The following is a 57,671-nucleotide window of genomic DNA, read 5'->3' as shown; positions in this document are numbered from 1 at the left end:
TATCGCCGGACTGCAGCGCCCACACGGGCACGGCCTCAAATTCGGGCAGCTCAAGGCGGGCCATGCGCTGGCCGACGGGGAAGGATAGCCCGTAGACCACCTGCCACGGGTAAAAGCGCGTGCCGATGATATTGCGGATCTCTACCCCATCCTCATTGGCCTGCAACCGCGGCCGGTTCAGCGCAATCCAGGACAAGATGGAAATGACTACGCCCACACCGGGGAAAGCGAATTTATCGATGGTGGTCACGTGCGCGCCGGTAAAGGAGATATCGAGCGTGACACCCATGAAAATATGGATGGCCATGACTAGGATGACCCAGCCGATGGCGATCTTGCGCAAGAACGGGGACTTAGCGGTATATTCCCACGGCTTCGACGTGGTCCGTGCGAAGGGATCCGCGCTGGTATAGGCCAATACCTCTGCATCGCTGAGAGAGCGGCGCGGGTGGGATTCATTCGAGGCTGCGGCCTCATTCATGTGCTTTACTCCTCCGGAAGTCCTGCCTGCCTTTAATCTGCGTTTAGTCTACGCAATTGCAGCGCGGTATCTAAAGCCGCAATCATGGATTCTGCGCCCTTGTTTTCCGCCGAGTCAGGAAAACCTGCGCGATCGATGGCCTGCTGCTGGTCATTGACCGTTAATACCCCATTGCCAATCGGCGTCGATTCATCCAAGGAGATGCGCGTTAGGGCTTGGGTGACGGAATCGCAGACGTAATCGAAGTGCGGGGTGCCGCCGCGGATGACGCAGCCCAAGGCAACGACGGCATCGAACTTCCGCGCGGCTGCTTGGACAACCACGCCCAGTTCCAGGGAGCCGACGACGCGGAACTCCGCGACCTCTGCCCCATTAGCACGCGCAGTGTCCACCGCTTGTTGGTGCAACTGATCGCAGACTTCCTCGTTCCACGTCGCGGTCACCACCGCGACGCGGAGGCCGCGCGCATCTACCTGGGCGATAGCCGGTAATCCTTCTTTACTCATTTACCTAATTCTCCTTCGTGCTGCGCGTCCCACTGTGCCACCTGCGGAAGATTGTGGCCCATGCGGTCGCGTTTGGTGCGCAAATACCGAATATTATCGGCATTTGCCGCGATGGTCAGCGGGGTGTACCGGCTGACCTCGATACCAAAGCCGGCAAGGCCTTCGCCCTTGTGTGGGTTATTGGTCAACAGCTGCGCCGATTCCACCCCAAGGTCCTTCAGGATCTGGCCGGCCACGGAATACTCGCGGGCGTCTTCGGGCAGCCCTTGTTCCAGGTTGGCATCGACTGTATCCCAGCCCTCGTCCTGGAGCCGGTACGCCTGCAGCTTGTGCACCAACCCGATCCCGCGGCCCTCGTGGCCGCGCAGGTAAATGACTACCCCGCTGCCGGCTTCCTGCACCTTGCGCAGGGATTCCTGCAATTGGGGGCCGCAATCGCAGCGGCGCGAGCCAAAGACGTCTCCGGTCAGGCACTCGGAATGCACGCGCACCACAACATCGCGGGCTCCACGAAGCTGCGTGGGATCACCGGCGATCAAGGCGATGTGCTCTTGGCCATCGAGGTCATGTCTGTAACCAATCGCGGTGAATTCGCCATACTCGGTGGGCAGGCGGGTTTCCACCGCGCGCTGGGTTTGCACCTCATGGTGGCGGCGCCACTCGATGAGCTGCGCGATAGAAATCAGGGCGAGGCCGTGCTTATCGGCAAAGCGGCGCAGCTCCGGCCCGCGGGCCATATCCGTCGGGTCTTCTTCTGATACGACTTCACACAGCACGCCGGCAGGGCGAAGGCCAGCAAGGCGGGCCAAATCGACGGCGGCTTCCGTGTGCCCATCGCGCTCCAGCACCCCACCGGGCCGCGCGCGCAGGGGAACAACGTGGCCCGGCCGGGTAAAGTCGCTGGACTGGGTCGAAGGATCCGCCAAGCGGCGGATGGTTTCCGCGCGGGAGGCCGCAGAAATTCCGGTAGAGCCCGTTGCCGCATCCACGGTGACCGTATAAGCGGTCTGGCGCACGTCCTGATTCTGCGCCATCATCGGCGGCAAATCGAGCCGCTGGCAATCTTCCGGCAATAGCGAGGCGCACACGTATCCGGAGGAATACCGCACCATAAACGCGACCAGTTCCGGGGTTGCCAGCTCCGCGGCAAAGATCAGATCCCCTTCGTTTTCCCGTTCTTCATCATCCATGACGATGACCGGCTTGCCGGCGGCAATCTCCGCAATGGCGTGATCGATGGCATCAAAATGGATGCTCTCTTCAGTCGCGAACATAACCTAGCAGTCTAGTCCTTTGCTTGAGCACTTCCGGATTCGGGGTGAAGCATCTTTTCCACGTACTTCGCCAGCACATCCACCTCGAGGTTTACGATATCGCCAACCTTGGATTCACCGTGCGTCGTCTCCCGCAAGGTGGTTGGGATGAGGGAGACCTCGAACCAATCTTCGCCTACGGCGCTGACGGTCAAGGACGTGCCGTTGACCGCGATGGAGCCCTTTTCCACGACGTACCGAGCAAGATCGCGGGGCAAGCTAAAGCGCAGCACGTCCCAGTGCTCCGAGTGCTCGCGCGAGACCAAGCGCGCCGTGCCATCGACATGGCCCTGCATCATGTGTCCACCCAGCCGCGTGGTCGGCAGCAATGCCGGCTCAACGTTCACCCGCGCGCCCTCTTTCAGCTGACCGAGTCCCGTCCGGTCCAATGACTCTTGCATCACATCAGCGCAGAAAATATCCCCATCCAATTCCGCGATGGTAAGGCACACGCCATTGATGGCGATGGAATCCCCTAGGCGCGCGTCACTCACCGTCTGCGGCGCGCGAATGCTCAGCCGCAGCGCATCCGCCTGTTGCTCGAGCGCGGCTACCGTGCCGAGTTCTTGTACTAGCCCTGTAAACAATTAATCCCCTTGTGTTTATCTCTTAAGTATCTAATCTCTTAACGCTCATTCCGCGCCTCGTATTCGATGAGGACATCGGGCCCGAGGCTGGTGGTGCGCACGGTGGTAAAATGTGGGGCATCGGCAAGCGTGTGCGCCACCGCATTCGCCAGAACCCCGCGCCCTTGGCCGAGCAGGATGGGGGCAATATACGCCGCCAGCGTATCCACGGCGCCAGCCTCGATAAAGCTCTGGGCCAGGCCAGCCCCTCCTTCCACCAAGACGTCGCGGGCGCCGCTGGCATATAGCTCCTTCAGCGCGCCCTCGATGGTGTCATATTGCTCAAATCCCAGCCGCTGCAGGTGCGAAGCCTTCTCACCCGCGGCTTGGAGATCGCGCTTGCCGATGACCACGCGGCGCGGCTGGTGCTCCCGCAGACTCCCATCGCTAAAGCGCGCGGTAAGCGAGGGGTTATCGGCAAGCGCGGTGCCGGTGCCGATAATGATGGCATCGCGCCGCGCCCTATCGGCGTGGACCCACTCGCGGGCCTTAGGCCCAGTGATCCACTGGCTCGTGCCATCGGCGGCAGCGGTAAACCCATCTAAGGTCTGCGCAAATTTCAGGGTGACGTGCGGGCGCTGCAGCTTTACCGCGCGCAACCAGGCACGCACCGCGTCTTCGACGCCATCCGGTGCGGTGAGCTGGCCCACCTCTACCCCGGCGGCGGCCAGGGCCTGCGCACCCCCGCCCGCTTGGGGCGTGGGATCGGGATGCAGGTAGAACACGCGGGCAATTCCGGCATCGATAAGCGCCGTGGCACAGGGACCAGTCCTGCCCGTATGCGCGCACGGCTCCAGGGTGACGACGGCCGTACCGCCGCGGGCCTTCTCGCCGGCCGCGCGCAGCGCCATGACTTCCGCGTGGGCACCACCTACCGGCTGGGTCGCACCAATGCCCACAACGGCGCCGGTAGCAGACAAAATCACCGCGCCTACCGGTGGATTGGGGCTCGTGGTGCCGCGCACCGCCGCACCGGCCTGCATGGCCTGAAGCAATGCTCCGGGAATATTGGTTTCATCCATCGCGCCGGCCATTATGACCGCGCCGCAAGCGCGCGCAGTTCTTCCACCGCCTGCGCTGGATCGTCGCTTTTGAATACGGCCGATCCCGCCACGAAGGAATCGCACCCGGCCTCCGCGGCCAAGGCAATCGTATCCGGGTCGATGCCGCCATCGATTTCGATGACGGTATCGAGGTTCTGCTGGTCAATGCTTTCGCGCAGGGCGCGGACTTTATCCAGCATGGCGGGCATGAATTTCTGCCCGCCAAAACCCGGTTCTACGGACATGACCAGCACCTCATCAAAATGGTGCAGCTTATCCAGCCACGGCTCAATGGGCGTATCCGGCTTGATGGAAAAGGCGGCACGCGCGCCCAAGTCCCGAATATTTTCTGCCAATTCCACCGCGGCTGCTTCACCCTCAACCGCTTCCACGTGGAAAATGATGGTGGTGGCACCGGCCTTGATATAAGTCTCCACCCATTTCGCCGGCTCCTCAATCATCAGGTGCACGTCAAGCGGCTTATCCGTGGACCTTTTCACCGTGGCCGTAATATCCGGACCGAAGGAAAGGTTGGGGACAAAGTGCCCGTCCATGATGTCTACATGGATCCAATCGGCATTCGAGATGGCCTCTAGTTGTTCACCTAGCCGCGCGAAGTCAGCAGCCAAAATTGACGGAGAAATAAGTGGTGCAGGCATACCTTTAATCCTAGCGCCCTTCCTCATCGCCGCGCCGCAATACCGCCATGAACATGGCATCGGTGCCGTGGCGGTGCGGCCACATTTGGACGGATTTTTCTTTTCCTACATTGCCCATATCCGGGATAAAATCCCGCGCATCCAGCTCCTGCGCGCCCAGCTTTTCTACCGCTTGGTCGACGATGTCACGGGTTTCGCGCAGGTCCGGCGAACAGGTGGAATACACCACGACCCCGCCCGGGCGCACGAGCTTTAAAGCAGAGGACAAGAGCTCGAATTGAAGTGTCGAAAGCTCGGCAATATCGGCCTCAGATTTCCGCCAGCGTGCCTCTGGGCGGCGCCGCAAAGCGCCCAGCCCTGAACACGGCGCGTCCACCAAGATGCGATCGAATCCCGAGCCCACCTGCGGGTTGCGGCCATCGGCCACGTGGACGGTCACCGGCAGCCCTTGCACGGTCTTTTCAATCAGTTTCGCGCGGTGCGGTGATACTTCCACGGCATCGACATGCGCGGACTCGATGCGCGCCAAGGCCCCTATCAGGGCCGCCTTGCCACCCGGGCCCGCGCATAGGTCGAGCCAACGTCCCTGGTCGGTACCGTTGACGGGCACCTCGCACACGGCGCGGGCGATAAGCTGCGAGCCTTCATCCTGCACCGCGGCCATGCCCTGCTGGACCGGTTCCAATTGGCCTGGGTCCCCAGAATCCATATACACCGCGTAGGGCGAGTAGGTACCTTCTTCGTTTCCGGTAATCAGCGCCAGTTCCTCGGCGGAAATTTCGCCCGGCCGCGCCACCAGGTGCACGCTCGGTCGCTCGGAATCCGCCGCTAAGGCAGCCGGCAATTCCTCGGGGTCGACAACGCGGGCAAAAGACTCCGCGATCCACGTTGGGTGCGCATGCCTAAAGGCCAGGCCCGCAACCTCACCTTCTGGGGCAAGGCGCTTGAGCCACTCATTCGGCGGGGTCCGGGTAATGGTGCGCAAGATGCCATTGGCAAACCCTTTGGCTTTTTCTTCCCCGCCCGCCACGACGAGCCGGACGGAGGTATCTACCGCAGCGTGGGGTTCCACGCGCGTATAGAGCACCTGGTAGGTGCCCAGACGCAGGGCATCGATGACCACCGGCGAGATTGCCTCCAACTCGCGCGAGGAGCACTGCGCGATTACCGCATCGAGCACGCCCAAGGTGCGCAGGGTGCCATAGGTAATCTCCGTGGCGAATGCGGCATCGCGGCCAGAAAGTTTCTGCTTGCGCAGCGCCTTGGGCAGGACAAGGTTGGCAAACGCATCCTCTTCGCTTACCCGGCGCACCACATCAAAGGCAATGGCGCGGGCCGGATCCACGCCCTGGTCGATGGCGGCCTGCACAAGTGGCTTCCCCGCGCCTGCATTATTTGCACCCGCATTCCGGCTACCCCGGCCACCCCGGTTGCCCTGGCGTTGCGGACCACGCTTGCCTTGGCCGTCCTGCGCATTGCCGCGCTGGGGCGCGCCGTTCTTGCCGTGTTGTTTAGCCTCCGGCGCCTTGTCGCCGGACTTACTGCGGGAGCGGAATCCACCAGTCACTGGAACCTCACCTCTGCGTTCTTTCCTAATCCACGCGCCCAATCGGCCGCATTCATCATCTTTTTGCCCGGCGGCTGAATCCTATCCAGCTGCACCGGTTGCGTCGCGGTCCCGATGTACACCGCGTCCTTGCTAATCAGCGCCTCGCCCGGATGCAGCTGCTTGCCGATGCCCTCGGTGAGACTCACCGGGCCGAGCTTGAGGCGGGCATCGTCAAGCAGCGTCCACGCGCCCGGGCCTGGGGTGTGGGCGCGGATATGCCGGTCGATGGCGAAGGCAGGCTGCGCCCAGTCAATGCGGGCTGCCGCGGTAGAGATCTTCGGCGCATAGGTGGCTTCGCCGCTTTGGGCCTGCGGCTCCAGCGTGCCGGCCTCCAGCCCATCCATGGTGGCGACCAGGAGATCCGCCCCGGAATACGCCAGCCGTGTGAGCAGATCGTCCGCGGTATCGGTTCCGGTGATGTCTTCTGTAACCGTGCCGAATACCGGGCCCGTATCCAGGCCTTCTTCAATCCGGAAGGTGGACGCACCGGTAATATCATCGCCCGCCGCGATAGCCGCCTGCACCGGCGCCGCGCCGCGCCAGGCGGGAAGAAGGGAAAAGTGCAGGTTGACCCAGCCATGGCGCGCGACATCCAAGAGATCCTTGCTAATGAGATTGCCATAGGCCACCACCGGAATGGCCTCGGGCTGCAGCTCCGCCAGGCGCTCACGCAGGTTATCGCCATCCTCCGTGCCAGGCCGCAGCGTGGTCGGGGTCAACACCTCGATGCCGTGTTCTTGCGCCAGCGCCTTTACCGGGCTCGGGTGAAGGCTGCGGCCCCTGCCCTTCTTCGCATCGGGCCGGGTAATGACCGCTACCACTTCGTGGCTGGAGGCAAGCAATTTCTCCAATGCCACCACCGCCGGCTCTGGGGTGCCGGCAAAAATAATCCGCATACTGGATGAGTCTCCTCGAGGTCTCGGGTGAAAATTCTAGGGTACAACGAGCCTGCCTGCGTTGCCGAAGCTCGCCTACCCCGCGCTATTAAACCAATCGGCTTCGCGGATGGTACGCATGGCGGCCTTGCGGTCGGCATCGCCAAGCCGGCACAGGAATAGCACTCCATCAAGGTGATCGGTTTCATGCTGAATGCACCGAGCCAAAAGCCCCGAGGCGACCATCCCCACCGGCCTGCCTTCTACATCGCGCCCAGAGACAAATACCCGGTTGTGCCGCGGGGTATCGGCGCTAATCCCCGGGATGGATAGGCATCCTTCCGGGCCAACCTGCATGTCTTCTCCCAGCGGCGTCCACACGGGGTTGATGAGAACCCCGCGCAATCCGGCCTGGATAGGCGAACAGTCATAGACAAAGATGCGCTTGAGTATGCCCACCTGATTCGCCGCGAGCCCCACCCCGCCGGCGGCATCCATGGTCTCTAGCATGTTTTGTGCCAGCGTGCGCAGGCCGGTGTCAAAGGTAGTAATCTCTTCTGCCCGCGAGCTTAATACGGGATCCCCGTAGAGCCTGATGTCTAATTCCGCCACTGATTTGTCCCTTTCTCTTGTACTGCCTAATCGGGTAAGTCTATGCGCACTTCTAACCCACGTGAATGGGATCGACCGTGATGCGAAGCGGCAATTCATCTTTTCTTGCGCTGCGCGCCGCATTAGCCTTGCGCAGCGCGCGTCCCAACTGCGATCGCGGCCCCAGCGGGGCGCGCACCACTAGGCGTTGGGGTGGGCCAAAGCGGTCCGCATCGTATTCCCCGGGGAGGCTGTCCCCTGGTGGAAGCGGAACCGGGCCTAAGACCTCGGCGTGCTCTGGCAGATCCACCAACTGCTCGAAGGAATCCAATGCCGCATCCGCCCCATCGATGGCGGCAAAGTGCACGGCCGGCGGAAAGCGCACCTCGCGCCGGGCCCGCAATTCCTCTACCGCGGCCGCGACCATGTCCCAGCTCATGAAGTGGCGCACCACGGGAAGTTCCGGATCCGCGGCGATGATGACGCGCCCGCCCTTAAAATGCGGCCTGACCATGGTGGCCGCCTGCGCCCATTTGGCCAGGCAGTCCTCGGTGGCGCGCAAGTCTTGCCGGTTTAATAAAGTGCCCGCGTCCAATAGCAGCGCCGCGCCATAGGCGCCGCCATTCACCCGCGGCTCGGCGCCAGGGGTAGCAATCACTAATGCCGGGGCATTTTCAATTGAGCCCACAACCTTATTGCCGCCGGAGACCACAACGGATGTATTGGGAAAGGCGCGCCCCAATTCCTCGGCGGTGCGTTCGGAGCCTAAAACGATGGCGCGCAGGCGCGGCGAGCCGCACTCGGTACAGCGGTGGTTGGTGGCAATGCGCCCGCACCAACGGCAGGTAGGCATGACGGCTTCCTCGCTTGAGCGCTCCGAGCTCGGAGGCAACCCCAATGGCCCGTTACAGTGACGGCACCGCGCGGGAGAATGGCACTTTCCGCACGCCAAAATAGGCGCATACCCTTTGCGTGGGACCTGCACTAGCACTGGTTCGCCGCGGTCGAGGGCCTGCTGCGCTGCCTGAAAGGCCGGCGCTTGCACAGAGGTCGTACCGCCCTCCAGGTCCCTAGAAATGGATAGCCCGTAGGCACCAATGGCCAAAATATCGGGCCGGCGCGCCTCTATGGTTGAGGCGCTCGGAATGAGGTCGTGTGCCCACCCAGAGTCGACCAATAACTGGGTTTCTGCCGTGCGCGAGTGGTTCGCCGCAATGAAGCTGCAATTTTCAAAGGCAGAGCGGGTGGTAAGCACCTCCCGGGCGTGGACGTAGGGCTTAATATTATCCACCAAGTTATCGTTACCATCATCAAAAATGACGGCCAGCTGCAGGTTGTCCACGGGGGTAAAAGCCGCCGAGCGCGTACCAATGACGATTCGCGCCTGCCCCACCAAGGCCGAAAGATAGCGGCGATAGCGCGCCTGCGGGCCCATGCTATTGGTCAGCACCGTAATTTGTTTCGGCCCCACAACACCGCGCAGGGCATTTTCAAGGGCGTCCACTACCTTTTGGTCTGGGACCACGATAAGGACGCCTCCCCCACCCAGGGCAACCTTGGCCGCTAAGGCCGCGAGCGCATCTTCCCATTCATCGCCGGGAGCGATTTGCCACGCGGCGCGGGCCAATTTCCCGCCCAAGATGGAATCAACAAAAGTTTCCCCATGTTGATAGGCAGACCACCCGGATAAATCGGGCTCGCTGGCGGCGCCGAGTTCTTCCCACGGCGTATCCAAATCCGCTTCTTCTGCCTTTGCGTGCCGCGGCGGAATGGCGGAGCGAATGATATCGGAGCAAATTCCGCCATAGCGATCCGCAAGGGCTTCTACCAGCCGGGACAGCTGCGGTGGATAGACCTGGAATGAAGAGATGACCCGCTCGATAAAGCGCAGCTGCCCGCCAAAATCGGACTCATGCTTGCGCTCGACGATGATCGCATCCACCAAGCGCCCATTGAACCGAATGCGCACCTTCACCCCAGCTTGGGCGCTATCAGATTCGGCCTCATCTACCAGGTAATCAAAGCCCCGATCGAGGTGGGCAACCCCTAAAAGAGGCAACACCCGCGCGACCGGTTTCCGGGCGGCGGGTGTTTTCTTAGGCATAAGCCCACATTCTACAGACCAGCGGCAGCGCGCAATTCCTCCACTCGGTCCAACTGCTCCCACGGCAGGTCAACGTCGGTACGTCCAAAGTGGCCGTAGGCGGCGGTCTGGGCGTAAATAGGACGCAGCAGATCCAATTCGCGGATAATGGCCGCCGGGCGAAGGTCAAAGACCTTATTGACGGCAGCCTGGATCTGCTCATCGGTCAAGTTCTGCTTCGCGGTTCCGAAGGTCTCGACGTAGAGGCCAACCGGCTTGGCGCGACCGATGGCGTAGGCCACCTGCACCTCTGCGCGATCCGCCAGGCCCGCGGCGACGATATTCTTGGCCACCCAGCGCATGGCGTAGGCCGCAGAGCGGTCCACCTTGCTGGGGTCCTTGCCGGAGAAGGCACCGCCGCCGTGGCGGGCCATGCCACCGTAGGTATCCACGATGATCTTGCGGCCGGTAAGGCCTGCATCGCCCATTGGGCCGCCCAAGATGAAGGAGCCGGAAGGATTGACCAAGAGGTTGGTCTCATCGGTGTAGTACTTATCAAGGCCGGCATCCTTAATGACCCAGTCCAGCACCTCGCTGCGCAGGTGGGTTTCTAGCCACTGGCTATCAACCTCAGGATCGTGCTGGGTAGAAATAACGACCGTATCCAGGTGAGAAGGCTCATTATCGTCGTTATAAGCGAAGGTCACCTGGGTCTTGCCGTCCGGGCGCAGGTGGTCCACGATGCCCTCTTTGCGCACCTGGGTCAGGCGGCGGGACAGACGGTGCGCCAAGGCGATGGGCAACGGCATGTACTCTGCGGTTTCATTCGACGCGTAACCAAACATCAGGCCCTGGTCGCCGGCGCCGGCGGTGTCATTTTCCTCGTCATAATCCGCGCCCTGGTCGCGCGCCTCGGTGGAGGTATCCACGCCAGCACCGATTTCCTGCGACTGCTCGCCGATGGCGATGTTGACGCCACAGGTATTGCCATCAAAGCCCACATCGGAAGAGGTAAAGCCGATGGACTTTAGGGTCTCGCGCACAAGTGCCGGAATTTCCACGTAGGCGTTGGTGCGGACCTCGCCCACGACGTGTACCTGGCCGGTGGTAACCAGCGTTTCCACGGCGACGCGAGACTCCGGATCCTTTTCTAAAAGTGCATCCAAGATGGCATCCGAGATGGCGTCACAGATTTTATCCGGGTGCCCCTCAGTAACGGACTCGCTTGTAAAAAGACGAGCTTCCACTGCAGCGTTATCAGTCACAAAAACTTCCTTTGATTATTACGTATTCGATACCGAGGCATTCTGCCCCAACCCATTACAAGGCAACCCTAGACCAAGCGGTCTATAAACGCAATATTTAATTTCCCGGTTCAATCATTTCATTCACGGCGTCCAGAATCTGCGCCGCGACGACCTGCTTGGATCCATGCTCTACGCGCTGTGGTTCCTCATTCCGCCTCAGGATCCACCCCTCGCTACTTTCCTGGCCAAAGGTCACGCCGCGGCCGACCTCATTAGCCATCAATACATCGCACCCCTTGCGCGCAAACTTTTCTTTCGCGTAATCCAGCGCCGAAGAATCGCCATCCCCCGTCTCGGCCGCGAAACCGACGATGACGCACTTTTGCGGCACCTCGCCCTCCTCGCGCGCTGCCACGAGAGACTTCAAGATATCTGGGTTTTCCACCATCTCTAGCGTCGCGAGCGCATCATCCGCCTTGCCCTTTTTCATTTTGGACTCAGCCACGTTCGCGGGCCGGTAATCCGCGACCGCCGCGGCCATGATGACGATATCGGCATCGCGGGATTCCTCGCGCATCGCGGCCTCCAAGTCTTGGGCGGAAACGATATTCCGGATCGTAGCCCCGCTCGGTACGGGCAGCTCCGCCGTATTGCCTGCCACAACCATGACATCCGCGCCCTTGTGTGCGGCGACCTCAGCCAGCGCAAACCCCTGCCTGCCGGAGGAACGGTTTCCTAAATAGCGAACCGGATCCAATTCCTCTTGAGTGCCACCGGCAGAGATCACGACCTTCAGCCCCGCCCAGCTGTGATCGATATGAAAACCCGCGAGCTCGGTGCGCGCGATGGCCGCAATCTGTTCTGGATCCGGCAGCCTGCCTGCGCCCGTATCCTTACCCGTAAGGCGCCCGTGCGCCGGCTCCATGACGGTAATGCCGCGTCGACGCAGGGTCTGCACATTGTCCTGTGTCGCTGGATTATTCCACATTTCCGTGTGCATGGCGGGCGCCACGATGATGGGACACGTTGCCACCAGCACGGTCGCGGTCAACAAGTCATCGGCGCGTCCCGCAGCCAAGCGCGCAATGAGGTCAGCCGTGGCAGGGGCGATGACCACGGCATCGGCCTCCTGCCCTACCGCTACGTGTTGAACGTCCTCTACGGCCTCAAAAACACTGGTGGAAACGGGATTTCCGGATAATGCCTCAAAAGTGGCGGCACCTACGAAGTTCAATGCGCTTTCTGTAGGAACGACGCGGACATTATCGCCATGTTCTTTGAAATTGCGCACCAAGTGGCAGGCCTTATACGCGGCGATGCCACCGGCAACGCCAAGCACGATATTGCGAGGAGATTTTGAAACAGTCACATCGCACAATCGTACCGTGCAGGCATGACAAGAGCCCCGCCCGGCCACCACGTTAGTTCCACAGAAGTGAAACCAAGTGGGCTTGGCCGGACGGGGCTGAAATGAGGCACAAGGTGCGCACGCGAAAGCGAGCGCTACTTACTTGCCTTCCTCGTGGTCCAACAGACCTGCGTCGATTTCGCGCAGCGCGATGGACAGTGGCTTCTCGCCGGGCTCTGGGTTAACCAGTGGGCCGACGAACTCAAAGACGCCTTCATCTTGCTCTTGGTAGTAGCTATTGATCTGGCGCGCACGCTTGGCAGCGAAAATTACCAAGGCGTACTTGGAAGAAACCTTGTCCAACAGCTCATCGATTGGCGGGTCCGTAATGCCAATCGGGTCATCAAATACCGGTTCCGACTTCGCGGATTCAGTGTTAGAAGGGGTGGTCACGTTAGTCACATGCACCTTTACATTGGTTGAAGATGGTCAAAAGAAGAGTCTATCCACGCAGGATATCACTAATGGCGGCCACTGCCTCATCTAGGTTTTCATTGACCACAACGTGATCAAACTCATCCTGTGCAGCTAGTTCCTCGTACGCAGTGTGCAACCTACGATCAATGACGTCTTGCGGTTCGGTACCGCGACCGGTCAGGCGCTCTACCAACACCTCCCACGAAGGCGGTGCCAAGAAGACCAAATCCGCTTCCGGCAAGGCCTTGCGAACGCTGCGCGCACCGGCCAAATCGACCTCGACGAGAACCGGGCGACCGGCGTCCAAGGCCTCTTCTACGGGCCGGGCGGGTGTTCCGGAACGCTGCAATCCGCCGTGAATATCTGCCCATTCGAGCATCTCACCGGCATCAATGCGTTCCTGAAAGGCCTCAGGGGTGACGAAGAAATAATCCACGCCGTCTTTTTCCCCGGGGCGGGGCTGGCGCGTTGTCATAGACACGCTGAAATACAGCCCCTCGACGTCATGCCGTAGACGCGAGACTACGGTGGATTTCCCCACTGCGGAAGGACCCGCCAACACGACGAGGCGACCGCGAGCAGTTGCGTCAGCCATAGACGTGATTATTCGTCGTCGTAACCGAAGCGCTCAAGCAGAGCACGACGCTGGCGCTCACCCAGACCGCGCAGGCGACGGGTCTGCGCAATCTCCAGATCTTCCATGATTTCCTTGGCCTTGACCTTGCCAACCTTAGGCAGAGCCTCGAGGAGTGCGGAAACCTTGGTCTTGCCGATGATCTCATCGGTCTCAGCCTTTTCCAGCACGTCCTTCAGGTCGGTCTCGCCGCGCTTAAGCGCAGCCTTGAGCTCAGCGCGAGCCTTGCGGGCCTCAGCGGCCTTTGCGAGAGCTTCCTTACGCTGCTCATCAGTCAACTTTGGAAGGGCCACGAGTTTCCTCCGATTCATTAGATTGCTTCTATTACTTCTGATACTTGGTACCAGATTCCGGTTGCCAAACGCGATGGAAATACCGCGGAAAGTTACCCTGAACCTTCGAGCACACCGACTTCTGATTATCCTAGCACCGCTAGTGACACGATGACGATAGGCGACCCAGATGAGCCGCTCGTTTTAGCACGTCAACGCACATGCCTAGACCAAAATACCAGGTAAACGGCGCGGCCGTTAATTGGCCCCGCCGCGTGTTCTAATCCCGGAATTGGTCTGCGGTATCGATCACCGCTTTGCGCAGGTCATCGACCTGGGGGCCGCGTTGCAAGACGGCGCGCGAGACATTGGCGAACCCAAGCTGCGGGCACGCAGACACAATGGAGTGCACCTGCGCGGGACCCGCCCCCTGGGCGCCGACGCCGGGAAGCAGCACCGGGCCATTAAGCGCGTCCAAGCGGGGTGGGTTCTCGACGGTCGCGCCCACCACAACGCCCACGCTTCCAGCCACGCCGGCCTCAAGTGCTGTGGCATTGAAGGTGGCGCACTCGTCCACCACGGCCTGGGCAATCGAGTCCGCCGTGCCCGCAGGAACCGCTTGAATGGCGCGCGCCTCTGGATTAGAGGTGGCCGCCAAGACGAAGACGCCGCGGTTGTTTTCTAGTGCTGTGGCAATGGCCGCGCCCAGCGCCCCTACGCCGAGATACGGCGATAAGGTCACCGAATCAGCGCGCAGCGGCGAGGTCTCCCCTAGCCAGGCATCGCCATAGCCTTCCATGGTGGAGCCGATATCGCCGCGCTTGGCATCTGCTACCGTGAGGCACCCTGCCTCGCGGAGGCCAGCCAGCGTTTCTTCCAAGACCGCAAAGCCAGCGGCGCCGAAGCGCTCGAAGAAGGCCACCTGCGGCTTTACCAACGCAGCGGAATCTGCAAAGGCCTCAACGCAGCGCAGGCTGAAGGTGCGCAGGCCCTCCGCGGTATTATCCAGCCCCCAGTGCTCTAAGAGGTACGGGTGCGGGTCGATGCCTACGCAAAGCCGCCCGCGCTCGCGGCCGGCGTCTACTAGGCGCTGGCCGAAGGATTTAGTTGCGTGGGCCATGCTCAAGCTCCTGAAGTGCGCGGACCTGCAAATCACCCTGGCGCAGCGCCTCGATGCCCTGTACCGCCGCCGTAATGCCCTGGACCACCGTGACGAGTGGTAGGCCCATGTGCACCGCTGCGGCGCGGATATCGTAGCCGTCGTGGCGCGCACCGGCAGAGCCGGCTGGCGTATTGAGGATCCAGTCAATCTCGCCGTTGAAAATCTTGTCCACGATGGACTCTTCGCCTTCCTTGGCCTCAGAGACCTTGACGGCAACCTCGCACTCGATGCCGTTGCGGCGCAGCATCTGCGCGGTACCGGCTGTGGCGACGATGTTGTAGCCCATGCGCGCCAGGCGCTGGATGGGGAAAATCAGGGTGCGCTTATCCCGGTTGGCCACGGAGACGAAGATGGTGCCTTCCGTGGGCGGGACAGCAAAGGCAGCGATTTCGCCCTTGGCGTAGGCTGCACCGAAGTTGGTGGCTAGGCCCATCACCTCACCGGTGGACTTCATCTCCGGCGACAACAGGGTATCCAGCAGGCTACCGTCTGGCCGGCGGAAGCGCTCGAAGGGCAAGACCGCTTCCTTGACCGCAATCGGGTGGTCAAGCGGCAAGGAGCCGCCATCGTAGGCCGATGGGATTAGGCCTTCTTCCCGCAGCTCCGCGATGGTGGATCCCATCATGATGCGGGCGGCAGCCTTAGCCAGCGGCACGCCGGTCGCCTTGGACACGAACGGAACGGTGCGCGAGGCGCGCGGGTTGGCCTCGATGACATAAAGGACATCGTCCTTCAAGGCGAACTGGACGTTCATCAGGCCCTTCACGCCAATGCCCTCGGCCAAGCGGCGCGTGGATTCGCGCACCTTGTCGATGTCCTCTGGCCCCAGCGTCATCGGCGGCAGGGCGCACGAGGAGTCGCCGGAGTGAACGCCGGCTTCCTCGATGTGCTCCATCACGCCGCCCAAGTAGACCTCGTTGCCGTCGCACAGGGCGTCGACATCGATCTCGATGGCCGAGTCCAAGAAGCGGTCCACCAAGACCGGGTGGTCTGGGGAGAGCTCGGTGGCGCGCTCGATATAGTTCTCCAGCGACTGCTCATCGTAGACGATTTCCATGCCGCTGCCGCCCAAGACGTAGGAAGGACGAACCAGAACCGGATAGCCGATGGAGGCTGCGACCTTCCGGGCCTCCTCGAAGGAGGTGGCGGTGCCATACGATGGCGCTGCCAGCTCTGCTTCATCGAGGACCTTGCCGAATTCGCCGCGGTCCTCGGCGGAGTCGATGGCCGCGGGGCTGGTGCCCACCACGGGCACGCCGGCGGCGTCGAGGCGCTCTGCCAGGCCCAGCGGGGTTTGGCCGCCCAGCTGCACCAACACGCCGGCGACCTCGCCGGAGGCTGCCTCTGCGTGGTAGACCTCCATGACGTCTTCGAAGGTCAGCGGCTCGAAGTACAGGCGATCAGCGGTGTCATAGTCGGTCGATACCGTCTCAGGGTTGCAGTTGACCATCACGGTCTCATAGCCCTTGCGGGAAAGCTCAAGGGCGGCGTGCACGCAGGAGTAGTCGAATTCGATGCCCTGGCCAATGCGGTTCGGACCAGAGCCTAAGATGATGACCTTGCCCTTCGAGCCTTCCGGTGCTGGGTGCACCTCGGTTTCGGCATCAGGATCCAGCTCATAAGAGCTGTAGTGGTACGGCGTTTGCGCCTCGAACTCGCCGGCGCACGTATCGACGGTCTTGAAGACGGGCCGAATGCCCATGCGCCAGCGCAGGCTGCGCACGCCGTCTTCGCCGTTGAACTCGGGACGCAGGGCGGCAATTTGGGCATCGGAAAGCCCAAAGACCTTGGCCTCGCGCAGGAGCTGCTCGGTGAGCACGGGGGCATCGACAAGCTCCTGGCGGAATTCCACCAGGCCCTCGAGCTCCGCGATGAACCATGGGTCCACGCCGGAGGCCTCGTGGACCTCGTCGACCGTAGCGCCAAGGCGCAGGGCCAGCTCGATATCGTACATGCGGCCTTCGGTGGGGCGCTCGAGATCCTTGAGCACCGCCTGCACGTCGGCGGCGCGCTCGCCCGCAAAATACTCATCGGGCTTGGTCCAGAACCCGTTGGGCTTGTTTTCCAGCGAGCGCATGACCTTATTCAGGCCGGAGATGTAGTTGCGGCCGATGCCCATGGCCTCGCCCACCGATTTCATCGTGGTGGTCAAGGTGTCATCGGCGCCGGGGAATTTCTCGAAGGCAAAGCGGGGCGCCTTGACAATGACATAGTCCAAGGTCGGCTCGAACGCCGCCTGGGTTTCGCCGGTGATGTCATTTTGCACCTCGTCCAAGGTGTAGCCGATGGCCAATTTCGCGGCCAGCTTGGCAATGGGAAAACCCGTGGCCTTGGATGCCAGCGCCGAGGAGCGGGAGACGCGCGGGTTCATCTCGATGACGATGATGCGGCCATCATCCGGGTTCAAGGCGAACTGGATATTGCAGCCGCCGGTATCAACGCCCACCTCGCGGATGATGTCGATGCCCAGATCGCGCATCTTCTGGAACTCGCGGTCCGTCAGCGTCAGCGCCGGCGCCACGGTCACGGAGTCACCGGTGTGCACGCCCAGGGCATCGACGTTTTCGATGGAGGCGACGACGACCACATTGTCATCACCATCGCGCATGAGCTCGAGCTCGAATTCTTTCCAGCCGAGGATGGATTCCTCGATGAGCACGTTGGCCTCCGGCGAGGCCGCAAGACCGCCGCCGGCGATGCGATCCAGATCCTCGTTATTGAAGGCCAGGCCAGAGCCCAGGCCACCCATGGTAAAGGACGGGCGCACCACGACGGGCAAGCCGAGCTTGTCGACGGTCTCGTGGACCTCATCCATGTTATGGCACACCGCCGAGCGGGCGGATTCCCCGCCTACCGAGGCCACGATATCCTTGAACTTTTGGCGGTCTTCGCCGCGCTCGATGGCATCAATATCGGCGCCGATGAGCTCGATATCGTACTTATCCAATATGCCCTGGCGGTCCAGCTGCACCGCGGCGTTGAGCGCGGTTTGCCCGCCCAAGGTAGCCAGCACGGCGTCGATGGGGTGGCCTTCCTCGGTCTCCTTGACCAGGATCTTTTCGATGTATTCCGGCTCGATGGGCTCGACGTAGGTGTGGTCGGCGAACTCGGGGTCGGTCATGATGGTGGCCGGGTTCGAGTTCACCAGGGTCACGCGCAGGCCTTCGTCCTTGAGGACGCGGCAGGCCTGGGTTCCGGAGTAGTCGAACTCGCAGGCCTGGCCGATGACGATGGGCCCGGAGCCGATGACCAGGACGTGATTAATGTCAGTGCGCTTTGGCATAATATTTCTTCCTTTTCCTGGGTGACTACTTTTTCGGGGTGTGGTTGGCCATGAGCTCTAAGAATTGATCAAAAAGCGGGTTGGCATCGTGCGGGCCGGCAGCGGATTCCGGGTGGTACTGCACCGAAAAAGCCTTGCCATTGCGCAGGGCGACGCCCTCGACCGTGTCATCGTTCAAGCAGATGTGCGTGATGTGGGCCGGGCCGAAGTCCGAAGCGAATTCGGCGTCCTTATCGGCCAGGTCGTAATTATCTGGCGCCTGCAGCGCGAAGCCGTGGTTTTGGGAGGTGATGTCGATCTTGCCAGTCAGCAGGTTGCGTACCGGGACGTTGATGCCGCGGTGTCCGAATTTCATCTTGTAGGTATCTAGGCCCAGCGCGCGCCCGAGCAGCTGGTTGCCAAAGCAGATGCCAAAGAACGGGATGTCCGCCGCGAGCACCTTTTTGATGGTGGCAACGGTGTCATCGGCGGTAGCTGGGTCACCCGGGCCGTTGGAGACAAAGACGCCATCCGGGTTATAGGACTGAACTTCTGCAAAGGTGGTCGTTGACGGCACTACGATGGTCTCGATGCCACGCTGGGAAAGGTAGCGCGGCGTAGCGGATTTCACGCCCATGTCAAAGGCGACGATGGTGTGCTTCTTTTCTCCTTGGGCCTCAACAACATAGGGCTTATCGGTGGATACCTCGGCGGCAAGGTCCGCGCCCTCCATGGAGGACTGGCTCTTTACCTCCTCGAGGAGCTCCTCGACGGGCCGGGTGGCGGCCTCGCCGGAGAAGAGGCCCGCAGAGATGGAACCGTAGTTGCGCAGGTGGCGCACCAGGGTGCGGGTATCGATGCCGCGGATGCCGATGACGCCTTGGGCCTGCATTTCTTCGCTCAAGCTGCGCTCGGCGCGCCAGCTGGATACGCGGCGGGACAGATCGCGGATAACCAGGCCTGCGACCCAAATATTATTGCCGTGGGACTCGTTGTCCTCATCGTTCCAGCCGGTATTGCCAATGTGCGGGGCTGCGGAGACGACGATCTGGCGGTGGTAGGACGGATCCGTCATCGTTTCCTGGTACCCGGTCATCGCGGTGGTAAATACGGCCTCACCGAGGGTGGTGCCGGTAGCGCCGAAGCCGTAGCCACGGAAGGTACGCCCATCCGCAAGGACGAGGATTGCTGGGGTTTTATCAGTCACGTCGTGGCCTTTCTGTGCCTTGATTGGGTGCTGCGTGCAAGGTTAGTCCTGAGTTGCGGCGTTCAGATCGAACGTTACCGAGCCGCGCAAGATGGTGTGGGTAACTCGCGCACCAAATTCCTCGCCCGCGTACGGGTTGTTGTGGGACTTGGATGCAAGCTGCGCGGAATCGGATACCCAGTGGTGTTGTGGGTCAACGATGGTTAAGTTGGCAGGCTCCCCCACTTCCAAGGGGCGACCGTGGCCTGGCAGGCGCGTGATCTCAGCGGGGCGCTCGGACATGACGCGCGCGATAAAGCGCCAGTCCGCCAGGCCGGTTTCCACAAAGAGCTTGGCGATGACCGCCAGCGAGGACTCCAGCCCCAACATGCCGGGGCGCGCATTTTCGAATTCCACGCACTTGTCTTCGGAGCCGTGCGGCGCGTGGTCGGTGGCGACGCAGTCAATGGTGCCATCAAGAAGCGCCTGGCGCAGCGCCTCCGTATCGCGCTGTTCGCGCAGCGGCGGGTTCACGCGGAAGAGGCCGTCATAGGTGCGCAGTTTGTCATCGGTCATCAGCAGGTGGTGCGGGGTGACCTCTGCGGTCAGCGGAATATCGTGTTCCTTCGCCCACTGCAGGAGCTCCACCGTGCCCTGCGTGGAGGCGTGGCAGATGTGAACGCGGTTGCCGTAATCACGGGCTAACAGGGCGTCGCGGGCAACGATGGATTCTTCCGCCACGCGCGGCCAGCCGCGCAGGCCCAACCGCGCGGCGTTTTCGCCCTCGTGGGCAGACGATCCACCGGTCATGCGGTCATCCTCGGCGTGCTGGGCTAATAACACGTCCATGCCCTTGGCGTATTCCAGCGCGCGGCGCATCAGCTGTGGGTTCTGCACGCACTTGCCGTCATCAGAGAACATGCGCACCTTGGCATCGCTGCGCGCCATCATGCCGAACTCCGTTAAGGACTTGCCTTCTAGGCCCTTGGTGATGGAGCCGACCGGGTGGACATCGCAAAGCCCCAGTGCCTGGGACTTTGCCCATACGGATTCGGCGATAATGGGCTGATCCGTGACCGGCGTGGTATTGGCCATGGTAAACACCGCGGTAAACCCGCCCTTGGCCGCGGCCTTGGAACCGGACTCGATGGTCTCGGTATCCTCGCGGCCTGGCTCGCGCAGGTGCACGTGCATGTCAACCAGGCCAGGCAGCAGCACGTTGCCGTCGCCCTCGATGGTCTCGGCACCCTCTGCCTGCACCTCGGGCCCGATGGAGTCAATAACGCCACCGCGGATGAGGACGTTGGTGGGCTCGCCTTCCCCGTAAAGGCGAATATTTTTAATCAGTAGTGGGTTTTCGGCCGGTGCGGACAGCCGGCCGGTAGCTGGGTACGTAGTCATTTTCTCTCCCTTTTACGTGGCTTATGCTCTGCCCGGTTTAAATCCCGGCGTTATCGCCATTGGTCAGCAGCGTAAAAAGCACTGCCATGCGCATGTGGACACCGTTGTTGACCTGCTGCAATACCGTGGTTTTATCCATATCGGCCACGGCGTAGTTGATCTCCATCCCGCGCAGCATGGGACCTGGGTGCATGACGATGGCGTCCTTGTGCAGCGCCGCGGCGCGCTGCTGCGAGAGCCCAAAGAGCTGCGCATACTCGCGGTGGGACGGGAAAAAGCCGCCGTCCATGCGCTCTTGCTGCACGCGCAGCATCATCACGACATCGGCATCTGAAAGCTCTGCATCAAAGTCATAGGACACGCGCACCGGCCACTTGTCCACACCCCACGGCATCAAGGTCGCAGGTCCCACGAGGGTGACCTCCGCGCCCAAGGTGTGCAGGAGATCCACGTTGGAGCGCACGACGCGCGAGTGCAGGCAATCGCCCACAATCTTTACCTTTAGGCCCTCGAAGCCATTATCGCCGCGCAGGCCTAGGCGCTGGCGCATTGTAACGGCATCAAGCAAGGCCTGCGTCGGGTGCTGGTGCGCACCGTCGCCGGCGTTGATCACTGCAGGGCCGTTGCCATCCGAGTCCACCCACTGGGCCAGCTGCTGCGGCGCGCCGGAAGAGGGGTGGCGCATGATGATGGCATCGGCGCCGATAGCCGCCAGCGTCAGGCCCGTATCCTTTAAGGACTCGCCCTTTTTCACGGACGAGGTCGACGCCGAGAGGTTGATAACGTCAGCGGACATCCACTTGCCGGCCGTTTCAAAAGACGAGCGCGTGCGCGTGGAGTTTTCATAAAAGAGCGTATAAATCGTGCGTCCGCGCAGCGTCGGCAGTTTTTTGACCTCGCGGCCATCGAGCGCCTCGCGGAAGCGATCGGCCTCATCCAGCAGGCCGATAATCTCTGCGCGGGATAGTTCCGCGCTATCAATCAGGTGTTTCATGAGTGCGTTCCCCTTATCTGCGCGGCATCGCCCGCGGACGTAGAGCGGGTGAGGACTACGGCATCGCGGCCATCGATGTCTTGGATGTATACGGAGACATCTTCTTCCCGCGCCGTGGGCAGGTTCTTGCCCACATAATCGGCGCGGATGGGGACTTCGCGGTGCCCGCGGTCAACCAATACGGCCAACTGGATAATCGAAGGCCGGCCGACATCGCCCACCGCATCGAGGGCGGCGCGGACGGTGCGGCCGGAATAAAGGACATCATCGACCAAGATGACCGTGGCATTATCAATGCCGCCGTCTGGGATCGAGGTCGGTTGCAAGGCGCGGTGCGGGAAATTGCGCAAATCGTCCCTGTACAACGTGATGTCGAGCGAGCCCCACGGAACGGGAACCCCGGAAAACTCGTGTATTTTCTGCGCGAGGCGCTCCGCTAGGGGTACTCCGCCTGAGGGAATGCCCAACAAAATGACCCGCGGGGCTTCCGCGGAATCGAGCGCCGTCTTTTCAATAATCTGGTGCGCGATGCGTGCAACGGTACGCGAGACATCATCGGCGCTTAAAAGCTCCAACTGATTCGCGTTCACGTCAGTTCCACTCATCGTGACCTCCTTCCCCGCCTCACGGTGCGGTCATTAAAGGATGCCTGTCAATGAACTTGTAGACGTCTATGCTGATAGACACGTATTACTCTAGCACCTTACCCACCCGTGGGTGAGGCTTAGCCGAAAGAGGTGCATCACGCAGTGAGTTTCTCCGCGCAGCACGTAGTCCCAGCCTCCCGCGAACACGTCTGGCAGTGGCATTCCCGGCCAGGGTCGCTCGCACGCCTAAACCCACCTTTCGCATTCATGAAGCCCGTGCAACAGGCCACCGATCTGGGCGATGGCACCTCCCTGCTCGCCCTGCCCGGCGGATTGCAGTGGACGGCCCAGCACGATCTATCGCGCTACCAGGCCGGCTATAGCTTCAGCGATGTCTGCATCAACGCGCCGATCCGCAAATTTGCCAAGTGGCGTCATACGCATCGCTTTGCCGATCACCCAGACGGGACGCTGATTACGGACGAGGTAGATACCCGCATTCCCGCCACCGCCCTCACCTCGCTATTCGCCTACCGGCAGCACCAGCTCATCCAGGATATTGCCTTTGAAAACCGCCTGCGCGAAGCCCAGCTCGGCCACAAGCCGTTGACCATCGCCATCACCGGCTCGCGCGGCAGCGTGGGCAGCGCCCTGACCGCGCAGCTACAGACCCTGGGCCACACCGTGATCCAGCTCGTGCGCGGCACCGCGCAATCCGGCCAGCGCGAGTGGCGCCCGCACCACCCGCGGCCCGATCTCCTCGAGGGCATCGACGTGCTGGTGCACCTAGCCGGCGAACCCATCTTTGGGCGCTTTAATGACAGCCACAAGGCCGATATCCGCGACTCCCGCGTGGGCCCCACCGAAAACCTCGCCCGCCTGGTGGCCGCCACCGATTCCGTACAGGCCATGGTGTGTGCCTCTGCCATCGGCTTCTACGGGTCTGAGCGCGGCGATGAGCTGCTAACCGAGGACGCCGAGCGCGGCGAGGGCTTTCTTGCCGATGTCGTGGCGGACTGGGAGAAGGCCTGCGCGCCCGCCCAAAAGGCCGGAAAACGCGTGGTCAATATCCGCACCGGCATCGTGATGTCCGGGAATTCCGGCCTGCTACCGCTGTTGCGCGCGCTGTTTTCCACAGGGCTTGGCGGCGCCTTTGGTGACGGCAACTTTTGGTACAGCTGGGTCGCCTTAGACGATCTCACCGACTCCTATATACGCGCCATCGTGGATGAGAACCTTAAGGGTCCGGTCAATGGGGTATCACCAAACCCGGTGCTCAATAAGGACTTCGTATCCGCCTTGGGATCCGAATTGCACCGACCCACCATCCTGCCGATCCCCCAATTCGGACCCGCTTTGCTCCTGGGCAAGCAAGGCGCGCAAGAACTCGCCTTGGCCGACCAGCGGGTGAAGCCACAGGTGCTCGAGGACATAAGCCATACCTTCCGCTACCCCACCATCGACGCCGCCTTGGCGCACGAACTCGGCGGCGAAAGCCTGTGGGAGTCGCCGTAGGAGCGCTATGAGTTAGGTAAACTAGGCAGGGTTGACCATTATCCCCGATTAGTACATGGATTGAGACTACTTACGTGTCTGAAGAACCAACCCTGTATCCCGATACGCCCATTGAGGATGTCACCCTAGAGCGCATCGGTGAAATTTTTGACTCCGAAAAGCTCGAGTACCGCGTAGAAGAACAGACCGTCGGCGAAGGCGAGACGGTAAAGATCCTGCGCACCGGCTTTTCCAATATCGCCATTGCCCTGCAAGTGCGTGACGATGTCCTCGTGGCAGACTCCGTCTGGCGCGGCAACGCCCCAGCCTCGGAAGGCCCGCAACTGCTCATGGTCCTCAATAAGTGGAACCAGCAGCACTTCGCGCCCACCCTGCGCTTTTTTGAATCGGCCGAAAATAATCTGGCTGTCTCCGGCGTGCGCGAAATCAACATTTCCCATGGCCTGTCCCGCAACCAGATCGGTGCCTTCGTGATGTCCACCTTGGACTCCATGCTGCAGTCCATGGCTTTTGTTGAAGAGCACTACCCACAGCTTGTCACCTGGGAGGAGCATAACCATGACTAATGCATCCACCGCATCTACCGAAAACAATTTGCCTGAGGTCGATCTAGACCGCGTCGTAGCTGCCATGGGCACCTTCGACATTGAGCTGACCAAGGTGGAAGGCGAAATTGACGCCGCCACCGCCAACCTCAATGGCCTGCCCACCATGTTTGCGGTCCTGGATTCCGTTGTCATCGTGCGCTGCGATGTGCCAACCGATGCCTCGTTCTCCAAGGCCGATGCCGGACTCTTCCTCGCCGCCAACCAGATCAACTCTGTAGCATTCGGCGCGCGAGCAGTTATTTCTGAGCACGACGATATGCTCGTCGTCCGCACCGAGCGCGATATTCCCGCCGCGGCCGGAATGACCGACGAGCAGCTCACCACGGCTTTGAAGAAGGCCGTCGATGCCGTCATCAACGGCCAGGACGCCATGGTTTCTGCCGCCGAGGAAATGGCCAAGCTCGGTTCTGAAACCGCAGCGAAGGCCGGAAACGGCGGCGAGGAAAACTCCACGCCGTCTGACAACGCCTAAGCCGCCTTACCTAAGGCTTCTCCCCCGCACTTGTTTCGCCCCGTCTCCGTGCTATCGCGCACTGCGGCGCGGCGACGATGCGGGGATTTTTAGGTGCCTTACCCTACTTGGGTTCTCAGCGCCGCGGCTAGACGCTAGTCCGCGTCGAGGATGCGCTGCTTTTCTGCCTCCGGATCGAATTCGGGCGCGGGCCACGACAGGTTCAAATGCCGCAGCGCATCGACGATGAGATATTTCAAGGCCATGCGCGCATACTTCTTATTATCCGTGGGGATAACAAACCACGGCGCCCAAAGCTCATCCGTCCGGCGGATGGCATCTTCATAGGCGGCCATGTATTTATCCCAATAGCCGCGCTCTTCAAGATCTGAAGGGTCGTACTTCCAGTACTTATCCTCACGCTCGGTCCGCTCGATGAGGTTGTCCTTTTGAAACTCCGGCGAGATGTGCAAAAAGACCTTGAGGATTTTTACCCGCTTTCCAGCGAGCTCTTGCTCATATTCACGAATCGCCTCGAAGCGGCGGTCGATCTCTTCCTCATCCACCCACTCGTGCACGCGTTGAATCAAGACGTCCTCATAGTGGGAACGGTCAAAGGCCACGACTTGGCCAGGAACCGGATCGTGTTTGCGGATGCGCCACAGGAAATCGTGTTCCATTTCCTCTTCCGTGGGCTTACCAAAACCCACGGTCTTGGTGCCCTGCGGATCAAAGACGGAAAAGACGTGGCGAATCGCCCCGCCCTTGCCGGAGGTATCCATGCCTTGCAGGACCACTAAGAGCGAAGGTGCGTCATCGCTATGCGCCCTGCCATTAGCAAAAAGGCGCTCCTGCAAATCATAGAGCTCATCGTCGTAGCGTTCGAAGCGGTCCGCTAAGTCAGACTTTGAGCCATCGAATCCTGGAGTCGCCGTGGGATCGACATCTGCAAGCCGAAAGGTTTTTCCGGCGCGCAGGTCTAGCGCATCTTTGATCTTAAATTTACCCATGACACACAGTGTACAAACGCCAGGGTGTGGAGCGGGTGGAGCGGGCGAACCGGGGCTGGCTCCCGCGACGCCTCGCTGCAGGAGACATGACCAGTTCCCCAGCTTCATTGCTTCTTAAACTAAGCAAGCCGGGAAACTGAGGAAACTGGGAATGGGTTAGGAGTTACCCTCTTCCGATTCCGCACGTGGGGAGGCTTCCCCAGACTCCTCTGGCGTCTTCGGCATTTCTGATGCCTCTGCGTGCGTCGAGTCCGCAGAGTCCTCTTGGGCATCCTCGGCCTCCGCGTCGTCGCTTTCTTCCTCTTGACCGACGTTATTCATCGGGCTTAGCTCAGAACGAGATTGCGCGACGTCATCCAAGACCGCGTGAATATACGGTGCGGCTTGATCGTGGGAATACTGCGAGGCCAGCTCCACGCCTTCGACGACGGCCGTCGCGGTGGGAACATCCGGATTAAACAGCAGCTCCCACACCGAAAGGCGCAGGATAGCGCGGTCGACGGCGGGGATCCGGTGCAGCTCCCAGTTCTGGGAAAGATACCGCGAGATCGTGTCATCGATAGCGTCTAGCTCTTCTGCTACACCTTGGACGATGACCTTGGTGTAATCCGCAATCGGCGCTACCGCGTGGCGATCCTCGCGCGCCAGGGCAACGCGGTCCTCAACGATGGCGACGGGATCGAGGTCCCGGTTCTCCGCTTCATAGAGGATATCCGCTGCGCGACGGCGCGCGCGGTAGCGCGCGGTATGGCGTTTATGATTGATATCCCGCTTAGCAGTGTTATCAGACAAGATAAAGCCCTAGTTATTGACGCGGGACAGGTACTCGCCGGTGCGGGTATCGATCTTTAGTACATTGCCGATTTCAATGAACAGCGGAACCTGAATCTCGGCACCGGTCTCCAACGTGGCAGGCTTGGTGCCGCCGGAGGAACGGTCACCCTGCAGGCCTGGTTCGGTGTGCTCTACCTTGAGGTCGACGGAGATAGGAAGCTCTGCGAACAATGCCTCATCCTCGTAGAAGGAGACCTGCACGCGCATGTTTTCCAGCAGGAAACGGGCGGCATCGCCAAACTTCTCCGGCGAGAGCTCGAACTGTTCGAAGGTCTTTTCATCCATGACGACATAGCTGGTGCCGTCGTTGTACAGGTAGGTCATATCGCGACGGTCCACCGTGGCGGTTTCTACCTTGACGCCCGCGTTCCAGGTCTTGTCCACGGTCTTTCCGGAGACAACGTCCTTGAGCTTGGTGCGCACGAACGCTGGACCCTTGCCCGGCTTCACATGCTGAAACTCGGTGATCTGCATCAGCTTGTTGTCAATCTTGAGAACGAGTCCGTTCTTGAAATCAGTAGTATCAGCCATTGCGGTTAAACTCCCGAAAATTGTGGTTGAAAGGTTGAAAGCAAAGTATAAGCCTACCGGATAGCCCGCACCCGCTGGGCCACCGGTACCCCCCTAAATTCTCCGCCCTCGGGAGGGCGGAGTCACGGAACCAAGCCTACCTATGCCGGCAGCTCCGTAAAGTCCTTGGAGGCAGCGGTAATGATCTTCGGGGCACCATCGGTGATGATGAGCGTATCTTCGATGCGCACACCGCCCTTGCCCGGCACATATACGCCCGGCTCGATGGTCAGGGTCATTCCCGGGGCCAGCTCTCCCTTACCGGTCGTGGCGGCAAAGGGGGCTTCGTGCACGTCCAAGCCCACGCCGTGCCCAGTGGAGTGGACGAAGTAGTCGCCGTATCCGGCGTCGGCGATGATGGTGCGGCAGGCGGCGTCGACATCGGAAAGCGAGGTGCCCGCTACCGCTGCTTCGACGCCGGCTTGCTGTGCGCGCAGCACCACATCGTAGATCTCCTTGGCAAAGTCATTTGCCGTGCCCACGACGTAGGTGCGGGTGCAGTCAGAGTTAAATCCGCGCAGGTGAGCACCGAAATCGATGGTAACCAAGTCCCCATCTTCGATCACGCGATCGTCCGCGCCGTGGTGCGGCATCGCAGAGTTCGGGCCAGAGGCCACGATGGTATCGAAGCTCACGCGCTCCGATCCTAGGATGCGCATGCGGAATTCCAGGTCAGCGGCAACTTCGCGCTCCGTGCGGCCCGCGCGCAGCTCGCCTGCGGCAAGGAGGTCCTCCAAGGCCTGGTTAGCAATCGCTGCGATCTCTTCCAGCTTTTCCAGCTCGACAGGATCCTTGGTCAGGCGGATATCCTCGATGATTCCGGTAATGGGCACCAAGGTGACCCCATCAGGTGCAGAATCCTTCAGATCTTCCAGCTCCGATACGGACATGTAGTCAGCTTCGAAACCAACGCGAACCGGCGACTGGGCATCATCGAACTGCTGCAGGAGCACCTTGCCCACAGCACGGCCCTCTACCGCCTCCAGGTCCGGAACTTCCTGGGCAATCTGGGTGGTATAGCGGCCATCGGTAGCCATGAGCGCGGAGAGATCCTTGCGCAACAACAGCGCACCGTTGGAGCCAGAGAATCCAGACAGGTAGCGGACGTGGGTTAAGTGGGTCACCAATACCGCATCGATGCGCTGACCAGCTAATTCCGCAGCTAGCTTCCGGCGACGATCGCTGAAGCGAGTATCTGCAAGTGCCATAAAATCATCCTTTGCGGGGATCGTAGTGAAGTGTAAAAATTTATTCCTCCACTATATCTATTTCCGCGGCCATGGTGGCCAGGTTCGGTGTATTCTTACCGGCTGCGCTCAACAGGCTCCGAATTGGGCCGGCGTTTATTGGCACAAATAGTCCACCGCGGCGCAGTATCCAAAGACCCCCAGGCCGGCAATGACGCCGCGGGCAATGGGGCTTAGATAAGAATGATGCCGGAATTCTTCCCGGGCATGCACGTTAGAGATATGCACCTCCACGAAGCCGGCGCCATCGGCAATTTCTGCCAAGGCATCGCGCAAGGCAACAGAGGTATGCGTCAGCCCACCTGGGTTAATGATGACCGCGCTGCCGGCATCGGCGGCGGCATGGACCTTCTCAATGAGCTCGCCTTCAAAATTAGACTGGAAAAACTCGACCTCTGCCCCGTGCTTCGCCGCGCACTCGGACACGAGCTTTTCGACATCGCTTAGCGTCGTGGAACCGTATACGTCCGGTTGGCGCTTGCCCAACCTATTGAGGTTCGGTCCATTAAGAACAACGATTTTCATATCTACTCCGTGATGGCGGCATACGCCGCTTCTAGTTCTTCGCGCGTGGGGCCTTCTATCCGCGTCGTCGCGCCGATTCCGGTGAGCGCCACGAAGCGTATCTTCCCATCGCGGTTTTTCTTATCGTGGGTCATAGCCTCATATAATTCCGCGAATTTACCCGGTTGATAGCTCGTGGGCAGGCCAATATTGCTCAAGATATTGCGGTGCAATTCCACCAGTTCTGCATCAATCAGGCCACGGTGGTGGGAAAGGTGGGCGATGAACATCATGCCTACGGCTACCGCATTGCCGTGGCGCCACGCATAGTTTTCCTGCCTTTCTATGGCGTGGCCAAAGGTATGCCCATAATTGAGGGTCTCGCGCAGCCCGGCTTCCTTGAGGTCTTCTCCCACCACCGCTGCCTTCACCGCGATGGAACGCTCAATCAGTTCGGGCAGGACACCGCGTGGGTCAAGGCAAGCACCTGGATTTTCCACATAGCGTTCCACGATGACCGGATCATGAATGAACCCGGTCTTAATGATCTCCGCGGAACCAGCCACGATCTCCGCCTGTGGGAGGGTCTCTAGGCGCTCCAGATCAACGAATACAGAGTCCGGCTCGTGGAAGGCGCCGACGAGGTTCTTCCCGGCCTTCGTATTAATTCCAGTTTTCCCGCCCACCGCGGCATCAACCATGGCGAGAAGGGTCGTAGGGACCTGAATCACTTTGATTCCGCGCATCCATCCGGCGGCGACAAAGCCTGCCATATCCGTGGTTGCCCCGCCGCCTACACCAATGACGATATCGCTGCGGCTAAAGCCGGCCTCACCAAGGCGGTCCCATACGCCTCCCACCACGCTCAGTTGCTTGGCCGCCTCAGCATCCGGCACCTCGCACAAGACGGGGGCGACGCCCTGTAGTTCTACGGATTTCGCGAGTTCTTCTGCGGCGGTGCGCAGGGCAGGCTGGAAGATCACCGCCGCCTTATCGGCACCCGTGTCCGCGCAGCGCCGCGCGATATCTTCGCTGAGACCCGCTCCAATGCGGACCTCATACGGGCTCGGTCCGTTAACGGCGATGGTAGGCATTGGGTTGTCCTTTCTACGCAGCGATAACCTGCGGGGATGCGGGTGGGGTTCCCGGCTAGAGGGTTTCTAAAAAGCCCAGGATATCGCCCACGACCTGCTGCGGGGAGCGAGTATCCGTGCGCACGCGAAAATCGGCTACTTCCAGGTAGAAAGGCCGGCGCGTTTCCACGATTGACCGGTAATGTTCAACCGGGTTATCCGCCGCTAATACCGGACGGTTGCGATCGTCAGCCGTGCGGCGCGCGCCTTCTTCTGCGGAAATATCGAGGAAGACGACGGTGTGGCGCTCCAGAAGCTCGCGCGTAGAGGCCGTCATCACCGCGCCCCCACCAAGGCTTACTACCCCGCCCTTCTGCAGGGCTTCAGCGACATGTTCTGCCTCGAGCTCGCGAAATGCCGGTTCGCCTTTCTCACTAAAGACCTCGCCGCAAGGTTTTCCCTCGGCCATTTCGATCAGGTGATCCGAATCCACCAGATCGCAATTCAGCGCGTGCGAAAGCCGGCGGCCAATCGTGGACTTTCCCGCCCCGGGCGGGCCAATCAATACCACGCAAGGATGCGGTTGTCCCGTTACATCGGTTGGCGTTGTCATCATTTACTCCTGGTTAAAGGCGAGTCGCTGCGAAACGTATTCTTCATATGCAGCAATGGCGCGGGAGGTCTCGCTCAAGCTATCCCCGCCAAATTTGTCTAAAACTGCGCGCGCTAGCACGAGGGAGACCATGGCCTCAGCCACAACTCCTGCTGCCGGCACGGCACAAACATCTGAGCGCTGGTGAATTGCGGTGGCATCGGCACCCGATTCCATATCGATCGTCTGCAAAGCACGCGGCACCGTGGAAATCGGTTTCATGGCGGCGCGGACCCGCAATTGCTGCCCGTTAGTCATGCCGCCTTCCAAGCCGCCGGCCCGGTTGCTCAGGCGCGTCACGCCATCCTCGGTGCGGACCATCTCATCGTGGGCTTCGGAGCCGCGCCGACGCGCCTCTTCGAAGCCATCACCGATTTCAACGCCCTTGATCGCCTGGATGCCCATCAATGCTCCGGCCAGCTGCGCATCCAAGCGGTCATCGCCCGAGATATGTGAGCCGAGGCCAATGGGGAGGCCATCGACGATTACCTCAACGATGCCGCCTAAGGTATCGCCCTGCTTCTTGGCGGCTTCAATCTCTGAAATCATCGCGGATTCGGCGTCCTTGTCAAAGGCGCGCACCGGCGAGTTATCAATGTCTTCAATATCCGCAAAACTCGGGGAAGCGCCGGTATAGGGCTGCGATGCGCCGATGGAAATCACGTGGGAGAAGACTTCAACGCCTAGCGTTTCCCGCAGGAAGTTCCGCGCTACGGTAGCGGCGGCAACGCGTGCGGCGGTTTCCCGGGCAGAAGAACGCTCCAAGATGGGGCGGGCTTCGCTGTGGTTATATTTCACCATGCCGGCGAAATCGGCGTGGCCTGGCCGCGGGCGCTGCAAGGGCGCGCCACGGCCCGAATTCATCGCCCTGGCTACGTCCTCATCCTCCATATCGATGGGATCTGCGGACATGACGGTAGTCCACTTCGGCCACTCGGTATTGCCAATCATGATGGCAATGGGGCTACCAATGGTCAGTCCGTGGCGTACGCCGCCCAGCAGCGTGACCTCATCGGCTTCAAACTTCATGCGCGCACCGCGGCCATATCCAAGGCGGCGCCGCGCAAGCTGATGGGAAATATCAGCACGGGTAATGGGTACTCCGGCCGGCATGTGCTCCAGCATGGAGATCAGTGCCTGGCCGTGGGATTCACCAGCGGTAGTCCAACGAAGCATGCGGGTATTATCGCACGCCACCTATCCACAGGGAATAACTAGGCACCCCAATATATTCGCCTCCCCCTCAAAGAGGGTATGCACGGCGATGACCAGCCCGGCGGCCACGAGCATCGAGGGCCCGTGGGGCACGCCGCCCTTGGTCCGCGCGATGCCGCTTGCGATCAAGGTGAGTACAGCGGCACCGCCACAGGCGATGATAACCGCCAGCGGGCCTGCCGTGGCACCAACGAGCATGCCCAGCGGCAGGGCCAATTTAATATCTCCCCCGCCGATGCCAGCGCCCCGCAGTGCTACTAGGAGGTACAGCACCGGCCAGAATAACCCGCCCCAATTAACAACAGTGACCGATAGAACCCCTGCTGGGATGGTCAGCGCATCGGGCAAGCGCCGCTCGCGAATATCCCACCAGCTCAAGGCGGCTGCCCACAGGCCATAAATTATTCCCCCGAAAATACCCATGGCATAAGGCTAAGCGCCCGCCTTGCCACTCTTCATGGCAAGGCGGCGCACATGGGCGTATTTCCAGCGTGGTTAGAGGTTGCGCAGGCGAAGCTCTTCCTGCAGGGCCGCGACCATCTCTTCGCGCGGTGCAGTAAGCCCGGTGAATTGCTCGAATTGGCTAAATGCTTGATGCGCCAACATGACATGCCCTCCCACGGTGAAGTAGCCATTCGCGGCGGCGCAGGCGGCGAGCGTCGTAGGCCACGGGTGATAGATCACATCGAGCACTGGGGCGTGGGCAAGCTGGAAGCGATAATCCTCTAACGCAGCCGAAGGCACGGTGGAAATAATCAAATCCGCGGAGCGGGAAAGGTCCTCGAGGTCATCGTCAAAGGTTGCATACTGCAAATTGAGCCCGAGCCGCTCGGCCAAGGGCTGGAGTTCTGCTTGGCGGTTCGAGCGGTTCAAGATGGTGACCTGGTCGATTCCGCGTTCTGCCAAGGCCCACAGCGCTGGACGGGAGGTTCCGCCCGCACCGATGATAAGCGCCTGGGAGACTGGCCGAAGCCCAATGAGTTCTTGCAGGGCGCCGCGCACGCCCTCGGTATCGGTATTATCCGCGCGCCACCCATGTTCGGTGCGCACCAAGGTATTGGCGGACCCGATAAGCTGCGCCCTATCGCTTCGTTCTTCCGCAACCTCGAGCGCGGCGAACTTACCGGGCATGGTGACGGAAAAGCCGCGGTACTCGGGGCCGCGTTCTTCCAAGAATGGGACAAGGGTATCGGCCGTGACCTCAAAGCGGGTATAGGACCACTCCTTGAGCCCCACTGCGGCATACCCCGCGTTGTGCAGGATAGGCGATAACGAGTGTGCGATGGGGCTACCGAGTACTGCGGCGCGCGGCATGGGAGAGCAACTACCTTTCTGGCTGCGGCCTAATGCCTACTCAGCCGGTTGATCTGAGGCGGCATCGCCGTTGCCGGCACCTGCTCCCTCACCCTCGCGCTGCGAGTCGAGGACGCCGGAGCGGATGGCATCGTCCACGCGGTCCAGGTGCTCATCGTAGGTATCAGAGAACACGGTGGTGCCGTCCTTATCCACGGTGACGAAGAACTTCCAGTTACCTTCGGCCGGTTCTTCCATGGCGCGGATTGCCTCATCAGAAGGCGAGGAAATCGGCGTATCCGGCAGGCCTTCCTTGGCGTAGGTATTCCACGGCGTCTTCTCCGCACGTGCCTCATCGGTGGTGGCAAGCTCAACATCCTCCAGACCGTAGTTCACGGTGGAGTCGAACTCGAGGCGCATGGGCTCGTCCAAGCGGTTCAGGATAACGCGGGCGACCTTGTCGAATTCGCCGGCAGGTGCCTCGCGCTCCACCAAGGAGGCAGAGGTCAAAAGCTCGTACGGCGAAAGACCAATGGCCTTGGCACGGTTTTCAATGTCGGTTTCTTCATAGCGCTTGGCAGAGCGGGTAATGAGGTCCTTCAAGATATCCTTGGCGCTCATATTCGGGTCGAGCACGTACTGACCAGGGGCAATCAGGCCCTCAATACGCTTCGGGTCATTGCCGCGCTTCTTAATGGCATCCAGTGCCCAATCGGGCGCGCCGAGCTCCTTAGGATCGGTTTCCGCTGCTGCCTTCTCCAGCTCTTCCTTCTCCAAGCAATTGCCGTCATCGCAGCTAACCTGGGCGATCAAGGAGTAGATACCAAAGCGCACGTCACCGCCGACGACCTTCACGTCCTCCAGGGTCGCACCACCTTGGACCTCGAGCATGTCCACACGGTTGTTTTCATCCAGCAATGCCTCTACCGCATTCGCCGCACTCATTTCTTCTTGCAGGCGGTAGAAGCCAGGTTGAATCTGGCTGGCGCTGTGGTTCATCGATGCCGCAGAGTCGAATGCCTCTTGGGTCTTGACCACATTCTTTTCCACGAGCGTGGGACCCAGCTCGGACATGGAGGACCCTTCTGGAACCTCCACCAATTGCGTGGTGCCGTTACCGGCCCCTTCGTAGTCGGCCGAAGAAGTGCCGATGCGTACTCCGATGTAGATCAGAGCTCCTAGAATAACGATGACGGATGCGACCACCACGGCGATGCCGCGCTGGCGCCGCTTGACGTACTTATCATCCATCGATCGCCCGAGGCGTTGTTGGTTACGGCTCACGTGTTTAGTCTCCTGAGTTTGAAGGCTGGGCTACTGCATCATCCGAGCGGAGCGCGTTAGCACGCCCATCCAGCCAGGACTGTAGTATTTCCACCGCTGCAGCTTGGTCAATGATTTTTCTGCCCTTCTTTTCGGACACGCCGGACGCGCGCAGCGCGGTGGTTGCCGCTACCGTCGTCAAACGTTCATCAGCCAAGCGTACTGGTGGTGGAACTTTATCTATATTTTCATCTTGATTCAAGCGGCGTCGAATCCGAAACGCAATTTCTTTCGCGTGTTTTACACTTTTTGACCCATTTCCGTGTAAATCACGCGGCAAACCAACAATGACTTCTACCGCGGAATATGCCCCAATAAGCTCGAGAATTCGATCAATGTCTTCTTGATCGCGGTCTTTGAAGCCGGTCTTCCTGGGAACGGTTTCCACAGGGGTAGCGAGGGTGGCCTCGCGGTTGGATGCCGCGACGCCAATTCGCACTGTGCCCACGTCGAGTGCTAACCGGCGACCCTCGCCTGGGTCATCCACTCCGGGGGAATCTGGTTCAACCTTTGCCACAATGAATCCTTATCGCGACTGCAACAGATCCTTGACGGCCTCAAAGCCGCGCTGCGCACCTTCCGGCGCGGTACCAGAGCCCTGCGCCATGTCTGGCTTGCCGCCGCCGCGACCGTTGACGTATTCGCCGAGGCGCTTGACGATGTCCCCTGCTTTCACGCCCTCGTCCACAGCCTTGCCCGTAGCGGCGGCGATGAACGGGAACTTGCCCTTATCCACCGCGCCGAGCACGATGACCGCTGCCGTATCCTTCATGCGGTTGCGGATATCGGTGGCCACGGTGCGCAGGTCGCCGCCCGAGGTGCCATCGGGAAGCTGGAGCGTAATGGTCTTGATGCCATTGACCTCGGTAGCCGAGTCGATGATTTCAGAGGCGCGCGCGGTCAGTTGCGCCTTGCGCAGGCCCTCGATTTCCTTTTCGGCCGCCTTGAGCCGCTCCGAAAGCTGCGAAATGCGCTCCGGCAGTTCCTCGGATTGCACCTTCAACTCGCGGGAAACGCCTTCTACCAGCGCGGTTTCCTTGGAGTAGTACCGGAAGGCATCCATGCCGGAGTAGGCCTCGATGCGGCGGGCACCGGAGCCCACTGAGGACTCGCCCAGCACGGACACGGGTCCGATTTCTGCCGAGGAACCCACGTGGGTGCCGCCGCAGAGCTCGATGGAAAATGGTCCGCCGATTTCTACCACGCGCACTTGGTTGCCGTAGTTTTCACCGAAAAGCGCCATGGCACCCATCGCCTTGGCCTCTTCCAGCGAGGTCTCGATGGTGTTGACGGCCATATTGGAATCGATCGCCTGGTTGGTAATAAGCGCGATTTCTTCCATTTGCTCCTGGCTCAACTGCTCGGTGTAGTTGAAGTCGAAGCGCAGGTAGCCCGGGCGGTTCAGGGAGCCTGCCTGCACTGCGGTGGGTCCCAGCACCTGCCGCAGGGCTGCGTGAATGAGGTGGGTGGCCGAGTGGGCCTGGGTTGCACCGTGGCGCCACTTCTCATCGACGGAAGCCTCAACGGACATGCCAAGGTCGAGCCCGCCGGCGGTAACGGAAGCCTTGTGTACCCACAGCTTCTTGCCAATCTTCTGGACGTCATTGACCTCCAAGAGGGATTCGCCCGCAGAAATGCGGCCGCGGTCAGCCATCTGTCCGCCGGACTCAGCGTAGAGCGGCGAGTGGTCCAAAATGACCTCAACCTCATCGCCCTCGTGTACCTCGTTGACCTTCTGGCCGTCTTTGACCAGGCCGATGACGTTCGCGCCCGAGACCAGTTCCTCATAGCCGGTGAATACGGTGGGGTTATTATCCACCCAGTCGCGGTACAAGGAGAGGTCGGTGTGACCGTGCTTCTTGGCCTGGTTATCGGCCTTGGCGCGGCGGCGTTGCTCGCCCATGGCGGCATTAAAGCCGTCCATGTCCACGTCGAGGCCGGCCTCTTGCGCCATTTCCAGGGTGAGGTCGATGGGGAAACCGTAGGTATCGTGCAGTTCGAAGGCCTTATCACCGGAAAGCACCTTTTGGGTCTTGGCGCGGTGGGTGGAGCGCAGGTCCTCCACTGCTTCATCGAAAAGCTTGGTGCCAGACTCCAGCGTCTTCAAAAACGCCTTTTCCTCGTTGATGGCCACGCGCAGGATGCGCTCGCGGTTATCCGCAATCTCGGGATACGACGGGGTCATGGTGTCCATGACGGTATTCATGAAGCGCTCCATGGTGGGGCCCTCGGCGCCGAGCAGCTTTGCTGAGCGAATGATACGGCGCAGCAAGCGGCGCAGGATATAGCCCCTGCCCTCATTTCCCGGGGTAACACCATCCAAGATGAGCATCATGCCGGTGCGGGAGTGGTCAGCCACCACGCGGAAGCGGATATTATCTTGCTCCGTTGCCTTCTCACCGTAGGTGGCACCGGTAAGCTCCTCGGCGACGTCAATGACCGGGCGCAGCAGGTCGGTCTCGTAAACGTTGTCTACCCCCTGCAAGAGGCAGGCGACGCGCTCGATGCCTAAGCCGGTATCGATGTTTTTCTTCGGCAGCTCTCCGACGATCTCAAAATCGCCCTTTCCGGTCCCCTCACCGCGCTCATTTTGCATGAACACGAGGTTCCAGATCTCCATGTAGCGGTTATCATCCGCAATCGGGCCGCCGTCCTTGCCGTATTCGGACCCGCGATCGTAATAGATTTCCGAGCAGGGCCCACATGGTCCCGGCACGCCCATGGACCAGTAGTTATCTTCCATGCCCAGGCGCTGGATGCGCTGTTCTGGCACGCCGATCTTATCGCGCCAGATTTCCGCTGCCTCATCGTCATCGAGGTACACGGTGACCCACAGGCGCTCCGGGTCCAGGCCAAACCCGCCGTCGGCTACGTCTTTGGTCAACAGGTTCCATGCATTGGAAATGGCGCCTTCCTTGAAGTACTGGCCAAAGGAGAAGTTACCCGCCATTTGGAAGAAGGTGTTGTGGCGGGTGGTAATGCCCACCTCCTCAATATCCAAGGTGCGCACGCACTTCTGGATAGAGGTGGCAAGGCCTTGCGAAAATGGTGGGGTCTGCTGGCCCAAGAAATAGGGCTTGAAGGGCACCATGCCCGCGTTAACGAAAAGCAGGTTAGGGTCATCCAGGATCAAAGAGGCGCTGGGGACAACCTCGTGACCAGAATTGACGAAGTGCTGGGTAAACCGTTCCCGGATCTCATGAGTCTTCACGAGCAATAATCCTAACTGTCTAAGCTTTTATCTTCCATCAAGAAGCTTTCTAACCCACCCAACTTTACCTACTGGTGGGCAGGCTGTGCCCATCGGTGGGGCCAAAACCGGCCATGCCGGTTCGCACTTAGCGGCGCTTGCCGCGAAGTATCCTGCGCAAACGGCTAATATAGTCAAAGATTCGCTTCTCAGCGCCGTGTTCGGTGGGCTCATAATATACGGTGCCCTCGAGCTCATCGGGCAGGTATTGTTGCTCCACTACCCCGCGCGGATCATCGTGGGGATAGGAATACCCCGTCGCATTTCCCAGCCGCTTGGCGCCCTCATAGTGCCCATCGCGCAGGTGCGGCGGCACGTGGCCCACCTTGCCGGCCGCGACATCGGCCTGCGCCTTAGTAATGGCAGCGATAACGGACGGCGATTTCGGCGCCGTCGCCAAGTGAATCGTTGCCTGCGCCAATGGGATGCGCGCTTCCGGCAAGCCGATCAGTTGCGCCGCCTCTGCGGCAGCGACGGCGACTTGCAAGGCCGTGGGATCTGCCATGCCAATATCTTCTGAGGCGTGAACCATCAGGCGGCGGGCGATAAACCGGGGATCCTCGCCGGCTTCCACCATGCGCGCTAGGTAGTGCAGCGCGGCATCGACATCGGAGCCGCGGATGGACTTGATGAAGGCGGAGGTCACGTCGTAGTGCTGGTCGCCGTCGCGGTCATAGCGCACCACCGCCCGATTCACGTTATCCGTAATCGTGGTCGCGGTGATCTCGCCGCCATCGTCAACTGCTTCCGCGGCCGCTTCAAGGTAGGTCAGGCTGCGCCGGGCATCGCCGCCAGAAAGCACGACGAGCTGGTTTAATGCCTCATCCGTAATGGTTAAGTCGCGCTCGCCTAGCCCCCGATCGCTGTCTAACGCGCGGCGGGCTACGCCTTTGAGGTCCTCCTCGCTCAGTGAATGCAGCTGCAAAAGCAGCGAGCGCGAAAGCAACGGCGAAACGACCGAGAATGACGGGTTTTCGGTCGTCGCTGCGACGAGCAGAACCGTCCGGTTTTCCACCGCTGCCAACAAAGCGTCTTGCTGGGTTTTGGAAAAACGGTGTACCTCGTCGATGAAAAGGACCGTCCGGCGGCCGTGGATAAGCTCTTGCCGGGCATGGGTAATGACTTCCCGCACCTGCTTGACCCCTGAATCAAGGGCAGAAAGCCCGACGAAGTTTTGGCCCATCTGGCTCGCGATGAGCGAGGCAATCGTCGTCTTACCCGTCCCAGGTGGCCCATACAAAATGACCGAAGCCTCCCCGGATCCTTCCACCAAGCGGCGCAGCGGCTTGCCTGGCGCAAGGAGGTGATCCTGGCCCACGACTTCTTCTAAAGTCTGCGGGCGCATGCGCGCGGCCAAGGGCGAACCGGAGTGCGTGGCAAAGAGATTGGCCGTGGGAAAAGACGATGCCGAGCCATCGCCTCCCATGCTGCCGCCGGCATTGGGAGAGGCGCCGAAGAGAGAATCCTGGCTCATGTGGTTTTAGCTCCCCAAAAAGGTGTAGTGATTAGTCGTCGTGGACGCGGCGGGCAACCAAGTTGCCAAACTCCGCGATGGCCGTACACGGTGCGGTCCCGCATTGGGCGGCGTAGCGCGCGAGCGCGTCAAAGGTTTCATAGAGGTCTTGGCGCACCAATAGTTCGTCCTCATTAAAAGGTCCGCTCTCTGGTGGGCGCAGGATCGAGCGCTGCGGGTCGTGGACAACCTCCGCTTCCCCGCTAGCAAGAGCAACCAATCCCTCAATTCCCCCAGCGTGCATGGTGGTCACGCTGGACAGAGCCCAGCCGATGAGGGAGGCGACGATAAGTCCGTGCAATTCGTCTTCATCGGCAAAGCGCGGCCACACCTCAGATACCTCGCGCGACCATGCGGCGAGGAATGTATCTGCTTCCTTATCCGTAATTGGCTTAGAAAACAAGAATTGCGGAAAGCCCGCGATAACGCAGGCGACATCGAAGCCCACGTTCCTAAAGCCTGCCCATTCGTAATCCAAGAAGTGCAAGCGCTTGGAAACGATGATGTTATCCGGCGAAAGATCGAAGGGAGTAAAGGCCCTATCCTTGCCAGAGGCGAGGGATTCGGCGGCTTGATTGGCCAAGCTGCGGAAACTTTCGGGGGCTTCAAGCCCCGCCTCATCCAGCAGATTGAGACCAATGCCGATGGAGCGATACAAGGATTGATCGCGCACGGATTGGTGATCGGCGTATTCCGGGTTATGGCGCAAGGTGCGGTTGAGCAGGGTTTCGAAATCCTGCTCGTGATCTGCGGTGCCCACGTGGATATGCCCCAATGCCGTGCCCAAGGAACGCAGGATGCGAATGCGATCCTCATCGCCGGATTCTAAGAGCACATCCGCAAGGGTCTCGGCTTCACCCAAATCCGTTAGGACGATGATGCGCCGGTCTAAATCGTGGGCGAGCAGCACGGGTCCAGGGCGCACGTCTTCTGCTAAGGCGGTGGTGAATTGGTAGGCCACGACCTCGCGCAGCATCGCTGCGTCATCCACGCCGTAGCCGGTGACCGGATTGTATTTGATGACCACAGAGCGATGCGGCAAAAATGCGCTAGGGGCAACCTTCGCGCGCAGGACTAAGGCATTGCCAGATCCGCCTAAATCCTCAATGTCTGACATTTCCGGCGTGCCACCAAAGCGGCGCGACAACATTTCCGATGCGGCACCAATGACCTCATCGGCCGAAAGCACTGTCTGTGTATCAACCATAGTTCTATCCAGTATGCCCGCCAACACAAAGCGGGGGCTACACCCTCGCCGCACAAGTGTCCGCTGCGGCGAGGGCGCGCGCCCCGCTTACCCTAAAAATGGTGTCGTGATAGCGAGCCTAAGAGCTAGTTCTCCTGCTCTGATTTCGCGGCCTTAGCCTCTTCGCCGTTCTTTTTCTTCTCCGGCTTGAAGTCCACGCCGGTCTCCTTGCGCTGTGCGGCGGGGATGGGCGCGGGGGCATCGGTAAGCGGATCCACGCCGCCACCGGACTTCGGGAAGGCAATCACGTCGCGGATGGAGTCAAAGCCGCCCAAGAGGGACACGATGCGGTCCCAGCCAAAGGCGATGCCGCCGTGTGGCGGTGCGCCGTAGGAGAAGGCGTCGAGCAAGAAGCCGAACTTCTCTTGTGCTTCCTCATCGCCGATGCCCATGACCTCAAAGACGCGCTTTTGCACATCTTCTTGGTGAATACGGATGGAACCGCCGCCGATCTCGTTGCCGTTGCAAACGATGTCGTAGGCATAGGCCGTGGCCTCGCCCGGGTTCTCGTCGAAGGAATCGATCCACTCCGGCTTCGGCGAGGTAAAGGCGTGGTGCACCGCGGTCCACTTGGAGTGGCCCAAGGCCACGTCGCCGGACGCGGTGGCATCGGCAGAAGGCTCGAAGAGCGGGGCGTCAACGACCCAGGTAAAGGCCCAGTCGCCTTCCTTGATGAGGTCGAGCTTCTTGGCAATTTCGCCGCGGGCCGCACCCAGCAGCGCGCGGGAAGACTTAGTATCGCCGGCGGCAAAGAAGATGGCGTCACCGGGCTTTGCGCCAACGTGCTCGGCGATGCCCTCGCGCTCCGCGTCGGTGATGTTCTTGGCCACAGGCCCGCCCAGGGTGCCGTCTTCTGCGACGGTGATGTAGGCAAGGCCCTTGGCGCCGCGCTGCTTGGCCCAGTCCTGCCATGCATCGAACTGGCGGCGCGGCTGCGAAGCACCGCCGTCCATGACTACGGCACCGACGTATTCGTTCTGGAAGACCCGGAAGGTGGTGTCCTTGAAGAACTCCGTGCACTCGACAATCTTGATGTCAAAGCGCAGGTCCGGCTTATCGGAGCCGTAGTACTTCATGGCATCGGCATAGGTCATGCGCGGGATTGGGGTCTGAATGTCGTAGCCGATGAGCTTCCACAGCTCCTTGACAATCTCTTCACCAAGCGCAATGACATCGTCTTGATCCACGAAGGACATCTCCACGTCCAACTGGGTAAATTCCGGCTGACGGTCGGCGCGGAAGTCCTCATCGCGGTAGCAGCGCGCGATCTGGTAGTAGCGCTCCATGCCGGCCACCATCAGCAGCTGCTTGAATAGCTGCGGCGACTGCGGCAGCGCGTACCAAGAACCCGGCTTCAGGCGGGCAGGGACCAAAAAGTCGCGCGCGCCCTCTGGGGTGGAGCGGGTCAAGGTAGGGGTTTCGATTTCGGCGAAATCGTGCTTATCCAGCACGTTACGGGCCGCGCGGTTGGCAGCGGAGCGCAGGCGCAGGGCCTTTGCTTGGCGCTCGCGGCGCAGATCCAAGTAGCGGTACTTCAGGCGGGTCTCCTCGCCTACCTCGCCAGAGGCGGAAGGATCATCTACCTGGAAGGGCAGCGCTGCGGATTTGTTGAGCACCTCCAGGTCGGTGACGTTGACCTCGATATCTCCGGAAGGCAGGTTCGGGTTTTCGGAGCCTTCTGGGCGCGGCTCCACCACGCCGGTTACCTTGACGCAGTATTCCGAACGCAGGTCGTGGGCGCGCTCTGCCACATCGGATTCGCGGAAGACCACCTGGGCGATGCCGGAACGATCGCGCAGGTCGATGAAGATGACGCCGCCGTGGTCACGGCGACGAGAGACCCAACCGGTTAGGGTTACGGTCTCTTCTGCCAGTTCTTTGCGGAGCTCACCGGCCAAATGGGTACGCAGCACTATAATTCAATCCCTTCTGAAATGGAGTTACTTGCGGGTCCAGCCACGCGTAAACAGCGCGCGCCCAACCAAGCACAAGACTAGGAACTTGGCCAATTCTACATCCCACCGCCACTTTCGCCCCTATTAAGCCCACTTAAGCCACCGCGCAGGCACGCGGCCCCGGCACCGCTAACCCTGCCGGAAATAAATGGGCTGCTGCGCACTGCCGCGGCCGACAAGGTGTGGCACTATCTAGACATGACCTTTAAATCTGGTGCCGATTTCGATGGCCAGCGCGCAACCTCCGGCGGTGGCGGCGGCCTCGCTATAGGCGGCGGCATCGGCTCCGTCGTGCTCGTCGGGCTCTACCTCTTATTAGGAGGAAACCCCTCCGATATTGGTGCCCTGTTGGGCAATGAACAGTCCCAATCCGGCACCCACACCGGTGCCGATGATTCCGCCTTCGATCACTGCCAAACGGCAGAAGACGGCAATAAATACGATGACTGCCGGGTCATGTTTACCGCCATGAGCGTGGATAATGTCTGGACCGCCGAGCTACCCGAGCAAGCCGGCATCGAATACGCCAACCCTGGCCGGGTGATTTTTAATAGCTCCACCAATTCCGGCTGCGGCACTGCGTCTTCAGCCACGGGGCCGTTTTATTGCCCCGCCGACCAATCGGCGTATTTTGACACCACGTTTTTCAATTCGCTGAGCAACTACGGCGCGCACAATGCCCCGTTCGCGCAGATGTACATCGTTGCCCACGAGTTTGGTCACCACATTCAGCAGCTCGAGGGCACGCTGCAGCTATCTGACTATAACGACCCCGGCGCGGATTCCAATGCGGTAAAGATCGAGCTCCAGGCAGATTGCTACGCCGGTATTTGGGCTTCCCACGCGGATAAGGGCGAGGATGCTCTGCTGGAGCCGATTTCCCAACAGCAGGTGGCTGACGCAGTCACCGCGGCGCAGGCTGTGGGTGACGATAATATTCAGCGCCGTTCCACTGGACAGGTCCAACCCGATGCGTGGACGCACGGTTCTTCCGAGCAACGCCAGCGAGCTTTCCTTGCTGGTTATAATTCCGGCCGGATGGCTGAGTGCGACACCTTGGGGCGCGGGGTCTACAGCTAACTCCCGGCCCCCTCTTTACCCCGCTGGAAATAATCTCCCTGCCCGTATTGTTGACATGTCACGTACAATGATTACAGGTACGCAGCAAGGGCAGAAAGGGACACCATGCAATTTGGCATTTTCACGGTCGGAGATGTGACCACCGATCCAACGACGGGCGAAACCCCATCAGAGGCGGAGCGAATCCGCAATATTACGGAAATCGCGCTCAAGGCAGAAGAAGTGGGCCTCGATGTCTTCGCCACAGGCGAGCACCACAACCCGCCCTTCGTTCCGTCCTCCCCGACGACCCACCTAGCCTATATCGCAGCGCAGACCGAGCGCTTGCAGCTTTCTACCTCCACGACGCTGATTACCACCAATGACCCGGTAAAGATCGCCGAAGATTACGTCTTTTTGCAACACCTTTCCGGCGGCCGGGTGGATCTGATGATGGGGCGCGGCAATACCGGCCCCGTCTACCCGTGGTTTGGCAAAGATATCCGCCAAGGCATCCCGTTGGCCGTGGAAAATTACCACTTGCTGCGCCGCCTGTGGCGGGAAAACAGCGTCAACTGGGAGGGCAAATTCCGCACCCCGTTGCAGGCGTTTACCTCTACCCCGGCGCCCCTCGATGGCATCCCGCCGTTTGTATGGCACGGCTCCATTCGTTCTACCCAGATTGCAGAACAAGCGGCCTATTACGGCGACGGGTTCTTTCACAATAATATCTTCTGGAATCAAGAACACACGGCCAAGATGGTCAACATGTACCGGCGTCGCTTTGCTTCCTATGGCCACGGCCAAGCAGACCAAGCCATCGTGGGGCTCGGCGGCCAGGTATTCATCGGCGATACTGAAGAGGAGGCCAAGAGGTTCTTCCGCCCGTACTTCGATAACGCCCCCGTGTACGGGCACGGGCCTAGCCTGGAGGAATTTACTGACTACACCCCGCTGACCGTGGGTACCGCAGAGCAGGTTATTGAGCGCACCCTGAAATTTGCGGACTACGTGGGCGATTACCAACGCCAGCTCTTCCTCATCGATCACGCCGGGCTGCCACAAGAAGTGGTGCTCAAGCAGATAGAAATTCTTGGCACACAAGTAGTACCGGAGCTTCGTCGGCGCTTTGAGCAGCGACGACCAGAGCATGTACCCTCGGACCCACCAACGCATGCCACGCTCAAGCAGCACCCAGATTCCCCGCACTTTCGCGTAAGCCCTGGAAAGGAGGACTAAGCAATGCGCTCTTTAGTTGTCCTCACGGCCGGGCTCTCGGAGCCATCATCTACCCGGCAATTGGCTGAGACCATTGCAGAAGCCACCGAGGCGAAGATTTCCGCGCGCGGTGAAGGCGTAAACACCCACATTATTGAGGTGCGCACCCTTGCTTCTGAATTGGCCACAGCCATGACCAATTGGGCGGCTCCAACGCCCCAACTGGATGAAGCAAAAGAGTTGCTTTCCACGGCCGATGGCTTTATTGCCGTCACCCCTGCCTTCCAAGGCAGCTACTCCGGGCTGTTCAAGATGTTTTTTGATGTTCTGGATGCCCACGCCTTGGAGGAGCTGCCCACCATCGTGGCAGCTACGGGCGGTTCACCGCGCCACGCGCTCATCTTGGACTATGCGCTGCGCCCCCTGTTGAATTACCTGCACGCCCACGTCGTTCCGACCGGCATTTTCCAGGCAACCGAGGATCTGGGCACCGCCGAGGGCGCGCGCATTCGCAGCCGTATCGAGCGCGCCGCAACGCAGCTTGCGGATCAGATGATTCGCCCCACGGATCGGGTCGCCGGGCTTGCCGATGCCCCCAAACCCAGTCCCCATTCCCGCCCTACCGGAATCGGAGTGGACGAAGAGTTTCTGCCTTTCGAGGAAATTTTGTCCCAATACGACGGAAAGCGCTAGCGCCGCAATACCTATCGCATATTCTAAAATTGATACATGTCACATATTTCTCTACGCTTGAATTTTAGAATGTTCGACCCGAATCCCCGCGCCAGAGAAAATCTCTTTTTCATGCTCTTGGACCGATAACTCTCTTGCTACCAAGAAAGGTTTCTTAAGGCTTTCACCATGACTATTAGCGTTACTGACATTTTCGCCATCGGCATTGGTCCATCCTCCTCTCACACGGTTGGGCCGATGCGCGCCGCGAAGCAATTTCTAGAATCCCTCGATACCCATCCCGCCCGCGTCTCGGCGGAACTGCGCGGTTCGCTGTCCGCCACTGGGCGCGGCCACGCCTCCGACCGCGCCGTCATCCTTGGACTCGCCGGCTGGGAGCCGCTGACCGTTCCCATCGATGCCGAGCCGCAAGCCGGCGGCACAATCCCCGGCGAAGGCACCATCTCTGGCCCGTCTGGCACCGTCGACTACGAAATCACCTTTGATAACGAGCCACTACCCCAGCACCCCAATGGCATGATCTTTAAGGCCTGGGACGCAGAGGGCAATATCCTGGCTGAAGACGAACAGTACTTCTCTGTCGGCGGTGGCTTCATCCTCTCCCGCAAAGAGCTCGACGCAGAGATGGCCGATAGCCACGAAGTACCCGCCGGCGTTGCCGCAGCAACCGTAGAAGATACCGTGCCCTATGAATTCACCACCGGCGAAGAACTACTCAATCTGTGCGAGGCCAACGACAAAGATATTTGGGAAATCGTCCTTGCCAATGAGGAAGTGCTTCACAAAGAGGACGGCGGCGCGGATTATGTCCTGCGCCACTTGGATCTTGTATGGGACATCATGCGCGAATGCGTGACCGATGGCATTTCCACCAAGGGCCTGCTGCCCGGTGGCCTCCGCGTGCCGCGGCGCGCCCCCAAGATGTATGCGCAGCTGCTTGAGCAGAAAAATGACCCACACTCTGGCTTTTCCGCCATGGAATGGGTCAATCTCTTCGCCTTAGCGGTCAACGAGCAAAACGCCGCGGGCGGCCGCGTTATCACCGCGCCCACCAACGGCGCCTGCGGAATCATCCCCGCGGTCTTGCACTATGCACGCGATTTCCACGGTGGCTTCTGCCGCGAATCAGCACGCCGCTACCTGCTCACCGCCGGCGCCATCGGCATGATCATCAAACAGAATGCCTCCATTTCCGGCGCCGAGGTGGGCTGCCAGGGCGAGGTCGGCTCCGCCTCGTCCATGTCCGCTGCGGGAATGGCGGCACTCCTCGGTGCTACCCCAGCCCAGGTGGAAAATGCGGCAGAGATCGCCCTTGAGCACAACCTCGGCCTCACCTGCGATCCGGTCGGCGGCCTCGTGCAAATCCCGTGTATTGAGCGCAATGCCATTGGCGCGGTGAAATCCATTAACGCCGCCCGCATGGCGATGATGGGTGAAGGCACCCACCACGTCACCCTCGATAACGCCGTGCAAACCATGGCGGATACGGGTCGCGATATGCACTCCAAGTACAAGGAGACTTCCCTCGGCGGCTTGGCCAAGACGATGGGCTTTAGCGTTTCCCAGGTGGAGTGCTAATCAGCTGAACACATACAAAAAGGAGGCACCGAATTTACTCGGTGCTTCCTTTTTGATCCTGCGCTTAGCCTTCTAGATCCCGTGCCAGAATGGCAACCAGCTGCGATAGCTCTACGTCGCGCTGCTCGTGGGCGGCCAAGTCCTTCACGGCAACGGTGCCGTTTTCTAGTTCTTGATCTCCCAAGACCAAAGCAAAGCGCGCGCCCGCGCGGTCGGCACCCTTCATCGCGCCCTTAAGGCCGCGATCACCAAAGGACATGTCCGCTGCGATTCCCGCCTTCCGCAGGTCGTTGATGATGCCGGTCATGCGGCGCTTGGCCGCAGCGCCCAAGGCAATGCCGTAGACATCCACGCGGGAGTCACTGCCTTCTAAGGTGATGCCCTCCGTCTCGAGGGCGAGGATGGCGCGGTCAACGCCTAAGCCATAGCCGATGCCCGAAAGATCCTGTCCGCCCAGCTGCGCCATCAACCCGTCGTAGCGGCCACCGCCGCCAATGCCGGATTGGGCACCCAGGCCATCGTGGACGAATTCAAAGCAGGTCTTGGTGTAGTAGTCCAAGCCGCGCACCATGCGCGGGTTAATTTCGTAGGCAACGCCCATATCATCCAGCATGCCCGTCACGGTCTCAAAGTGCTCGCGGCACTCGGCGTTGAGGTAGTCGAGCATCAAGGGGGCATCGGCAAGCTGCTCCTGCATCTCCGGGCGCTTATCATCCAAGACGCGCAAAGGATTAATCTCCGCGCGGCGGCGGGTTTCCTCATCCAAGTCCAGCTTAAACAAGAATTCCTGCAGCTTTTCGCGGTAGGCGGGCCGGCAATTGCGGTCGCCCAAGCTGGTCAATTCCAAGCGGAACCCGGAAAGCCCCAGGGCCCTGTAGGAGCGATCCGCCAAGGCGATGACCTCAGCATCCAAAGCCGGATCGTCCACGCCGATGGCTTCCACACCGACCTGCTGAAGCTGGCGGTAGCGCCCTGCCTGCGGGCGCTCATAGCGGAAGAACGGGCCGCTGTAGTTCAGCTTTACCGGCAGCTGACCGCGGTCCAAATTGTGTTGAATGACTGAGCGCATCACACCCGCGGTTCCCTCTGGGCGCAGGGTCACGGAGCGCTCACCGCGATCTGCAAAGGTGTACATCTCCTTAGAGACCACGTCGGTAGATTCGCCCACGCCGCGGGCAAAGAGCGCGGTATCTTCAAAAATGGGCAATTCAATGTGCTGAAAGCCGGAAAGATGCGCCTGTTCCACCATGGTCTGGCGGACTTTATAAAAAGTCGCAGACTCTGGTGGGTAATAATCTGGCACACCCTTCGGTGCGGACAGTGCCTGGAACCGCTTCTCTTCACTCATGGTCACTAGACTACCCCATGGGATTTTCGCAGGAACGGGTTGGTCGCCCTCTCCTGACGCATGGTTGAGCTTGGGCCGTGGCCGGGAAGAATGTCCAGCTTATCGTCTAAATCCCACACCGGGCCCGCCAGTGAATCCAACATGGCCTGCGGATTAGAATCCGGCAGATCGACCCGCCCCATTCCCCCGGCAAAAAGCACGTCCCCGGTAAGGGCAAATGTATCCGAAACGATCAGTACGCACCCCGGCGAATGCCCAGGGGCGTGCTGGAGGCTAAATGTGTGCCCGATAAGCTCTAGTTCCTCCCCACCGTGGAGTTCGCGGAGATCGGCAATGGGCAGCATACTCGAGGCATCGAATAGCTCCTGCGCCTGGTCGGAGACACCCTCCCCGGAATCCAACATGAACCTATCTGCCGGATGAATATAAACGGGGATATCGAGCTCCTGTGCCAATTCACCGGCCTCGCGGGTGTGGTCGATGTGGCCGTGTGTGAGCACAATGGCTTCATAGTCATAGTCGTGCGCTAGGACCTGCGACATGGAATCCATGCCCGGATCCACGATGAAGGCGCGCTTTCCCTCCGCCACGATATAGGTATTCGTGCGAAATGGTCCCGCGGTAAATCCTTGAATATCCATGATTTAAGTCTAACGAGGCTCGTCCCCATCGCGCCCCTGAACGCAGTGGCCTCTGGATTCAAGCCACATAACCATGCAAAAAGCACCCAGCCTTAGCGCCCACACCCACGGTGGGCTATGGGGAAAGACTGGGTGCTGGATTTAATGATCCTGCCGGCTTAAAGCCTTATTGCAGGGCGGCAAGAGCCTTCTCGTAATCCGGCTCGGTGGTTACCTCTGGCACCAACTCGTTGTAGATGACCTTGTGGTCAGCGTCGGTGACCACAACGGAGCGCGCCAACAGGCCCTTAAGCGGGGAACCCTGCAGGGTCACGCCGAACTTCTCGCCAAAATCGGAGCGGAAATCGGACGCGGTTTCTACGTTCTCAATACCCTCTGCGGCGCAGAAACGATCCAGCGCGAAGGGCAGGTCGCGGGAGACAGACAAGACAACGGTGTTGTCCAAGCCCGCAGCCTTTTCATTAAAGGTGCGCAGCTGCTGCTGGCACACGCCCGTATCGATGGAAGGGAAAATCGAGATAACGAGGCGCTTGCCCTCGAAATCCTTATTGGTGACCTCAGAAAGGTCGGTGCCAACAAGGGTGAACTCTGGGATGGACTCCCCTACTGCGGGAAGTTCACCAGCGGTTTGGGTAGGTTCGTCAGAAAATTTAACTTCAGCCATGGCCCCGAGCGTACTGATACTTTTGCTTCGCCGCTATAGCTCACCGGTTTTTGCTTAAGCCAATCCCCGAGCCAAGTCAGCCCCGTGTCCGCAAAGCCGCTAAAATCGTCCAAGTTGAGACACGTCACCGATAATCGCTAGAAAGGTTGTCCCACGGTGCCAGATAATAAAAAGCGCGGAGAAGACGCGCTGCACAAGCTCGATCGTGAGCTAAAGTCCCGTGACCGCAAGCAAAAGACTCGTCCTTTTGGTGTCGCCGCAGCCTCGCTCGTCGTCATCCTTGGCATCGCCGGAGGAATCTACTTCCTGTCCACCCGCGATGGCTCTGAGGGCGACATCCAGGCAGAAGATACCTCTGAGGCACAGACCACGCAGGAAGCCCCCAAGGCTGAACCCTTGAGCGGCAAGCGCGCGGAAGCCCTGCCAGCCACCGTCCAGTGCAACTACGAGGACAATGGCCAGGATGGCCACGGCGCGAAGAAGCCCGACGGCAAGGATATTTCCACCGAGGGCACCGTCACCGTCTCCTTCGATACCACCCAGGGACCGATTGAGATGGACCTGGACCGCGCCGCTGCGCCGTGTACCACCCACGCCATTTCGGAACTGGCTGATTCTGGCTTCTACGATGACACCGTCTGCCACCGCATGACCTCTGGCGTCTTGAATGTGCTCCAGTGCGGCGATCCCACCGGTTCCGGTTCCGGCGGCCCAGGCTTCAAGTTTGCCGATGAATACCCCGCCGATGAAACCGATGCCAAGGACGCACAGAACCCCGTTGTCTACCCCCGCGGCTCCGTCGCCATGGCCAATAGCGGCCCAGATACCAACGGTTCCCAGTTCTTCCTTAACTACGATGACTCGGAGCTTGCCCCTAACTACACCTACTTCGGCACCATCTCCGAAGAAGGCCTGAAGACCCTAGACAAGATTGCCGAGGCCGGCGTAGACACCGGCGATCAAGGCGGTCACCCAGGCCAAGAAGACGGCAAGCCTGCTGAAGAGGTCAAGATCAAAAAGGCTACGGTAAAGGCTTAGTCTGTGGCATCGGCGCTTGCCGATGCCCATTACGTTGTTAGCAGTTCTGCTTCAAGGAGCCCAGAATTCGTAACTCTGCCCCCATGCCGGGGCAGGTTATGTTTGTCTGCGTTCCTTTTGCTTTTCTTTTGAGGAGCAGTGGAACTAGTCGCTGGCTTCGGTATGGCTTATTTTCGTCCCTGTCTGACAATGATCCGGGGGTGATGCCGCCGAAGGCAGTGACATACTCCAAACTGCTAATAGGAACCTGAGCCCTAACGGTGGCGGCGAGCCAACCGGTGAGCTCGCGGAGGCTATCGACCGCGACTTCGGTTCCTTCGAGAAGTTCAAGGCGCACTTCTCCGCAGCAGCACACGGCCTGCAGGGTTCCGGCTGGGCCGTGCTGGGTTACGACCACATTGCTGGCCGCCTGCTCGTTGAGCAGCTGACCGACCAGCAGGGCAACACCTCCGTGAACTTCACCCCACTGCTGATGCTGGATATGTGGGAGCACGCTTTCTACCTGCAATACAAGAACGTCAAGCCTGATTACGTCAAGGCCGTCTGGAACGTCTTCAACTGGGACGACGTTGCAGAGCGTTTCGCAGCAGCGAAGAAGTAAACCTTCCGCCGCACCATCATCGCTGCGGCTTACATGAACGCCGTGCCCACACACTTTACGTGCCGGACACGGCCATTTTCATGGCGTTTTTATCTCGCGGGGCACCGTTTTGGCTTAGCGAGTTCTCCCGGAAACCATAAGAAGAATAAATCCCAGCCAAAGTAATCCGGTGGCTGCAGTTATTACCCATAAAAGCTCACTAAACAGCGGTTCCCAAAACCACCGGCACGAAACAGCTGAGTGATAACGGCAGCAACTGCAATAACAATTCCGGCGGTAATTATCCACGCGCCGATTTTTCCTATCGTGGATGTAGAATACCGCGCTCGCCTATGGCTCCAGAGCGAAATATTTATCCCGATAAGCACAACCGCGATAGCGGTGGCCAGAAGAAATAATGCACCAACAAGAAACGGAAAGCCGTCATTCGAGGCAGCAATAATGCTAATAAATACATAGAGCGTGAGGGCCATGAGGACCGAAAAAATTGTGAAGCTTTCCAGGGGTTTCAGCATGTACATTCCACTCCCTAATTGTTGAGCCGGGCCTACCCCCCGGAAAGTGGACACGTCGGGGGTTAGCTATGCTGCTTTAGTCAGTGTAGCTGAAGTCTCGGCTTCAAAGACATCCGGCGCTACAAGATTGCACCAGGAGTGCCGCCGGCGCGTGTTGTAGCGCATGCACCACCGGAAGACTTCCTGACGACAGGAGATCGGATTGTCAAAGACTTTCCGATCACGCAAGACTTCCCGCTTTAAGGTGGCGTTAAACGATTCTGCTAGGGCTTCTATCGGCACTCGTTCCTACCGCTCCCATGGACTGGCGCACACCCAACGACGAGCAATAGTTCCTAAAGGCTTGTGAGGTGTACACGCTGCCGTGATCGGAATGGAATATAGCCCCGTCAAGACTGCCACGTACACCGTGTGCGTGAGCTAGGGCATCGACGACCAGTGAGCCTCGCATGTTGTCTGCGAGCGCATAACCTGCAAGTTTGCGTGAATGAAGTGTCAATGACTGTAGCCAAATACATGTTTTCCCTCCCTTGCACGGCAGGTAGGTAATGTCGCCGACATAGACGCGGTTCGGCTCGGTGGCTGTGAATTTACGGCCTAGCAAATCCGGCATGACACGGTGGCCAGGCTTACGCCTGACAGTGATGCATCGGCGACGTTTGGTAAAGCCTTTAAGCCCCATGGCTTTCATAATTCGTGCGACTTTCTTGTGATTGACCGTGGTATACGCCGTGTCCTCGTTCAGGCTTGCAACGATGCGTTTAGCACCATAAAGCCCGTGCTCATCATCGAAGATGGTTGTAATTCTCGCACCGATAACGGCATCAGAATACATCTTTAACCTGCGAGTTTTACGGGTTTGGAGCCACTTATAAAACGAGGAACGATTCAGCTTTAACACATAGCACATCCGCTTGACCGAGTACTCGGTTCGGTGGTCATAGCCACACTGGAAGCAGAACTCCCGTGAGTTTCTTTAAGCAAAATATTTAGCGGCCTTGCGCAGGATGTCACGTTCTTCGCGCAGCTTCGCGTTTTCTTTTTCTAACTGGCGGATCCGTCTCACGAATCATTCGCCGCTTGGGCTTTATCCTGCATGGCTTTTATGCCGGCACGTTTGCCGGTGCCGTACTTCTTGATCCAAGAATGCAGCGAGGCACGATTGATGCCGAGCTCGGCTGATGCTGAGTTCAGTGAGAGGTCCTCATTGTTTTCGTAGAGGGCCACGGCATCGCGCTTGAACTGTTCTCAGTACCTGGACATGGTGGTAGATTACCTTTCTTCCCAGCTCGACTGGGCTGGATATCAGGTGTCCACCAAATGGGGGTCAGGTCCAAACTATATAGGAAGACCCCCTACTGCCTCCCGCCTCCTTCACTTACTAACCCCATTTAGGGGTTAGTGGGAACTCCCCAGCGTGGAGCACGGATCATTTCGGTGCTCAACGTTGGGGATTTTTCAGCTCCATTTCTCCGCTCAATATAACCCTCTACCTGCGCTTAAGGATCTAATATCTCCCCGAGCCATTCACACCATTAACATTAAGCGTCAACTACCACACTGCCCGATGCGTTTTGACAATCTTTTTTAATAAAAGTTTGCACGATCTGTTGCAGACCGTAATACGGCTGTCTAATATCTAAGGAGTCTTTGAACACCACAAGCTCGTTAGGAAGCAAGATATGAAGCTTATCTCCCGCAAGGCTCTCGTCGCCGGCGCAACCGCCCTGTCCGTCACCTTCGCTGGCACCGCCGTGGCCACCGCTGCTGAGGAAACACCGGTCGTTTCCCAGAACCCGCAGGGTTCCTCTGCAAGCACCACTGGCAAGCTTGTTCAGAACAACGATTCTAACGCCGGCAAGAACAACGGCAAGGAAGGCAAGAAGGACTTCTCCTTGAAGGAGGCAAATCCTGACGACATTAAGGCATGGATCGGTGTCTTCACCGCTGCTATCGGCGCCTTGGGTACTCTCTTCGCTTTCGCTGACAAGTACCTCGATATCGAGGGCTTCCTGAAGAACTTCAAGCTTCCTTTCTAAGCTTTCACGCTTCTTAAGCGCTTTTAACCGCTGTGCTCGGAATACGAGCACAGCGGTTTCGCATATTCTGGGGCAGCTAGAGCACTATCCAGATGGACCTTCACACCGGTACTTAGCCACCCTTGCTCAGAACCCTTTAAGACTCCTTTGCCCGCTTAATGTAGCCAGAGCCAACGAGGTCATTGAAAATCTCGGGGTCAATTTCTTGGCCATTCTTAATCACGGAGATGTGGCCGGTAGGTTCTAAAACCATGACCTGGACGTCTTCCATGCGGCCGAGGCCAGACTTGCGCACAGCGGAATATACGTCCGAACGAGTGATGTGGGAAACGGTGAGATTATCGTCAATCATCTCGCCCTGAAAGACGATGAGAACGGGCCGGCGATCTAAAAACCGCGTCCACTTCACCACCTTACGGATGGTACCGAACGCAGCTTCCAAGGCCATAAGGGTTGTCAGGCCAATAACGCCCGCCGCCAATGTGGGTGGTACGCCGATGATCACACGCCCGGCGACGGCACCGAACATAATAATGATGATCGCGTCAGAGGCCGTCATGGAGGTCAATACGCGGGAGCCAAACAGCTTCACCAAGACCATGAAGGCAAGATAGATGCCTAAGGTAGACAACATGACCACAGGAACTCGATGCAGCTCGATTCCTAGTTGAAAAGTAGCCTCGCGTAAAAACCGTTCAAAGATATCCACGGCATTTGAGATTACTAGGCGATAAGAGAATGCACAGAAAAATAAGCGCTTTTCCTCGCGGTAAAGGAGGAAAAGCGCTCAGTGTGAATGTGCAGGAATTAGATTCCTATTTAGATGTGAAAGGTCTTGCGCAGATCATCAAAGATGGCCCGCAGGGGTGCCGGAAGCACCTGAGGGTTAAGGCCAATGAAAGCGATTCCTGCCGCGAGCGCCGCGATGATGGCCAGGGCTGCACCGCCAATAGACGAGCCTTGCGGGAGCTTCGGGGAGTCTTCGTCTTCTGAACCATCCTCTTGGGAGCCGGCCTCGTCACTGCCGGCTTCACCCACCTCCACGGGCAGGATTGCCTGCGTGCCGGCATCGGTGGTGATTTCCAGGTTCTGAGAGCCGGTCAGGTCCTCTGGAACGGTCAGCTTTACCTGCGCGCGGCCGCGCTCGCCATATTGGTCATCGCCTTCTTGCTTGGCATTATCGATATCGGCGGTTGCTTCCGCGTTACCCAGCTTCACCGTGACGGTCTTGGCCATGGGCTCGCCCTCGCTGGTGTAATTCAAGCTGGACAGATCGACGGTGATTTCTTTGCCCGGGGCAATGTCGCCATCGATGTGGGCGCCATTCTGGCCCTGTCCCTTGCGGACTTCGGACTCGCCGGACGCGATGTAATCGATCATGGCTTGGGCGTCCATGTATCCCACATCGTTCTTGTCCTTGATGGAGCCTGCCTCAAAATAGCCATCGCCGCCTTTTTCGCTGTCGCTGGACGCGAGGAAGGAAGAAAGCGCGATGGAATAGTCTTTGTTCGGGTCAAGGGGCTCGCCGTTGATGGTGACGGACTTGACGCGCTCACCCTGGGCTGCCTTGTAGTCATAGACCACCTGCACGTTATTGGACAACCCCATGGCTAGACGCGGCCGGCTACTGCCCTCTTGCCACTGGTTTTCCAGTGCGGTGATGAAGTCCTTGCCGGAGACCTTCGCGGTAATAACGGAGTTACCAAATGGCTGGACCTCAAAGATGTCCTTGTAGGTGACGTCGCCACCGTGCAAATCGGCGCGAACGCCGCCGGCGTTCATGACGCCGAGGTCAATGTCCTCGCCCACCTGCTTGCTCATGGCATAACGCTGCCCTTCCGCGATGAAGTTATTCAGGGTGGACTCGACACCGCGATTGGAACCTGGCTTTTGCCCCTCATCGGAGCCGCGGAACAAGTCGGTTTCGACTGTGCCAGCGGTCTTCGAGCCTTCTACCTCGGCCTCATCCTGTGCCTTCTTAACGATGCCCGCAATCTCAGCATCCGGCTCTACCTGCGCGGCAGCAGTCGCATCGTACTGCTTGAGCTCAATGCTTTTTACCTTGCGGGCGGCCTTGTCGTAGGTAATATCGGCATCGTTAAGCAGCTTGCCGTACTCGTAGCCTTGCGCCCACTGCAGTGGCAGCGCGCCCTCGCGCTCAACCGTGCCCTGGGTGGTCTGGTGGGTATCGCCACCAAAGAGGATATCGACGTCCTTATTAAAGCCCTGTGCGTATTCCTCCGCATCCTCGTGGAAGAGGGAAACCACGACATCCGCCTCGCCGCTTTCCTTCAAACGGGTGGCTTCCTTGTTCGTTGCCTCAACGGGATCGGTAAAGGTAACGCCCGGAATCTTTGCCGCAGATACCTTGAATTTGGTGTTTTGGGTGACGGTGCCGACGTAGCCGACCTTCACGCCGTCGATTTCTTCCACATGAGAGGCATCCAAGAGCGGCTTGCCGTCTTTTAATACATTGGCGCCGAGGATGGGATAGTCAGAAGCTGGCTGGATACGGTCCGTTAGGTCCTCGGTGCCCTTGTCGAATTCGTGGTTGCCCACCGCGGTGACCTTCATCCCCATCGCGTTGAGGGCCTCTAAGGTGTACTTGTCATCCGAGATGGCCGAGACGAATGCAGAACCGCCCACGTTATCGCCCGAAGAGGTGAGGTTGAACTCCTGGCCTTCGTTGACCTGCTTGATAAGCGATTGCAGGCGAGCCACGCCAATCTCATCGCCCGCCTTAGCAGGGTCGCTCAGGCCATCTTCCAAGTGGCCGTGCAGGTCAGTGATATTGGTGACCGAGATGGTAATCGTATCCTCCTGCGCTAGGGCGTGTGTGCCAGAGAGCGCGACGGCGGTGACGGTGGTAGCGGCCACCAACTGGCCAATGCGGCGGAACTGCATAATTACTCCTGTGTCGTCGAAAGCATTCAGACAATATATACCGCTTTCTTAACCAACCCGCAGGAAGCACAACCACCGTGAGCTGGGCTTTTACCTTTCCTCCGCCAAGAGTTCACGCAATCGTCACGTGCGCGTCGCCCGCGCTTTGCTCTATCAAGCAACCGCACAGGGAGGTAGCCGCGCGGGAAGGCGGTTAGGCAGTCACGCGGTAGACGTCAAAGACGCCCTCGGTATTGCGCAACGTCGTCATCAACGAGCCCAGCTGTTTGGTATCCGATACGGAGAAGGTAAAACGCATCGTGGCAATTTGGTCCTCGCCGCGGTTCGAATTCATAGTCAACACATTGATGTTCTGATCGCTTAATACCCGCGTTAGCTCAGACAGCAGGCCCTGGCGGTCCAACGCCTCAAGCTGCAGCGTGGCGGAAAAGGCGCCGGTAGAAGAGGTGCCAGAGGACCACTCCACCTTCAGCATGCGCTCCGGCTCAGATTTGAGCTTTTCCGCGTTGGCGCAGTCCGCGCGGTGTACGGATACTCCCCCGCCACGGGTGACAAAGCCAAAAATGGCGTCCCCAGGCACCGGCTGGCAGCACTTCGCAAGCTTAGCCATGACATCGGGGCTTCCCTCCACCAAGATGCCCGTGCCGGAGGCGGAGTCCTTAGTATGCTGCGCGCGGGACTGCTCGAGCTCCGAGAGTGGGGTGCGGGAAGCAAGGGCATCTACGGCATCATCGCGGTCGCCGAACATGGCCACCAAT

General features: G+C 59.8%; 56 protein-coding genes and 1 pseudogene (2 of these 57 cut by a window edge). 10 read left to right on the top strand and 47 right to left on the bottom strand.

The window, feature by feature from the left end:
- The 21 genes from HMPREF1261_RS08850 to pyrR form a co-directional block, all read right to left on the bottom strand.
- Positions 1-481 carry the 5' portion of a PH domain-containing protein gene (locus tag HMPREF1261_RS08850; protein ID WP_023030701.1) on the bottom strand. Its footprint begins 68 nt before the window's first position, so the window shows 481 of its 549 coding nt (coding positions 1-481); it begins with the start codon at positions 479-481; its stop codon lies off the left edge, out of view.
- Positions 482-513: 32 nt separating this feature from the next.
- A complete protein-coding gene (ribH, locus tag HMPREF1261_RS08845; RefSeq protein WP_023030700.1) occupies positions 514-987 on the bottom strand; it encodes a 6,7-dimethyl-8-ribityllumazine synthase in 474 nt (157 codons plus the stop codon).
- Positions 984-2,261, bottom strand: a complete 1,278-nt coding sequence (locus HMPREF1261_RS08840) for a bifunctional 3,4-dihydroxy-2-butanone-4-phosphate synthase/GTP cyclohydrolase II (RefSeq protein WP_023030699.1) — start codon at positions 2,259-2,261, stop codon at positions 984-986. The genes ribH and HMPREF1261_RS08840 overlap by 4 nt, the downstream gene beginning before the upstream one ends.
- An 11-nt stretch (positions 2,262-2,272) precedes the next feature.
- Positions 2,273-2,887 (bottom strand): riboflavin synthase, encoded by a 615-nt coding sequence (locus HMPREF1261_RS08835; RefSeq protein WP_023030698.1) that lies wholly within the window; start codon positions 2,885-2,887, stop codon positions 2,273-2,275.
- Between the two features lie 38 nt (positions 2,888-2,925).
- Positions 2,926-3,948, bottom strand: coding sequence for a bifunctional diaminohydroxyphosphoribosylaminopyrimidine deaminase/5-amino-6-(5-phosphoribosylamino)uracil reductase RibD (gene ribD, locus HMPREF1261_RS08830; RefSeq protein WP_369707785.1), 1,023 nt, complete (start codon positions 3,946-3,948; stop codon positions 2,926-2,928).
- Between the two features lie 11 nt (positions 3,949-3,959).
- Positions 3,960-4,628 (bottom strand): ribulose-phosphate 3-epimerase, encoded by a 669-nt coding sequence (rpe, locus tag HMPREF1261_RS08825; protein WP_023030696.1) that lies wholly within the window; start codon positions 4,626-4,628, stop codon positions 3,960-3,962.
- 10 nt (positions 4,629-4,638) lie between these two features.
- Positions 4,639-6,195: an RsmB/NOP family class I SAM-dependent RNA methyltransferase gene (locus HMPREF1261_RS08820; RefSeq protein ID WP_023030695.1), complete on the bottom strand. Its 1,557-nt coding sequence runs from the start codon at positions 6,193-6,195 to the stop codon at positions 4,639-4,641.
- Entirely contained in the window at positions 6,192-7,133 is a 942-nt protein-coding gene (gene fmt / locus HMPREF1261_RS08815; protein WP_023017448.1) for a methionyl-tRNA formyltransferase, read from the bottom strand. The genes HMPREF1261_RS08820 and fmt overlap by 4 nt, the downstream gene beginning before the upstream one ends.
- 75 nt (positions 7,134-7,208) lie before the next feature.
- Positions 7,209-7,724: a peptide deformylase gene (def, locus tag HMPREF1261_RS08810; RefSeq protein ID WP_023030694.1), complete on the bottom strand. Its 516-nt coding sequence runs from the start codon at positions 7,722-7,724 to the stop codon at positions 7,209-7,211.
- A 52-nt stretch (positions 7,725-7,776) separates the two neighbouring features.
- Positions 7,777-9,807: a primosomal protein N' gene (locus tag HMPREF1261_RS08805; RefSeq protein ID WP_023030693.1), complete on the bottom strand. Its 2,031-nt coding sequence runs from the start codon at positions 9,805-9,807 to the stop codon at positions 7,777-7,779.
- A gap of 11 nt (positions 9,808-9,818) precedes the next feature.
- Positions 9,819-11,051 (bottom strand): methionine adenosyltransferase, encoded by a 1,233-nt coding sequence (gene metK / locus HMPREF1261_RS08800; protein WP_023030692.1) that lies wholly within the window; start codon positions 11,049-11,051, stop codon positions 9,819-9,821.
- A 97-nt stretch (positions 11,052-11,148) separates the two neighbouring features.
- Positions 11,149-12,402: a bifunctional phosphopantothenoylcysteine decarboxylase/phosphopantothenate--cysteine ligase CoaBC gene (coaBC, locus tag HMPREF1261_RS08795; protein ID WP_034658199.1), complete on the bottom strand. Its 1,254-nt coding sequence runs from the start codon at positions 12,400-12,402 to the stop codon at positions 11,149-11,151.
- A 138-nt stretch (positions 12,403-12,540) separates the two neighbouring features.
- Positions 12,541-12,843 (bottom strand): DNA-directed RNA polymerase subunit omega, encoded by a 303-nt coding sequence (gene rpoZ, locus HMPREF1261_RS08790; protein WP_005279075.1) that lies wholly within the window; start codon positions 12,841-12,843, stop codon positions 12,541-12,543.
- Positions 12,844-12,883: 40 nt separating this feature from the next.
- Positions 12,884-13,453 (bottom strand): guanylate kinase, encoded by a 570-nt coding sequence (gmk, locus tag HMPREF1261_RS08785; RefSeq protein ID WP_005279073.1) that lies wholly within the window; start codon positions 13,451-13,453, stop codon positions 12,884-12,886.
- 8 nt (positions 13,454-13,461) lie between these two features.
- Positions 13,462-13,785 (bottom strand): integration host factor, actinobacterial type, encoded by a 324-nt coding sequence (mihF, locus tag HMPREF1261_RS08780; RefSeq protein WP_023017443.1) that lies wholly within the window; start codon positions 13,783-13,785, stop codon positions 13,462-13,464.
- 259 nt (positions 13,786-14,044) lie between these two features.
- Positions 14,045-14,884: an orotidine-5'-phosphate decarboxylase gene (gene pyrF / locus HMPREF1261_RS08775; RefSeq protein WP_023030690.1), complete on the bottom strand. Its 840-nt coding sequence runs from the start codon at positions 14,882-14,884 to the stop codon at positions 14,045-14,047.
- On the bottom strand, positions 14,868-18,209 hold the full coding sequence (gene carB, locus HMPREF1261_RS08770; RefSeq protein WP_023030689.1) for a carbamoyl-phosphate synthase large subunit: 3,342 nt from the start codon (positions 18,207-18,209) through the stop codon (positions 14,868-14,870). Before carB ends, pyrF begins: the two co-directional genes overlap by 17 nt.
- Positions 18,210-18,234: 25 nt before the next feature.
- Positions 18,235-19,395, bottom strand: coding sequence for a glutamine-hydrolyzing carbamoyl-phosphate synthase small subunit (carA, locus tag HMPREF1261_RS08765; RefSeq protein ID WP_023030688.1), 1,161 nt, complete (start codon positions 19,393-19,395; stop codon positions 18,235-18,237).
- Positions 19,396-19,437: 42 nt separating this feature from the next.
- On the bottom strand, positions 19,438-20,775 hold the full coding sequence (locus HMPREF1261_RS08760) for a dihydroorotase (protein WP_023030687.1): 1,338 nt from the start codon (positions 20,773-20,775) through the stop codon (positions 19,438-19,440).
- 37 nt (positions 20,776-20,812) lie between these two features.
- Positions 20,813-21,769 carry an aspartate carbamoyltransferase catalytic subunit gene (locus HMPREF1261_RS08755; protein WP_023030686.1) on the bottom strand — a complete coding sequence of 319 codons (957 nt, stop codon included), beginning with the start codon at positions 21,767-21,769 and terminating at the stop codon, positions 20,813-20,815.
- Positions 21,766-22,374, bottom strand: coding sequence for a bifunctional pyr operon transcriptional regulator/uracil phosphoribosyltransferase PyrR (gene pyrR, locus HMPREF1261_RS08750; RefSeq protein ID WP_023030685.1), 609 nt, complete (start codon positions 22,372-22,374; stop codon positions 21,766-21,768). The genes HMPREF1261_RS08755 and pyrR overlap by 4 nt, the downstream gene beginning before the upstream one ends.
- Before the next feature lie 144 nt (positions 22,375-22,518).
- Between pyrR and HMPREF1261_RS08745 the strand changes: the two genes are divergently transcribed.
- The 3 genes from HMPREF1261_RS08745 (at position 22,519) to HMPREF1261_RS08735 (ending at position 24,951) form a co-directional block, all read left to right on the top strand.
- Positions 22,519-23,871, top strand: coding sequence for a TIGR01777 family oxidoreductase (locus HMPREF1261_RS08745; RefSeq protein WP_023030684.1), 1,353 nt, complete (start codon positions 22,519-22,521; stop codon positions 23,869-23,871).
- Between the two features lie 74 nt (positions 23,872-23,945).
- Positions 23,946-24,437: a YbjN domain-containing protein gene (locus HMPREF1261_RS08740; protein ID WP_005279056.1), complete on the top strand. Its 492-nt coding sequence runs from the start codon at positions 23,946-23,948 to the stop codon at positions 24,435-24,437.
- On the top strand, positions 24,430-24,951 hold the full coding sequence (locus HMPREF1261_RS08735; RefSeq protein ID WP_023030683.1) for a YbjN domain-containing protein: 522 nt from the start codon (positions 24,430-24,432) through the stop codon (positions 24,949-24,951). Before HMPREF1261_RS08740 ends, HMPREF1261_RS08735 begins: the two co-directional genes overlap by 8 nt.
- A 134-nt stretch (positions 24,952-25,085) precedes the next feature.
- Here the strand turns inward: HMPREF1261_RS08735 and HMPREF1261_RS08730 are convergent, their stop codons facing one another.
- The 16 genes from HMPREF1261_RS08730 to aspS form a co-directional block, all read right to left on the bottom strand.
- Complete coding sequence (locus tag HMPREF1261_RS08730; protein WP_023030682.1) at positions 25,086-25,940, bottom strand: PPK2 family polyphosphate--nucleotide phosphotransferase; 855 nt, start codon at positions 25,938-25,940, stop codon at positions 25,086-25,088.
- A gap of 156 nt (positions 25,941-26,096) precedes the next feature.
- Positions 26,097-26,732, bottom strand: a complete 636-nt coding sequence (gene nusB / locus HMPREF1261_RS08725) for a transcription antitermination factor NusB (RefSeq protein ID WP_023030681.1) — start codon at positions 26,730-26,732, stop codon at positions 26,097-26,099.
- Between the two features lie 9 nt (positions 26,733-26,741).
- On the bottom strand, positions 26,742-27,305 hold the full coding sequence (gene efp / locus HMPREF1261_RS08720; RefSeq protein ID WP_023030680.1) for an elongation factor P: 564 nt from the start codon (positions 27,303-27,305) through the stop codon (positions 26,742-26,744).
- A gap of 140 nt (positions 27,306-27,445) precedes the next feature.
- A complete protein-coding gene (locus HMPREF1261_RS08715; protein WP_023030679.1) occupies positions 27,446-28,552 on the bottom strand; it encodes a Xaa-Pro peptidase family protein in 1,107 nt (368 codons plus the stop codon).
- A gap of 135 nt (positions 28,553-28,687) precedes the next feature.
- Entirely contained in the window at positions 28,688-29,116 is a 429-nt protein-coding gene (gene aroQ / locus HMPREF1261_RS08710) for a type II 3-dehydroquinate dehydratase (protein ID WP_023030678.1), read from the bottom strand.
- Between the two features lie 2 nt (positions 29,117-29,118).
- Complete coding sequence (gene aroB / locus HMPREF1261_RS08705) at positions 29,119-30,189, bottom strand: 3-dehydroquinate synthase (RefSeq protein ID WP_023030677.1); 1,071 nt, start codon at positions 30,187-30,189, stop codon at positions 29,119-29,121.
- A 55-nt stretch (positions 30,190-30,244) separates the two neighbouring features.
- Positions 30,245-30,784: a shikimate kinase gene (locus tag HMPREF1261_RS08700; RefSeq protein ID WP_084519549.1), complete on the bottom strand. Its 540-nt coding sequence runs from the start codon at positions 30,782-30,784 to the stop codon at positions 30,245-30,247.
- Positions 30,785-31,996 (bottom strand): chorismate synthase, encoded by a 1,212-nt coding sequence (aroC, locus tag HMPREF1261_RS08695; protein WP_034658285.1) that lies wholly within the window; start codon positions 31,994-31,996, stop codon positions 30,785-30,787. It abuts the gene before it with no gap.
- Positions 31,997-32,017: 21 nt separating this feature from the next.
- A complete protein-coding gene (locus HMPREF1261_RS08690; protein ID WP_023030675.1) occupies positions 32,018-32,458 on the bottom strand; it encodes an A24 family peptidase in 441 nt (146 codons plus the stop codon).
- A gap of 72 nt (positions 32,459-32,530) precedes the next feature.
- Entirely contained in the window at positions 32,531-33,349 is an 819-nt protein-coding gene (locus HMPREF1261_RS08685; RefSeq protein ID WP_023030674.1) for a shikimate dehydrogenase, read from the bottom strand.
- 36 nt (positions 33,350-33,385) lie between these two features.
- The gene (mltG, locus tag HMPREF1261_RS08680; RefSeq protein ID WP_034658197.1) at positions 33,386-34,579 is read right to left on the bottom strand and encodes an endolytic transglycosylase MltG; all 1,194 of its coding nucleotides are present in this window, start codon (positions 34,577-34,579) and stop codon (positions 33,386-33,388) included.
- A gap of 37 nt (positions 34,580-34,616) precedes the next feature.
- Positions 34,617-35,168 carry a Holliday junction resolvase RuvX gene (ruvX, locus tag HMPREF1261_RS08675; RefSeq protein ID WP_005283223.1) on the bottom strand — a complete coding sequence of 184 codons (552 nt, stop codon included), beginning with the start codon at positions 35,166-35,168 and terminating at the stop codon, positions 34,617-34,619.
- A 9-nt stretch (positions 35,169-35,177) separates the two neighbouring features.
- The gene (alaS, locus tag HMPREF1261_RS08670; RefSeq protein WP_023030672.1) at positions 35,178-37,862 is read right to left on the bottom strand and encodes an alanine--tRNA ligase; all 2,685 of its coding nucleotides are present in this window, start codon (positions 37,860-37,862) and stop codon (positions 35,178-35,180) included.
- Between the two features lie 127 nt (positions 37,863-37,989).
- Positions 37,990-39,375: a replication-associated recombination protein A gene (locus HMPREF1261_RS08665; RefSeq protein WP_023030671.1), complete on the bottom strand. Its 1,386-nt coding sequence runs from the start codon at positions 39,373-39,375 to the stop codon at positions 37,990-37,992.
- Between the two features lie 31 nt (positions 39,376-39,406).
- Positions 39,407-40,621 (bottom strand): phosphotransferase family protein, encoded by a 1,215-nt coding sequence (locus tag HMPREF1261_RS08660; protein WP_023030670.1) that lies wholly within the window; start codon positions 40,619-40,621, stop codon positions 39,407-39,409.
- Positions 40,622-40,746: 125 nt separating this feature from the next.
- On the bottom strand, positions 40,747-42,573 hold the full coding sequence (gene aspS / locus HMPREF1261_RS08655; RefSeq protein WP_023030669.1) for an aspartate--tRNA ligase: 1,827 nt from the start codon (positions 42,571-42,573) through the stop codon (positions 40,747-40,749).
- A gap of 240 nt (positions 42,574-42,813) precedes the next feature.
- On the opposite strand from aspS, the gene HMPREF1261_RS08650 reads away from it, so the two are divergent.
- From HMPREF1261_RS08650 to HMPREF1261_RS08635, 4 genes are all read left to right on the top strand, one after another.
- On the top strand, positions 42,814-43,695 hold the full coding sequence (locus tag HMPREF1261_RS08650) for a neutral zinc metallopeptidase (RefSeq protein WP_023030668.1): 882 nt from the start codon (positions 42,814-42,816) through the stop codon (positions 43,693-43,695).
- A gap of 105 nt (positions 43,696-43,800) precedes the next feature.
- Complete coding sequence (locus HMPREF1261_RS08645) at positions 43,801-44,913, top strand: LLM class flavin-dependent oxidoreductase (RefSeq protein ID WP_023030667.1); 1,113 nt, start codon at positions 43,801-43,803, stop codon at positions 44,911-44,913.
- Between the two features lie 3 nt (positions 44,914-44,916).
- Positions 44,917-45,585, top strand: a complete 669-nt coding sequence (locus tag HMPREF1261_RS08640) for an FMN reductase (RefSeq protein ID WP_005279023.1) — start codon at positions 44,917-44,919, stop codon at positions 45,583-45,585.
- Positions 45,586-45,753: 168 nt separating this feature from the next.
- Entirely contained in the window at positions 45,754-47,163 is a 1,410-nt protein-coding gene (locus tag HMPREF1261_RS08635) for an L-serine ammonia-lyase (protein ID WP_023030666.1), read from the top strand.
- Between the two features lie 64 nt (positions 47,164-47,227).
- Here HMPREF1261_RS08635 and hisS read toward each other — a convergent pair whose 3' ends face one another.
- From hisS to tpx, 3 genes are all read right to left on the bottom strand, one after another.
- Complete coding sequence (gene hisS, locus HMPREF1261_RS08630) at positions 47,228-48,511, bottom strand: histidine--tRNA ligase (RefSeq protein ID WP_023030665.1); 1,284 nt, start codon at positions 48,509-48,511, stop codon at positions 47,228-47,230.
- A gap of 5 nt (positions 48,512-48,516) precedes the next feature.
- A complete protein-coding gene (locus HMPREF1261_RS08625; protein ID WP_023030664.1) occupies positions 48,517-49,152 on the bottom strand; it encodes an MBL fold metallo-hydrolase in 636 nt (211 codons plus the stop codon).
- Positions 49,153-49,318: 166 nt separating this feature from the next.
- The gene (gene tpx / locus HMPREF1261_RS08620) at positions 49,319-49,816 is read right to left on the bottom strand and encodes a thiol peroxidase (RefSeq protein WP_005279015.1); all 498 of its coding nucleotides are present in this window, start codon (positions 49,814-49,816) and stop codon (positions 49,319-49,321) included.
- A 156-nt stretch (positions 49,817-49,972) separates the two neighbouring features.
- On the opposite strand from tpx, the gene HMPREF1261_RS08615 reads away from it, so the two are divergent.
- Both HMPREF1261_RS08615 and HMPREF1261_RS08610 read left to right on the top strand, forming a co-directional pair.
- On the top strand, positions 49,973-50,854 hold the full coding sequence (locus HMPREF1261_RS08615; protein ID WP_023030663.1) for a peptidylprolyl isomerase: 882 nt from the start codon (positions 49,973-49,975) through the stop codon (positions 50,852-50,854).
- 241 nt (positions 50,855-51,095) lie between these two features.
- Positions 51,096-51,455, top strand: a pseudogene (locus HMPREF1261_RS08610) (superoxide dismutase); the annotation flags it as partial.
- 182 nt (positions 51,456-51,637) lie between these two features.
- Here HMPREF1261_RS08610 and HMPREF1261_RS08605 read toward each other — a convergent pair.
- The 4 genes from HMPREF1261_RS08605 to HMPREF1261_RS13275 all read right to left on the bottom strand — a co-directional run bounded on the left by HMPREF1261_RS08605 (position 51,638) and on the right by HMPREF1261_RS13275 (position 53,197).
- Entirely contained in the window at positions 51,638-51,970 is a 333-nt protein-coding gene (locus tag HMPREF1261_RS08605; RefSeq protein ID WP_023030661.1) for a hypothetical protein, read from the bottom strand.
- A 66-nt stretch (positions 51,971-52,036) separates the two neighbouring features.
- Entirely contained in the window at positions 52,037-52,252 is a 216-nt protein-coding gene (locus tag HMPREF1261_RS13285) for an integrase core domain-containing protein (protein ID WP_084538536.1), read from the bottom strand.
- Positions 52,221-52,880 (bottom strand): IS3 family transposase, encoded by a 660-nt coding sequence (locus tag HMPREF1261_RS13280; RefSeq protein ID WP_023030660.1) that lies wholly within the window; start codon positions 52,878-52,880, stop codon positions 52,221-52,223. Before HMPREF1261_RS13280 ends, HMPREF1261_RS13285 begins: the two co-directional genes overlap by 32 nt.
- 152 nt (positions 52,881-53,032) lie before the next feature.
- Entirely contained in the window at positions 53,033-53,197 is a 165-nt protein-coding gene (locus HMPREF1261_RS13275) for a helix-turn-helix domain-containing protein (protein ID WP_023030659.1), read from the bottom strand.
- Between the two features lie 455 nt (positions 53,198-53,652).
- Between HMPREF1261_RS13275 and HMPREF1261_RS08590 the strand changes: the two genes are divergently transcribed.
- On the top strand, positions 53,653-54,009 hold the full coding sequence (locus tag HMPREF1261_RS08590; protein WP_023030658.1) for a hypothetical protein: 357 nt from the start codon (positions 53,653-53,655) through the stop codon (positions 54,007-54,009).
- A 136-nt stretch (positions 54,010-54,145) separates the two neighbouring features.
- On the opposite strand, the gene HMPREF1261_RS08585 is transcribed toward HMPREF1261_RS08590, so the two are convergent.
- The 3 genes from HMPREF1261_RS08585 to HMPREF1261_RS08575 all read right to left on the bottom strand — a co-directional run.
- Positions 54,146-54,643 (bottom strand): DUF421 domain-containing protein, encoded by a 498-nt coding sequence (locus HMPREF1261_RS08585; RefSeq protein ID WP_023030657.1) that lies wholly within the window; start codon positions 54,641-54,643, stop codon positions 54,146-54,148.
- Between the two features lie 185 nt (positions 54,644-54,828).
- Positions 54,829-56,913 carry a bifunctional UDP-sugar hydrolase/5'-nucleotidase gene (locus HMPREF1261_RS08580; RefSeq protein ID WP_023030656.1) on the bottom strand — a complete coding sequence of 695 codons (2,085 nt, stop codon included), beginning with the start codon at positions 56,911-56,913 and terminating at the stop codon, positions 54,829-54,831.
- 193 nt (positions 56,914-57,106) lie between these two features.
- A protein-coding gene (locus tag HMPREF1261_RS08575; RefSeq protein ID WP_034658193.1) for a bifunctional (p)ppGpp synthetase/guanosine-3',5'-bis(diphosphate) 3'-pyrophosphohydrolase crosses the window boundary here: on the bottom strand, positions 57,107-57,671 show its final stretch. The gene runs 1,730 nt beyond the window's last position; only the last 565 of its 2,295 coding nucleotides appear in the window; the start codon falls outside the window, past its right edge; the stop codon is at positions 57,107-57,109.

The organism is Corynebacterium sp. KPL1818 (assembly GCF_000478135.1).
Lineage (GTDB): Bacteria > Actinomycetota > Actinomycetes > Mycobacteriales > Mycobacteriaceae > Corynebacterium > Corynebacterium accolens.
Note: the sequence above shows the minus strand (reverse complement) of the source record. Positions and strands in the feature narration are given on the sequence as shown.

Bases quoted from the DNA above. Each gene is read 5' to 3' on its own strand.
- ribH (WP_023030700.1), bottom strand. From the start codon at position 987: ATGAGTAAAGAAGGATTACCGGCTATCGCCCAGGTAGATGCGCGCGGC.
- mltG (WP_034658197.1), bottom strand. From the start codon at position 34,579: ATGGATGATAAGTACGTCAAGCGGCGCCAGCGCGGCATCGCCGTGGTG.
- HMPREF1261_RS08660 (WP_023030670.1), bottom strand. From the start codon at position 40,621: ATGGTTGATACACAGACAGTGCTTTCGGCCGATGAGGTCATTGGTGCC.
- tpx (WP_005279015.1), bottom strand. From the start codon at position 49,816: ATGGCTGAAGTTAAATTTTCTGACGAACCTACCCAAACCGCTGGTGAA.
- HMPREF1261_RS08635 (WP_023030666.1), top strand. From the start codon at position 45,754: ATGACTATTAGCGTTACTGACATTTTCGCCATCGGCATTGGTCCATCC.
- HMPREF1261_RS08640 (WP_005279023.1), top strand. From the start codon at position 44,917: ATGCGCTCTTTAGTTGTCCTCACGGCCGGGCTCTCGGAGCCATCATCT.
- HMPREF1261_RS08650 (WP_023030668.1), top strand. From the start codon at position 42,814: ATGACCTTTAAATCTGGTGCCGATTTCGATGGCCAGCGCGCAACCTCC.
- rpe (WP_023030696.1), bottom strand. From the start codon at position 4,628: ATGCCTGCACCACTTATTTCTCCGTCAATTTTGGCTGCTGACTTCGCG.
- HMPREF1261_RS08665 (WP_023030671.1), bottom strand. From the start codon at position 39,375: ATGAGCCAGGATTCTCTCTTCGGCGCCTCTCCCAATGCCGGCGGCAGC.
- HMPREF1261_RS08585 (WP_023030657.1), bottom strand. From the start codon at position 54,643: ATGTTGTCTACCTTAGGCATCTATCTTGCCTTCATGGTCTTGGTGAAG.
- HMPREF1261_RS08700 (WP_084519549.1), bottom strand. From the start codon at position 30,784: ATGATGACAACGCCAACCGATGTAACGGGACAACCGCATCCTTGCGTG.
- HMPREF1261_RS08605 (WP_023030661.1), bottom strand. From the start codon at position 51,970: ATGCTGAAACCCCTGGAAAGCTTCACAATTTTTTCGGTCCTCATGGCC.
- HMPREF1261_RS08715 (WP_023030679.1), bottom strand. From the start codon at position 28,552: ATGGCACTTGCAGATACTCGCTTCAGCGATCGTCGCCGGAAGCTAGCT.
- efp (WP_023030680.1), bottom strand. From the start codon at position 27,305: ATGGCTGATACTACTGATTTCAAGAACGGACTCGTTCTCAAGATTGAC.
- HMPREF1261_RS08580 (WP_023030656.1), bottom strand. From the start codon at position 56,913: ATGCAGTTCCGCCGCATTGGCCAGTTGGTGGCCGCTACCACCGTCACC.
- HMPREF1261_RS08760 (WP_023030687.1), bottom strand. From the start codon at position 20,775: ATGACTACGTACCCAGCTACCGGCCGGCTGTCCGCACCGGCCGAAAAC.
- pyrR (WP_023030685.1), bottom strand. From the start codon at position 22,374: ATGAGTGGAACTGACGTGAACGCGAATCAGTTGGAGCTTTTAAGCGCC.
- HMPREF1261_RS08625 (WP_023030664.1), bottom strand. From the start codon at position 49,152: ATGGATATTCAAGGATTTACCGCGGGACCATTTCGCACGAATACCTAT.
- aroQ (WP_023030678.1), bottom strand. From the start codon at position 29,116: ATGAAAATCGTTGTTCTTAATGGACCGAACCTCAATAGGTTGGGCAAG.
- HMPREF1261_RS08690 (WP_023030675.1), bottom strand. From the start codon at position 32,458: ATGGGTATTTTCGGGGGAATAATTTATGGCCTGTGGGCAGCCGCCTTG.
- ribD (WP_369707785.1), bottom strand. From the start codon at position 3,948: ATGGATGAAACCAATATTCCCGGAGCATTGCTTCAGGCCATGCAGGCC.
- HMPREF1261_RS08730 (WP_023030682.1), bottom strand. From the start codon at position 25,940: ATGGGTAAATTTAAGATCAAAGATGCGCTAGACCTGCGCGCCGGAAAA.
- HMPREF1261_RS08755 (WP_023030686.1), bottom strand. From the start codon at position 21,769: ATGAAACACCTGATTGATAGCGCGGAACTATCCCGCGCAGAGATTATC.
- pyrF (WP_023030690.1), bottom strand. From the start codon at position 14,884: ATGGCCCACGCAACTAAATCCTTCGGCCAGCGCCTAGTAGACGCCGGC.
- carB (WP_023030689.1), bottom strand. From the start codon at position 18,209: ATGCCAAAGCGCACTGACATTAATCACGTCCTGGTCATCGGCTCCGGG.
- fmt (WP_023017448.1), bottom strand. From the start codon at position 7,133: ATGCGGATTATTTTTGCCGGCACCCCAGAGCCGGCGGTGGTGGCATTG.
- HMPREF1261_RS08805 (WP_023030693.1), bottom strand. From the start codon at position 9,807: ATGCCTAAGAAAACACCCGCCGCCCGGAAACCGGTCGCGCGGGTGTTG.
- HMPREF1261_RS08645 (WP_023030667.1), top strand. From the start codon at position 43,801: ATGCAATTTGGCATTTTCACGGTCGGAGATGTGACCACCGATCCAACG.
- HMPREF1261_RS13280 (WP_023030660.1), bottom strand. From the start codon at position 52,880: ATGTGCTATGTGTTAAAGCTGAATCGTTCCTCGTTTTATAAGTGGCTC.
- gmk (WP_005279073.1), bottom strand. From the start codon at position 13,453: ATGGCTGACGCAACTGCTCGCGGTCGCCTCGTCGTGTTGGCGGGTCCT.
- hisS (WP_023030665.1), bottom strand. From the start codon at position 48,511: ATGAGTGAAGAGAAGCGGTTCCAGGCACTGTCCGCACCGAAGGGTGTG.
- HMPREF1261_RS08735 (WP_023030683.1), top strand. From the start codon at position 24,430: ATGACTAATGCATCCACCGCATCTACCGAAAACAATTTGCCTGAGGTC.
- aroB (WP_023030677.1), bottom strand. From the start codon at position 30,189: ATGCCTACCATCGCCGTTAACGGACCGAGCCCGTATGAGGTCCGCATT.
- aroC (WP_034658285.1), bottom strand. From the start codon at position 31,996: ATGCTTCGTTGGACTACCGCTGGTGAATCCCACGGCCAGGCACTGATC.
- HMPREF1261_RS08590 (WP_023030658.1), top strand. From the start codon at position 53,653: ATGAAGCTTATCTCCCGCAAGGCTCTCGTCGCCGGCGCAACCGCCCTG.
- HMPREF1261_RS08685 (WP_023030674.1), bottom strand. From the start codon at position 33,349: ATGCCGCGCGCCGCAGTACTCGGTAGCCCCATCGCACACTCGTTATCG.
- HMPREF1261_RS08840 (WP_023030699.1), bottom strand. From the start codon at position 2,261: ATGTTCGCGACTGAAGAGAGCATCCATTTTGATGCCATCGATCACGCC.